Source organism: Aeromonas piscicola (assembly GCF_000820005.1).
In the GTDB taxonomy this organism is placed as follows: Bacteria; Pseudomonadota; Gammaproteobacteria; order Enterobacterales; family Aeromonadaceae; genus Aeromonas; species Aeromonas piscicola.
The window spans coordinates 122,521-180,191 of sequence record NZ_CDBL01000055.1 but is presented as its reverse complement, the minus strand read 5'-3'; the positions used below and the strand labels follow the sequence as shown (position 1 = coordinate 180,191).

45 protein-coding genes, 3 tRNA genes, 2 pseudogenes and 1 riboswitch (1 of these 51 running past the window's edge) are annotated in these 57,671 nt (G+C 58.7%); of the genes and pseudogenes, 27 read left to right on the top strand and 23 right to left on the bottom strand.

Annotated features, from left to right (window positions below; all coding sequences use genetic code 11):
• The 8 genes from tssJ to BN1128_RS14075 form a co-directional block, all read right to left on the bottom strand.
• Positions 1–225 carry the beginning of a type VI secretion system lipoprotein TssJ gene (gene tssJ / locus BN1128_RS14110; protein ID WP_042869816.1) on the bottom strand. The gene continues 291 nt to the left of window position 1, outside the view, so the window shows 225 of its 516 coding nt (coding positions 1–225); it begins with the start codon at positions 223–225; the stop codon falls past the left edge of the window.
• Positions 225–1,463, bottom strand: a complete 1,239-nt coding sequence (gene tagH / locus BN1128_RS14105; RefSeq protein ID WP_042869814.1) for a type VI secretion system-associated FHA domain protein TagH — start codon at positions 1,461–1,463, stop codon at positions 225–227. The genes tssJ and tagH overlap by 1 nt, the downstream gene beginning before the upstream one ends.
• A gap of 40 nt (positions 1,464–1,503) precedes the next feature.
• Positions 1,504–2,502: a type VI secretion system baseplate subunit TssG gene (gene tssG, locus BN1128_RS14100; protein ID WP_042869888.1), complete on the bottom strand. Its 999-nt coding sequence runs from the start codon at positions 2,500–2,502 to the stop codon at positions 1,504–1,506.
• A complete protein-coding gene (tssF, locus tag BN1128_RS14095) occupies positions 2,466–4,232 on the bottom strand; it encodes a type VI secretion system baseplate subunit TssF (RefSeq protein WP_042869813.1) in 1,767 nt (588 codons plus the stop codon). The genes tssG and tssF overlap by 37 nt, the downstream gene beginning before the upstream one ends.
• Positions 4,233–4,235: 3 nt before the next feature.
• Positions 4,236–4,667, bottom strand: a complete 432-nt coding sequence (gene tssE, locus BN1128_RS14090; RefSeq protein ID WP_042869811.1) for a type VI secretion system baseplate subunit TssE — start codon at positions 4,665–4,667, stop codon at positions 4,236–4,238.
• Positions 4,668–4,673: 6 nt separating this feature from the next.
• Positions 4,674–6,152 carry a type VI secretion system contractile sheath large subunit gene (tssC, locus tag BN1128_RS14085; RefSeq protein ID WP_042869808.1) on the bottom strand — a complete coding sequence of 493 codons (1,479 nt, stop codon included), beginning with the start codon at positions 6,150–6,152 and terminating at the stop codon, positions 4,674–4,676.
• Between the two features lie 37 nt (positions 6,153–6,189).
• On the bottom strand, positions 6,190–6,693 hold the full coding sequence (gene tssB, locus BN1128_RS14080) for a type VI secretion system contractile sheath small subunit (protein WP_042869806.1): 504 nt from the start codon (positions 6,691–6,693) through the stop codon (positions 6,190–6,192).
• A 692-nt stretch (positions 6,694–7,385) separates the two neighbouring features.
• Positions 7,386–8,774 carry a tetratricopeptide repeat protein gene (locus tag BN1128_RS14075; RefSeq protein ID WP_042869803.1) on the bottom strand — a complete coding sequence of 463 codons (1,389 nt, stop codon included), beginning with the start codon at positions 8,772–8,774 and terminating at the stop codon, positions 7,386–7,388.
• Between the two features lie 105 nt (positions 8,775–8,879).
• Between BN1128_RS14075 and BN1128_RS24730 the strand changes: the two are divergent.
• Positions 8,880–9,589 (top strand): annotated as a pseudogene (locus BN1128_RS24730) (IS1 family transposase).
• Positions 9,590–9,602: 13 nt separating this feature from the next.
• Here BN1128_RS24730 and BN1128_RS14060 read toward each other — a convergent pair.
• From BN1128_RS14060 to dauA, 9 genes are all read right to left on the bottom strand, one after another.
• Positions 9,603–9,887 (bottom strand): hypothetical protein, encoded by a 285-nt coding sequence (locus tag BN1128_RS14060; protein ID WP_042869801.1) that lies wholly within the window; start codon positions 9,885–9,887, stop codon positions 9,603–9,605.
• A 22-nt stretch (positions 9,888–9,909) separates the two neighbouring features.
• Positions 9,910–10,479 (bottom strand): hypothetical protein, encoded by a 570-nt coding sequence (locus BN1128_RS26250; protein ID WP_042869800.1) that lies wholly within the window; start codon positions 10,477–10,479, stop codon positions 9,910–9,912.
• Positions 10,480–10,736: 257 nt separating this feature from the next.
• Complete coding sequence (locus BN1128_RS25445) at positions 10,737–11,120, bottom strand: hypothetical protein (RefSeq protein WP_156140346.1); 384 nt, start codon at positions 11,118–11,120, stop codon at positions 10,737–10,739.
• Positions 11,117–15,802 carry an RHS repeat-associated core domain-containing protein gene (locus tag BN1128_RS14050; RefSeq protein ID WP_042869798.1) on the bottom strand — a complete coding sequence of 1,562 codons (4,686 nt, stop codon included), beginning with the start codon at positions 15,800–15,802 and terminating at the stop codon, positions 11,117–11,119. Before BN1128_RS14050 ends, BN1128_RS25445 begins: the two co-directional genes overlap by 4 nt.
• On the bottom strand, positions 15,799–16,527 hold the full coding sequence (locus tag BN1128_RS14045; RefSeq protein ID WP_042869796.1) for a DUF4123 domain-containing protein: 729 nt from the start codon (positions 16,525–16,527) through the stop codon (positions 15,799–15,801). Before BN1128_RS14045 ends, BN1128_RS14050 begins: the two co-directional genes overlap by 4 nt.
• Positions 16,517–18,562, bottom strand: a complete 2,046-nt coding sequence (locus tag BN1128_RS14040) for a type VI secretion system Vgr family protein (RefSeq protein WP_042869794.1) — start codon at positions 18,560–18,562, stop codon at positions 16,517–16,519. The genes BN1128_RS14045 and BN1128_RS14040 overlap by 11 nt, the downstream gene beginning before the upstream one ends.
• A 284-nt stretch (positions 18,563–18,846) precedes the next feature.
• A complete protein-coding gene (gene hcp1, locus BN1128_RS14035; protein ID WP_017764274.1) occupies positions 18,847–19,365 on the bottom strand; it encodes a type VI secretion system effector Hcp1 in 519 nt (172 codons plus the stop codon).
• A gap of 722 nt (positions 19,366–20,087) precedes the next feature.
• Positions 20,088–20,175: transfer RNA gene (locus BN1128_RS14030), tRNA-Ser, on the bottom strand.
• Between the two features lie 273 nt (positions 20,176–20,448).
• Positions 20,449–22,185, bottom strand: a complete 1,737-nt coding sequence (gene dauA, locus BN1128_RS14025) for a C4-dicarboxylic acid transporter DauA (RefSeq protein ID WP_042869792.1) — start codon at positions 22,183–22,185, stop codon at positions 20,449–20,451.
• 576 nt (positions 22,186–22,761) lie between these two features.
• Here dauA and BN1128_RS14020 point away from each other — a divergent pair.
• The 11 genes from BN1128_RS14020 (at position 22,762) to BN1128_RS13970 (ending at position 33,543) form a co-directional block, all read left to right on the top strand.
• A tRNA-Asn gene (locus tag BN1128_RS14020) sits at positions 22,762–22,837 on the top strand.
• A 2-nt stretch (positions 22,838–22,839) separates the two neighbouring features.
• A tRNA-Asn gene (locus tag BN1128_RS14015) sits at positions 22,840–22,915 on the top strand.
• A 235-nt stretch (positions 22,916–23,150) separates the two neighbouring features.
• Positions 23,151–23,615 carry a hypothetical protein gene (locus BN1128_RS14010; protein WP_042869791.1) on the top strand — a complete coding sequence of 155 codons (465 nt, stop codon included), beginning with the start codon at positions 23,151–23,153 and terminating at the stop codon, positions 23,613–23,615.
• Between the two features lie 178 nt (positions 23,616–23,793).
• Positions 23,794–24,279, top strand: a complete 486-nt coding sequence (locus BN1128_RS14005; RefSeq protein WP_042869789.1) for a YqhA family protein — start codon at positions 23,794–23,796, stop codon at positions 24,277–24,279.
• Between the two features lie 121 nt (positions 24,280–24,400).
• Positions 24,401–24,850: a hypothetical protein gene (locus BN1128_RS14000; RefSeq protein WP_042869787.1), complete on the top strand. Its 450-nt coding sequence runs from the start codon at positions 24,401–24,403 to the stop codon at positions 24,848–24,850.
• Positions 24,851–24,854: 4 nt separating this feature from the next.
• On the top strand, positions 24,855–27,860 hold the full coding sequence (locus BN1128_RS13995) for an NHL repeat-containing protein (RefSeq protein WP_042869785.1): 3,006 nt from the start codon (positions 24,855–24,857) through the stop codon (positions 27,858–27,860).
• Positions 27,860–28,699, top strand: a complete 840-nt coding sequence (locus tag BN1128_RS13990) for an FTR1 family iron permease (RefSeq protein WP_042869783.1) — start codon at positions 27,860–27,862, stop codon at positions 28,697–28,699. The genes BN1128_RS13995 and BN1128_RS13990 overlap by 1 nt, the downstream gene beginning before the upstream one ends.
• 87 nt (positions 28,700–28,786) lie before the next feature.
• A complete protein-coding gene (locus tag BN1128_RS13985; RefSeq protein ID WP_042869781.1) occupies positions 28,787–30,211 on the top strand; it encodes an NAD(P)/FAD-dependent oxidoreductase in 1,425 nt (474 codons plus the stop codon).
• 142 nt (positions 30,212–30,353) lie between these two features.
• On the top strand, positions 30,354–30,929 hold the full coding sequence (locus BN1128_RS13980; protein ID WP_042869780.1) for a hypothetical protein: 576 nt from the start codon (positions 30,354–30,356) through the stop codon (positions 30,927–30,929).
• Between the two features lie 88 nt (positions 30,930–31,017).
• Complete coding sequence (locus tag BN1128_RS13975; protein ID WP_042869884.1) at positions 31,018–32,301, top strand: hypothetical protein; 1,284 nt, start codon at positions 31,018–31,020, stop codon at positions 32,299–32,301.
• 51 nt (positions 32,302–32,352) lie between these two features.
• The gene (locus BN1128_RS13970) at positions 32,353–33,543 is read left to right on the top strand and encodes a Bcr/CflA family multidrug efflux MFS transporter (RefSeq protein WP_042869778.1); all 1,191 of its coding nucleotides are present in this window, start codon (positions 32,353–32,355) and stop codon (positions 33,541–33,543) included.
• Between the two features lie 122 nt (positions 33,544–33,665).
• Here BN1128_RS13970 and BN1128_RS13965 read toward each other — a convergent pair whose 3' ends face one another.
• Positions 33,666–34,133 carry a DUF4357 domain-containing protein gene (locus BN1128_RS13965; RefSeq protein ID WP_042869776.1) on the bottom strand — a complete coding sequence of 156 codons (468 nt, stop codon included), beginning with the start codon at positions 34,131–34,133 and terminating at the stop codon, positions 33,666–33,668.
• Positions 34,134–34,330: 197 nt separating this feature from the next.
• On the opposite strand from BN1128_RS13965, the gene BN1128_RS13960 reads away from it, so the two are divergent.
• The 3 genes from BN1128_RS13960 to BN1128_RS13950 are packed head-to-tail and all read left to right on the top strand — an operon-like array spanning position 34,331 to position 38,556.
• Positions 34,331–35,011 carry an ABC transporter ATP-binding protein gene (locus BN1128_RS13960; protein WP_042869774.1) on the top strand — a complete coding sequence of 227 codons (681 nt, stop codon included), beginning with the start codon at positions 34,331–34,333 and terminating at the stop codon, positions 35,009–35,011.
• Between the two features lie 27 nt (positions 35,012–35,038).
• A complete protein-coding gene (locus BN1128_RS13955; protein ID WP_042869772.1) occupies positions 35,039–37,480 on the top strand; it encodes an ABC transporter permease in 2,442 nt (813 codons plus the stop codon).
• Positions 37,477–38,556: a lipocalin-like domain-containing protein gene (locus tag BN1128_RS13950; protein ID WP_042869771.1), complete on the top strand. Its 1,080-nt coding sequence runs from the start codon at positions 37,477–37,479 to the stop codon at positions 38,554–38,556. Before BN1128_RS13955 ends, BN1128_RS13950 begins: the two co-directional genes overlap by 4 nt.
• Before the next feature lie 197 nt (positions 38,557–38,753).
• Here BN1128_RS13950 and BN1128_RS13945 read toward each other — a convergent pair whose 3' ends face one another.
• Complete coding sequence (locus BN1128_RS13945) at positions 38,754–39,698, bottom strand: hypothetical protein (RefSeq protein WP_082030422.1); 945 nt, start codon at positions 39,696–39,698, stop codon at positions 38,754–38,756.
• Positions 39,699–40,275: 577 nt separating this feature from the next.
• Between BN1128_RS13945 and BN1128_RS24720 the strand changes: the two genes are divergently transcribed.
• Positions 40,276–41,709: a hypothetical protein gene (locus tag BN1128_RS24720; protein ID WP_082030421.1), complete on the top strand. Its 1,434-nt coding sequence runs from the start codon at positions 40,276–40,278 to the stop codon at positions 41,707–41,709.
• 134 nt (positions 41,710–41,843) lie between these two features.
• On the opposite strand, the gene BN1128_RS13940 is transcribed toward BN1128_RS24720, so the two are convergent.
• Positions 41,844–42,635: an alpha/beta fold hydrolase gene (locus BN1128_RS13940; RefSeq protein ID WP_042869767.1), complete on the bottom strand. Its 792-nt coding sequence runs from the start codon at positions 42,633–42,635 to the stop codon at positions 41,844–41,846.
• A gap of 106 nt (positions 42,636–42,741) precedes the next feature.
• Between BN1128_RS13940 and BN1128_RS13935 the strand changes: the two genes are divergently transcribed.
• The 3 genes from BN1128_RS13935 to BN1128_RS13925 are packed head-to-tail and all read left to right on the top strand — an operon-like array spanning position 42,742 to position 43,974.
• Complete coding sequence (locus BN1128_RS13935; protein ID WP_042869765.1) at positions 42,742–43,098, top strand: MmcQ/YjbR family DNA-binding protein; 357 nt, start codon at positions 42,742–42,744, stop codon at positions 43,096–43,098.
• 8 nt (positions 43,099–43,106) lie between these two features.
• A complete protein-coding gene (locus BN1128_RS13930; protein ID WP_156140344.1) occupies positions 43,107–43,583 on the top strand; it encodes a GNAT family N-acetyltransferase in 477 nt (158 codons plus the stop codon).
• 55 nt (positions 43,584–43,638) lie between these two features.
• The gene (locus BN1128_RS13925) at positions 43,639–43,974 is read left to right on the top strand and encodes a DUF3802 family protein (RefSeq protein WP_042869761.1); all 336 of its coding nucleotides are present in this window, start codon (positions 43,639–43,641) and stop codon (positions 43,972–43,974) included.
• A gap of 367 nt (positions 43,975–44,341) precedes the next feature.
• Here BN1128_RS13925 and msrA read toward each other — a convergent pair whose 3' ends face one another.
• The gene (msrA, locus tag BN1128_RS13920; protein WP_042869759.1) at positions 44,342–44,974 is read right to left on the bottom strand and encodes a peptide-methionine (S)-S-oxide reductase MsrA; all 633 of its coding nucleotides are present in this window, start codon (positions 44,972–44,974) and stop codon (positions 44,342–44,344) included.
• A 271-nt stretch (positions 44,975–45,245) separates the two neighbouring features.
• Here msrA and argA point away from each other — a divergent pair, with 271 nt between their 5' ends.
• On the top strand, positions 45,246–46,574 hold the full coding sequence (gene argA, locus BN1128_RS13915; protein ID WP_042869757.1) for an amino-acid N-acetyltransferase: 1,329 nt from the start codon (positions 45,246–45,248) through the stop codon (positions 46,572–46,574).
• A gap of 108 nt (positions 46,575–46,682) precedes the next feature.
• A riboswitch (Lysine riboswitch) is annotated at positions 46,683–46,907 on the top strand.
• An 89-nt stretch (positions 46,908–46,996) separates the two neighbouring features.
• Positions 46,997–48,349, top strand: coding sequence for a lysine-sensitive aspartokinase 3 (lysC, locus tag BN1128_RS13910; protein WP_042869755.1), 1,353 nt, complete (start codon positions 46,997–46,999; stop codon positions 48,347–48,349).
• A gap of 95 nt (positions 48,350–48,444) precedes the next feature.
• On the opposite strand, the gene BN1128_RS13905 is transcribed toward lysC, so the two are convergent.
• Complete coding sequence (locus BN1128_RS13905) at positions 48,445–49,533, bottom strand: protein kinase family protein (RefSeq protein ID WP_042869754.1); 1,089 nt, start codon at positions 49,531–49,533, stop codon at positions 48,445–48,447.
• A gap of 254 nt (positions 49,534–49,787) precedes the next feature.
• Here BN1128_RS13905 and BN1128_RS13900 point away from each other — a divergent pair.
• Positions 49,788–52,039: pseudogene (locus BN1128_RS13900) on the top strand (LTA synthase family protein).
• A gap of 101 nt (positions 52,040–52,140) precedes the next feature.
• Here BN1128_RS13900 and BN1128_RS13895 read toward each other — a convergent pair.
• Entirely contained in the window at positions 52,141–53,151 is a 1,011-nt protein-coding gene (locus BN1128_RS13895; RefSeq protein WP_042869753.1) for a S66 family peptidase, read from the bottom strand.
• A 266-nt stretch (positions 53,152–53,417) separates the two neighbouring features.
• Between BN1128_RS13895 and BN1128_RS13890 the strand changes: the two genes are divergently transcribed.
• The 5 genes from BN1128_RS13890 to BN1128_RS26450 form a co-directional block, all read left to right on the top strand.
• Positions 53,418–54,260 (top strand): patatin-like phospholipase family protein, encoded by an 843-nt coding sequence (locus tag BN1128_RS13890; protein WP_042869752.1) that lies wholly within the window; start codon positions 53,418–53,420, stop codon positions 54,258–54,260.
• 200 nt (positions 54,261–54,460) lie between these two features.
• Entirely contained in the window at positions 54,461–55,519 is a 1,059-nt protein-coding gene (gene asrA, locus BN1128_RS13885) for an anaerobic sulfite reductase subunit AsrA (RefSeq protein WP_042869750.1), read from the top strand.
• Position 55,520: 1 nt separating this feature from the next.
• Positions 55,521–56,360 (top strand): anaerobic sulfite reductase subunit AsrB, encoded by an 840-nt coding sequence (gene asrB / locus BN1128_RS13880; protein WP_042869748.1) that lies wholly within the window; start codon positions 55,521–55,523, stop codon positions 56,358–56,360.
• Positions 56,361–56,371: 11 nt separating this feature from the next.
• The gene (gene asrC, locus BN1128_RS13875; protein ID WP_042869746.1) at positions 56,372–57,382 is read left to right on the top strand and encodes a sulfite reductase subunit C; all 1,011 of its coding nucleotides are present in this window, start codon (positions 56,372–56,374) and stop codon (positions 57,380–57,382) included.
• 196 nt (positions 57,383–57,578) lie between these two features.
• The coding region (locus tag BN1128_RS26450; RefSeq protein ID WP_156140355.1) for an NAD(P)-dependent oxidoreductase at positions 57,579–57,671 on the top strand (93 nt) is incomplete at its 3' end.

Sequence of the window (57,671 nt, the reverse complement as noted above, 5' to 3'; positions counted from 1 at the left end):
GTCTTCGGCCAGCACCACCACCTGAAACTCGATGGGCGCCGCCTCCCCACTCTCGTTGGGATTGACGTCCGGCTCGGCCAACAAGCTCAATCCCAGAGTGGAGGGCTGGTCGCCATTGCTGCCCACCTGGATATCCGGATCCATGGCTACATCGGCCATCTTGCCCATGGTGGTACACCCGGCCAGGGCCAGCAGACAGGCCCCCAGCATCAGCGCACGTATCATCAAATCAGTCCCTGTTGCTGACGCACGGCCTGGTCATATGCCTGGGCATAGACCTGATGGAACAGCTTGTCGAACCCTTGCTGACGGGCAGAGGTCAACTCGCGGTAGTAGTGCTGGTACATGTTCCAGGCCCACCCTTCGTCGGTCACACCCGGTGCACCGGTACGGCGGTAGTGTTCGAACCGCCCGAGCAGCGCCTCTGGCGAGAACGCCTGCAGGATGCTGTCGAGCGCCGCGCCTATGGCCTGCTGGTTTGCGACATGGTGGATGCGCACATTGCGCAGGCTCTCGGCCACCGCCGCTGGTGCCGTCAGATGAACCGGACTCTTCTGCTCGGCGAACATCACCGCCAGGGTCTCGTCATAGTCGAGCCCGAGCCGCAGCGGGTTGTCCTCAATGGGACGCAAATGCCGGTCCGCCAGCGCAGCCTGATCGCTTTGCAGCTTCAGCAAGCCTTCCACCATAGCTCGCACCGTCTTGCCCATCTCTTCGAGCATGTCGTGGGCCTGCTGGGTATCCTGCAGTTGCAGGGACTGACCCAGGCCACGCATCAAGGGGGTCAGCGCCACGTGATCCACCCCATCCAGCGGAGGGTGATAGTCGGGGTGATTCTCTATGGTGGGCATATCCAGAAATTCTTGGTTCATGGTGTTCTCGACAGCAGAAAAAGGGGCGAGGGATACGGCATCCATATCCAGTTGTGAACGCAGGGGTGCCTGCAGGCGGGAGTCCGCCAGCGGGGACGGCGCCGCACGTTCCTGCTGCAGCGCCAACAAGGGGTCGACGGCCTGGGTGTGCGGATCGGCCATGGTCTGAGCGCCGTGCTCATCGCTGGCTAGCCACTCATCGAGCTGCTCGGAGGGGCGGTTGCCCAGTACCTGTTGCAGGCTCTGCTCGGGGGAGATGGCCCCCAGGTAGGCCCGCATCCGGAACGGGCCGACGATCAGTTCGTCACCCTGCTCGAGATGCACCTTGCGGGCCCGCCCTATGGGCGAGGTCGCACCGTTGATGTAAGTCTGGCCACTCAGATCGCACAGGCAAAAGCGACCGTCGTTGAGCTCGACGCGGGCGTGAGCAGGCATGACGGCCCCCAACCTGTCTCTCAGTTGCCAGTCGTCCTGCTCGGAGGCCCCCAGGGTGCCCCCCATCTCGTCGAAGCGGTACTGCACCTGCTGGCTGCCATCGAGCTGCTCGCTGTTGAGCACCACCAGGGAAAGTTGCTGGTTAAAGTCGTCCACATTCACTCCTGCACTGATTCCGACACTGAATTTCCTGCGCTTATTCCTGTACACAGATAGTCACGAACGGGTCACTGGGCGGTTGGCCCAGAAAGGTACTCCAGCCCAGGCGCGCACTCTGCTCCTCCCCCAATCGCAACCCCCGGGCCTGCTCCTGGCCGAAGCCGAGTCGCAGATCCCAGGCCAATTGGTCGCGCAGGATGAAGGAGACAAAGGTCACCAGGGCGTGAAAGTGCTCTCCGTTCGGGAGAAACCCGAGAAACTGGCCAAAACTCAGGTTGTTGATCTTCAATAAAAACTTACCGGCGCAGTCGTTCACCTTGTCGCCAATGACAAAGTCGCTGCCCAGGGTGGCGCAAGCGCCGCCCAGCCGGTTTTGCTGATCCTGCTGGATGGGCACCTTGCGCCACTGCCAGGCACTCACCTCCACATCCGCCAGATCGAAACAGTGCGCCACCAGACCCGCTACCACCTCGGGGGAGCGACTGGGGCTGGCCAGCATGCCCGCATAAGAGAGCATCTTGGCGCGGTTGACCGGCAGGCTCTGGCAGACAGCCTCGTTGCCCAGCCCCACGAGAGCGAACATCAGGCGGGAAAATCCATCCTCGCCGTTGTCCTGAAAACGGACGTGATAGCGATACTTGCGCCAGATCCTGTGCAGCAGGGTCAGCAGGCGGTGATGAAAGAAGTCCAGAAACAGACCCAGCTTCTGCTCCCCCTGCGCGTACTCCCACGCCAGCGAGTCCAGGTAATAGCCGGGCATGGGAGACTGGCTGCCATGCAGGCCGAGGAAGGCCACCTCCAGCTCGTGGCGCCCCTTGCCATCTCTACCTATCTGCAACACGTCGCTGGTGGGAAAGCCCAGAGAGGCGGTCGCCTTGAAGCGGATGTTCTCGTCACTCGGCAGATGGTCAAGGCCGCGCTCCTGATCGGCACCGTCCAGCCGGTTGAGCAGCTCAACCAGCTGGAAGAAGTTGAAGCGAGGCGCGTCCTTGGCGGACGTCACATCAGGGAGTGCTGACCGATCTGGACTGGCCATTGATAGCGCTCCTTGTTGTCGAGATTGACCACCTCCAGCAGGTGGAAAGCGTTGACGCTGGCGTACAGCGAGAAGAAGTGCGCCAGCACTGTGCTGAACAGGTAGAGCTCCCCTTCGCTGCCAAAAGCGGACTGACGGATGGAGAGCACCGACTTGAGTCCACGCACCGGCATACCCCGTACCAGACGGTCGACCGGGGTGGTTTCGATCTCCTCGATCCCCGCCAGCCGCTTGCGTGACGCCTGCTCCGCCTGCTTGTCATGCAGCGCGGGAAAATCGTAGGTGCGCAGCACCTGTACCAGGGCATCCCGCCGCAACAGGGAGACATAGTTGAGCGACAGGTTGGAAATCAGCGTCCAGTGCAGACTGCCATCCAGTGCCGGGCGCAGTGGCCGGGTCGGCCTGATCAGGTTGCGAAAGGTGGCAAACGAGGGCGAGCTGCCGGTCGGCACGCAGATGCTGCCGACCTTGAGACGAGCAGCGCGGGAGCGATTGGTGCAGGTGAGCGTGACCGAAATCGACTCATCCAGATCGACAGTGGTGGTTTCATCACCCCGCACGAACGAAAGGCTGTGCTCGAAACCATCGCCGCTGACCGACTCTCTGACCCGCACCCGGTAATAGAGCGCCAGCCTGTGCTTGGCACGTTCAATCTGGTGCTGAAAACTTTCGAACGGCTGATAGATACGCGGCGTGCCGCGGGAGCGGCCCAGATTGCCCTCGACCCAGCCCTCAACCTGATCCACCGAAAAGATCTCGAAACTGTCGGCATGGCGATAGCTCGCCTTGAGGGGATACTCCGCCTGACGCCCGTTGAGATTGACCGGCTCGCTGTCGTGCTGGAACAGGTTAATGGCCGGCACACAGTTGAGCATGAAGGAGTCGGGACGGATCTTGAGCTCCGCCGGCAGGGGCCGATCGAAGCAGAAGTGGATCTTGAACTCGCTCACCGGCAACGGCTGTTTGGGCCACTCGCCACCCGAGAGTTCAAAGAAGAGGAAGCTTTCCGGAAAGCAGAAGTACTCCTGCAGGATCCGGTAGCCGGAATAGACGTTGTTTGGGTAAGGCAGGAGCGCATCATCACGCTCGAAGCCGACCGATTTCAACGCCTTGGCCTCCTGGCGAAAGCGCTTGCCATCGATCTCCAGCTCGATGTGGGAGAGCTGGTTGGAGAGCCAGAAGTAGAGCTCATAGGCGGTATAGCTGTCGCCACCGAGGAAGAAACGCAGCTTGTCCAGCTGCAGTTCGCTCAATGGCAAGGGGGCATGCAGGGCGATATCCAGCGAGATGGTGGAGAGATCGTTACCACTTTGCGCCGAAATATGATGGATATCTGCCGGATAGACCCAGGTATCGTGACAGGTCTGAAAATGACAGGTCACCTCGTCGATGGGCAGGCTGTCGAGCTGGCAACCCTGCCTGACCAGCGCCGGTTGGGCGATGGCCCCCGGTATGACCGAAAACTGCATGATGGTCATGCTGGGTACGGGGCGCAGATAGTTGGGCCAGAGCATATTGAGCAGACCATGGGTCAGCTCGGGAAACTCATCCTCGATCTTGGCGCGCAGATTGCCCGTGAGAAACGCAAAGCCTTCCAGCAGGCGTTCCACATCCGGGTCGGTATTCTGCTCCGACAGAAAACGGGTGAGTTCGGGATAGGCATCAGCGAATTCGCGCCCCTGCAGGCGCAAAAATGCCAATTCATCCCTGAAGTAATGTTCCAGCGACATTGATCAGACCATGCGGTAGTGACGGTGACTGTCCATATGGACATTGAACGAGGTAACCTGCTCGATATGCTCCAGCCTCACGTGGGCCGTCACCTGAAACGACATCTCAAGCGGGCTCGCCTGATGATCGGGTGAACGCACATCCACATGAATGATCCGCGGTTCATAACGACGGATGCATTGCCGGATCGCCTCACGGATCCGCCCCTTGATGTCCGCACTGCCCTGCGTGGCGTCATTGAGATCGATGACACCCAGCTCGGGAGCACTACGGCAATTGCCGGGACGGGTGTTGAGGATCTGGTCGAGCTGCCGCTTGACAGAATCGACCAGTTCATCAACTTCCGAATGGGGGGAAGAGCCAAGCCCCTCCCCCCGGATACGATCAAACAGACTGGCCGCATTTCCTCTATCCCAGGAAGAGAGATACGGCATCGGGCATTATTCCTTGTCCAGTCGACCTACCAGAGACAGCTCGAAGCTGGCCCCCATGTACTTGAAGTGCGGACGCACGGCCATGGCAACCTGGTACCAACCCGGCTCACCTTCCACGTCCAGCACCTTGATCTGGGCGGCACGCAGCGGGCGACGGCTGCGCACGTCTGCCGGCGGGTTCTCCTGATCGGCAACGTACTGCTTGATCCAGCCATTCAGTTCACGCTCCAGATCCTGACGCTCCTTCCAGGAACCGATCTGCTCGCGCTGCAACACCTTGATGTAGTGTGCCAGGCGATTGATGATGAACATGTAGGGCAACTGGGTGCCCAGCTTGTAGTTGGTCTCCGCTTCCTTGCCTTCCTTGGTGTTCGGGAACACCTTGGGTTTTTGCACCGAGTTGGCAGAGAAGAAGGCCGCATTGTCACTGTCTTTGCGCATGGTCAGGGTGATGAAACCCTCTTCTGACAGCTCATACTCACGACGGTCGGTGATGAGCACTTCGGTCGGGATCTTGGCTTGCAGCTGCCCCATGGCCTCATAGACATGCACCGGCAGATCGTGGATGGCACCACCGCTCTGCGGACCTATGATGTTCGGGCACCAACGATACTTGGCAAAACTGTCGGTCAGGGAGGTTCCCATCAGATAAGCGGTGTTGCCCCACAGGTAGTGGTCGTGATCCGAGCTGATGTCTTCCTGATAGTTGAAACCCTTGATGGGATTTTCGGTCGGATCATACGGCAGGCGGGCCAGGAAACGCGGCGCGGTCAGCCCCAGATAGCGGGCATCCTCCGACTCGCGCAGTGAACGCCACTTGGTGTAGGACGGGCCTTCGAAGACCGATTTGAGGTCCTTGATGGACGGCAGATCGGTAAAGCTGTCGACGCCGAAGAAGGCGGGTGCAACCGAAGAGATAAAGGGGGCATGGGCCATGGCACCGACGGCACTGACATACTGCATCAGCTTGATATCAGGTGAACTGTGAGTGAAGGCATAATCACCGATCACGGCACCGACAGGCTGACCGCCAAACTGACCATAACCTGTCGAGTAAACATGCTTGTAGAGACCAGACTGGGTGATTTCAGGAGAAAACTCGAAATCCTCCAGCAACTCTTCCTTGGTCGCATGCAACACCTGGATCTTGATGTTCTCACGAAAATCGGTGCGATCCACCAACAACTTGAGCGAACGCCAAGAAGACTCCATCTCCTGCAATTCTTTGGCGTGCAGGATTACGTCCATCTGTTTGCTCAGCTTCTTGTCGAGCTCGACAATCATGCTGTCTACCAGCGCCTTGTTGACCGGACCGCTTGTGGTGCCGCTATCCAGAATATTGGCGATCAAGGCAGCAACACCTTGCTTGGCAACACTGTAGCCTTCATCGACCGGGGTGATGCGAGCCTGTGCCATGATTTCGTCCAGCAAGGACGAAGGGGCGGCACTCGCCCCCGCTTGAACCTGTTCTTCGACCAAAGACATGTTTTTTCCTTTCTCGTCAATCAATCCAACCAGCCGATCACTCGGCAGGCTTAATCAAATCCAGCTCCTTGAGCAGTTGCTCACGAGCCTCATCACTGGACAGCAGGTCCTGCAAACGATTGCGGAAGGAGGGAATATTTCCCAATGGCCCCTTCAGTGCAACCAAGGCTTCACGCAGCTCCAGCAGCTTGCGCAGCTCGGGAACTTGCTGGGCAACACTGTCAGGGGTGAAGTCTTCCAGAGACTGGATCTTGATCGAAACCGGCATTTCGTCCTGGCTGTTCTCCTCCAAGCGATTGGGAACGGAAAACTTCAGTTCCAGTGCCGATTCTTTCATGACGGAAGAAAAATTATTCTTGTCGATGGAGACGGTCTGACGCTCCTCAAGAGGCGTTTCCTCAGTACGTCCCTTCATATTGCCTACCACCATCATGGTCAGCGGAAGCTCTATCTCCGCCTGTTGACCACCGGTTGCCGGCACATATTTGATATTGATACGTTCTTTGGGCGCAACAGTAGCGCCGTCAATTCCTTTTCCCATGCTCTAAATACCAAGTTAAGGGTCAACCAAGACCCTAAAGCTTATAGCCAATGCCCCCACCAGCAACTGTAAGAAATGACAGTTGACTGAACCACCTGTAGTCACAAGGTGGGAGAAACATCAGCCGACGATGCATTTTTGACATACCAGAGTCAAAGCTCTAATCATCAAAAACACAATATGCATCTTGTTATCTATACAACCCTATCATGCCTCTACTCTTTGTTAGAGGTCATATTGGCTTAAGAGCCATTTGCGCCGCATGGTATATGCGAGCATTATGTCAAGTCAATTGGTTCTTAATTAATGATATATTTAAAAAATATTACAACCAAATAAAACACAATAAAAACAGCAGCTTATACTCACTGTCGGTTATCGAAAATCAACATGTACATGTTCTATGAAGTACGTTTGAAACTGAATCGAGGCATCCTCCAAGAGCATTTCATTATCATTTACTCTTGTCATTTACACGCTAACGACAGAACCAGACGTGACAATATAAGAAAATATGTAACAAAAGGTTGCATAGCGAACACAAAAAGTCCCTTCATCATATCGAGTAATGAAGGGACTGACGAACACTTGACTGTTTAAAGAATGTTGCCAACAACCATGGTGTATATATTGGGTTTATGCGTTAATGGCATTAAGTCATCACACACAACCTATTTCTTATCGTTCACTCACTAACTCTCCAATTTCTTCCCTTGAGCGAGTGTCACGAACCAATGCTGTGCCAGCTTCTGACCGGCACTCTTTTCCTTCTCTGTCATGCCTTTTTCCAGCTCATCACGTGCCTTGGTTGCATCATGATTGCCATCCGTAGCCGCGAGCAGATACCACGCATAAGCATGCAGTCGATTGCGAGGTGCCCCCAATCCCTGCTCACGCATCATCCCCATGCGATACTGGGCAGATCTATGATGAGCGTTGGCAGCCAATCGATACTGTTTGAGAGCTTGCGCATAATCCTCTTTACCGCCCAACCCCAGCCGCAGCATCTCACCATAGGCGTAGCGAGCATCGACATTGCCCTGCGCTGCCGCCTGCGAAAAATGCTGGCGAGCGGCGGCGAGATCCCCGCGCTCTTGCAGCCATTCAGCCAATGCAAGCTGAGCCTGGCTAAAACCGCCCTCTGCGGCACGCGTCAACCAATGCTCTCGCGCCGCAGCATCGCTCTGTTGCAGGCTCAACTGATATTCGGCTTCATGAGAACCATTGCCAGCAGCCAGCTCCAGCCAATAACGACCCAAGGCAAGATCCTGAACGACCTTTTCTCCTGCCAGATAAGCCTGCCCCAGCCACAGTTGAGCAGGCGCAGACTCTGCATTGGCAGCCCGTTGATAGAAACTGAACGCCTCCTCAGGTGCAGCTTTGCGGGCCAGGATCAGCAAAGCATCCGGTTGCTGCTGGGCTGCAGCCTTCTCAAACCAGCGCAGCGCCACATCGCTGCGTTTGCTTACCCCCTTCCCCTGCTCATAGCGCAATCCCCACTGATATTGCGCGTCGCGATTACCGCGCTCGGCGGCTTTCTCCAACCATTTGACGGCATCCGCATCGGCTCCAGGCTGCTTGGCATACCATTGCCCCAGAATCAGTTGCGCTTCGGCATGGTCCCGGTTGGCCGCTTGCTCAAACCAGTCGAGGCACTCGCTTATCAGCTTGCCTTTATGCTGCTGCTGACAATTCCTCCCCAGCTGATAACTGGCTTCACGGTTACCCAGCTTGGCCGAGCGCTGCCACCAGTTTTCGGCCAATTGAGGATTCTTCGGCTCACCCAAGCCCACCTGATACCAGCGTCCTACCTGCAGAGCCGCTTTTCCCCGAATGTCAGCATCCGCAGCCAAGGGCCCTGTTTGCTCGGCTGCCTGTTTCATCCAGCGCATCGCCTCGGGATAATCGGGCTTGGCCGCCAAACGGTTAGCCAATTCATATTGCGCCTTCCCCTGACCTTGCTGGGCGGCTTGATGTATTTCTTGATCATCTTGTGATGATAATAGCGAGGAGCAACCAGATATATTAAACACACACCATAGCCAACCAGCTATAACCTTTAAAAATCCAGATTTATTCATAATATGCCTATCGCCATTTCATTAAATATATTGATTTTCACTGAATGCTAGAACGATTTTAATTCCATACTAATTTCAATTATTGGTGATGCCTCGGATCGGTTGATAAGGTATGGTGATACTTTGAAACTCGGTTCTTCATGGCATCATCATCGTTCACTGCCCTCGTTGCCACTCCGACCGCGTATATCGCCACTATAAGCCCCCTGCCGGTCACCTTCGCTTATTGTTGCCCTGCCTGCCCCCACCTCTTTCAGCTTGCAAGTGAGGGTCGTAAACCAGGCGTTAAAGAGAAAATTGTCGGGATGGCGTTCAACGGCACCGTTATCCGTGACACCGCTCGCGCCCTCAACATTGGCATTAATACCATCCTGCGCGCCTTAAAACTCGTACAAAGGCAAGTAACTACCGAAACAGTTGTGTTGGATGATGTGGGGCTTATCTATGAACTCGATGAGCAATGGGCTTATGTTGGCAACAAAAATCATCGAAATTAACTTTGGTACTAAAAGAAAACGCGTTGTTGCCTACACCTTTGGTCCACGCAGCGATGAAACATGCCGTTGGTTGCCAAGCTTGGTGGGGCATTTCTAGCTTGGCTTTATCACCAGTGATGACTGGGGCAGCTACGCCATGGTAGTCCCACGCGAGATACAGCTGACCGGGAACATCTTCACGCAGCGTATAGAGCGTAACAACCTGACGCTCAGAACGTACATCAAGCGACAGGTTCGTAAAATCATCTTTTTTTCTGGCTCTTTTGAATTCACGAGAACGTCATCGGCACCTTTATCGAACGGCACCACTTCAACTGATTGGAGGCATCCTCTAAAAATCATGACCACCTACCATAATCTGCATTTTTAAAAAAACTATTAACTCATTCTCGGTGAGGACATGTTCTGCAACTAGTTTATCGGCAAGAATATCTAAAATCTCAAAGTCTTCAACACACCCACTCTCCTCAACGATAATTGAGAAGAAACTCTTCAGAACTTCATCTCTATTGCCGCCATTAATCAGGGATAGTGCACAATTTAAAAAAACAGTTTTCGCTGATAAGTTATCAGCAAATCCATAATCCAACCCATAGAGCGAATCGCTAATTTTCAACCATTTTTCTTTTAAAAAAATCTCACCCAATGAGTTTAAATACATTACCTTGAGTAAGTCGAAGATTAAAAATATATACATAAAGAATAAACATCCATTTACAACCGAAGTCACAAAATATTTTATCTTTCAGTACATCTAATTTTTCATTCTCATATGCCCGCGCTCCAAAATCATCCCTCCGTATATAAAAATCAGAGAAACTACCATTACCCCTAAACATTGCTTTGTCTGTACTCTCAGTATACCGAATTCCGCTTAGCTCCCATGAAAATAGTGGTACGAAAGCTTGTTGCCATCGGGTAGCTGCCAGTATGGCAAACGCCCCCATAGGGTCTCGCTCATAGCGGGTGACCAGCTCGGTCTCCTGCTTGCCAAACGCCACCTTCTCGCTCAAATGGCCGTTGAGGCCGTAGCGATACGTGAGCACACTGCCATCGGGGTTGATGCGGCGACTCACCAGATGCAGGCCGGGGTGATATTCGAAACGGCGGATGCCACCACCAGGCAGATACACGGCTTGCAAACGATCTGCCGCATTCCATTCATAACGGATAATCGCGCCGCACAATCTGGCGACCCCGCTCGTCATAGCGCCAGCGGGTCACACCACCGTTGGCGCCCTTCTCCTCAATCAACTGCCCAAGGCGGTTCCAGCCCAGTTCGATGCGGCTGCCATCGGGAACAATCTTGCGCTACAGCAAGCCCGCTTCATCATAGTGGTAACGGGTTTCACCCCCCTAGCGCATCGCGGGCCAGCACTTTCTGGCCCTTGTCGTTATAGACAAACTCGCTGACCGCGCCGTCGGGATCTTGCTGACGGATCAGCCGGGCCTTCGAGACATAAGCTTAACTTAAATACACGCTACAACTTTGAAAAACCAGAAACTCCGCCTTTATTTCTATTTTACAATTCCCATTACATTGTCGGATAACAAAAATATCTTTTTGTTGCTCAACATCAATAGGAACAAAACCTGTCATATACCAACCGGATATATAAACACTTTCTGCATTACAAACAGAAAGAGTTATTGAAACCGTATTGAAATCTCTTCCGTATGAACCCCATTTTGCAATCTCTTTAGACGGCCTCTCTTTCGTATGAAGAGTTAAAAAAATATGTCCACCGGAAGAAAACTCAACTCTACCGATTAAAATATCACCATTTATTCCTTCTGGATATAAAGATTGCAAATGTGGGTGTGGCAATACCACATCAAACAAATTCATTTTTTCACTCCAAAATTATAATGACCATGAGTTCCTAAAACAGACCCTGTATTCAAATTATCTGAAGGCCTAATATTAAAGTGCGGCTCCAACCCGTGCCCAGGAGTTGCTTTAGCATGACCTAAGCTATGCTCTTGAATAAATATATTTTCACCTTTTGTATTTATAAACTCATATTGCTTAGTTGTTATTGGTTGATTGTTAGTTCCCATAATAACTCTGCCATCCCCATCTAATAATTCAGGCCTTGTGATATTAACAGGCTGTTGGGTCATGGGTATTCCTGCATCACGCTTTGCTTGTCTAAATGCCTCACGCCGAGTTTCAGCCTCATAAGAGGTTTTCTTATTAGGCCCCGGCGGACACTGCCCCGGTATATTCGTCAACCCCAACGGATCCACCCAACCGGTCGGGTTGGGGGCGTACTGGTAGTTATTAAGCCCGCCAGCCAAGCCTATCGGGTCGGGAGTGATAAATCTACCCGTTTCAGGCTGGTAGTAGCGGTGCCGGTTGTAGTGAAGACCGGTCTCGGCATCAAAATATTGCCCTTGAAAACGCAAGGGAGTGGCAACGTCGGCGATCTCTTCCCGCCACACATTGCCATAGGCGCGATAACGCACCTGCCAGGCAGTCGCTCCATTGTCACGAGTCAACGCCAGCGGGGTACCAAGGTGGTCGAGTTGATAATGGAATACCTCGGTATCCGTCCCTTCCCCTTCCAGCTGCACCAATGGCTTGAAGCTGCCCGGCTCATAGATAAAGCTGCGGTATTGCTCATCGGTACGACGTTTATCATCACCAAGCTGATAACTGCTTTCGGCAATCAGGTTGTTGGCCTGCCACAAGAATTCGGTGACGTGCTCGCTCTTTGTCCCCCTCACCGTCTTGCGAATACGGCGGCCAAAGGCGTCGTAGTCATAATTGGCCGTAGTGCCATCCGGCAGTTCAGCCCTGACCAGTTGATGCTGGCAGTCATAGTGATAACGGGTAACCAACGACTGGCCTTTGCCACGGCGCTCGATGGCCAATCGGCCAAATTCGTCGTACTCAAAATGGCGATCGCCACTCAACAGCAGCCGGTTACCCTGAGTGCGCGCCCCATCAAACTGACCACCCGAAGTCTGGCTCAACAGGTTGCCCGCCGGATCATGCAGGAACCGCTCGGTCAGTTCACCACGCACCTCCAGCAAACGGTCCAGCGGGTCGTAGCGGTAGTGCTGCTCCCCTTGCACGCTGTCATTGATCTGCAACAAATTGCCGGTGTGGTCATAGCCGTAACGCCGCTCACGGGCGACCTGCTTGCCCCGTTGCAGTCGCAGAGCCGTCAGGCGCCCCTGCTCATCATATTCGTATTGCTGGGTCAGCGCCCCCTGGCTGCGGCGCATTTCCAGTCCGCCCACCCTCTGGTGGCGAGTCAGCTCGGCGCCGTTCAGATCAATCCCGCTTAGCTCGCCATTCAAATAGTGGTAAGCAAGCTTGTTGCCATCGGGCAGCTGCCAGTGGGACAGCCGCCCCATGGCATCATGCTTGAAATAGCTGGAGGCCCAGCCCTGATGCTCGGCCAGCAGATTGCCTGCGGTATCGTATTCAAAGGTGAGCGGCCAGGCGCCATCATCCACCTGCGTCAACTGACCGTACTGGTCATAGCTGAACTGGATTTCACGACCATCGGGCAAGGTTTTTTTAAGCAACCGCCCCATGGGGTCTCGCTCATAGCGGGTGACCAGCTCGGTCTCCTGCTTGCCGAACTCTACCTTCTCGCTCAGGTGGCCATTGAGGTCGTAGCGGTAAGCGGTGGTGCGGCCATCAAAGCCGGTTTCCCGCGCGACCAGGCCATTGGGGAAGTAGTGAATGCGGTGCTGTTCGCCATGCTCGTTCTCAATCTCACTCAAGAAGAGCTTGGCATTGTCGTAGCGATACTTAAGCTCACTGCCATCGGGGTTGATGCGGCGGCTCACCAGATGCAGGCCGGGGTGATATTCGTAGCGGGTCTCGCGGCCCAGCTCGTCCCACTCAGCAGTCACCTTGCCGTAGGCGTTATATTCGAAGCGGCGGGAGCCACCACCTGGCAGATACACGGCTTGCAAGCGATCTGCCGCATTCCATTCATAACGGGTAATCGCGCCACGCGGGTCGCGCCGCACAATCTGGCGACCCCGCTCGTCATAGCGCCAGCGGGTCACACCACCGTTGGCGCCCTTCTCCTCAATCAACTGCCCAAGGCGGTTCCAGCCCAGTTCGATGCGGCTGCCATCGGGTTGCACCACGGTGTTGAGCTTGCCCTGCGCGTTATAGCTGTAGCGAGTCTCCCGGCCAAGGGGATCCCGTCTTGCAATCACATCCCCTTGCTCGTTGCGTTCAAAACGCCACTCACGATCCCCCTGTACCACCTTGCGAACCCGACCATCCCAATAGTGATAGGCGGTCTGACTGCCATCGGGAGCAATCTCACGATCCAGCAAGCCCGCTTCGTCATAGTGGTAACGGGTTTCGCCCCCCAGCGCATCGCGGGCCAGCACTTTCTGACCCTTGTCGTTATAGACAAACTCGCTGACCGCGCCGTCGGGATCTTGCTGACGGATCAGCCGGGCGTTGCTGTCATGCTGGTACACCTCCTGACTGCCATCAGCATTGCTGACCGTCACTTCCCCCTTGTCATCATCCCAGGTGTAACTGACATCAAAACGGGCAACATCACTCCAGTGGCGAACCGCGCGCGCCAGCTTCCCTTCTCGCTCCCACTCCCAGAAAAACCCTGCGCCGCCCGCCAGTCGGCGCTCCAGGATCACCCCATCGGGACGATAGCGGTAACGTTCGCACTCACCGGCCCCGTTTTCCGCCACCACCAGGTGCCCTGCATCGTCATAGTCATAACGTTGTAAGGTCGCTTCTGGCTGCCAGTTAATACCGTCAAAATGCTGCAATTCGACAGCGGCCAGATATGCCTTTTGATAGACAATGCGAAGAGCCAGACCGCCCTCGTTTTCTATCCAGCAGGGGCGCCCCTGCTCATCGGCACGGATAGTGAGCCGGTTGCCATAAAGGTCTGACATGGCCGTCAGACGGCCTGTCTTGCCATGCCAGGTGAAATGCAGGAAGGGCGATCCCGCCTTGGCCACGATCACCTCGTCAGGCTCATCCCCCAGATAAACGGCCGCCTCTGACAACTGGTTGGTGATCATGGGTCTGGTTGCCGAAGGCATCGGCAACTCGATAGCAAGAGACTCCTGATCCCACCAGGTCAGGCGATCACCGTGACGTTCGAGCCGATGGGCCAGCGCATGACTCCACCCCGCCCCCATGCCACAGGAACGCTCAACAGCGGACGTGCGATAGAGGCGACCAAAGGTAAACGGCAGCATGCCCGGCAGATGGGCATCCTCCAGCGCCAGCAGCTCCTCGCCGGTGACCATGGACACAGGGCAGTTGTTCTTGCAGGTTTTGGCTTCAGGTTGATGGGGTTTATTGACCGGTGTTGTCGCCGTTTTCGAGGCATCCAGCGTCTTTTTAAGCTGCTTAATCTCGGAATGGGGCTGGAATTTACGCTTGGCTGCCGTGCCCTTCTCTACCAGCGTTTTTGCGCTGCCATCTACCAGTTTGAGATCCGCCTTCTTGGCCGGGCTCAGCTTGGCAGACCCGGCGATCAACACCTTCTTGGCCGTTTGGGCATGTTGCGCCAAATTGTGCTTTTTGGAGAGATTGACCAGCGAGGTCACCAGGCGCATCACTCTATCGCTGTTCTTGGCCGCTGAAGCAGCCTTGGCACCATAGCGGGCAGCAAGCCCGGCCCCACCGGTCAATATCACACCGATGATGACATCAATCAGCACAGAGGAAATCACCTGAGACCCAAACTCGGTCTGCTGATCCGGCGGCAACATCTTGACCCAGCACACCAGGGCATAGGCATAAAGATAAAGAAGCGCTTCATCCTGCAATACCAGCATGGCAGCTTCCATCTGGGATGCCCCCGCCTTGGCCATGGCTGCAGCATCTACACCAAACTCAGCCAACTTTTTGGCATTCCCCACCGGGTCGGCCAACAGGTTGTAGATGGTTTTAAGATCGTCCCACACCCCGACCAGCGCCTTGCCAACACCACTGGCAGCCGCCAACGCATGGCTGCCGAACCCAGCCCCCGTGGCACTGTAACGGCCCCAAGCTGCTTTGTGTTCGCTGTTCCATTCTTTGGTAAGCCATGCTTCCAGATCCTGTTGCACCGGTACATAGGAGGCAAACAAGGCATCAAGATCACTCTTCTTCACCTTGGGATAGAAGGTCACCTGATAGGACTGGCCCGGAGCCAGCTTACCGACTTCGGCAATCCCCTTGGCATCCAGGGTTCCCTCATCCGCTACTGCTTCACTGACAAAACGCCCACGAACCATCTTGCCCGCTTCCACCTTGTAAGGGGTGTTACCGATAGGAATAAAGCGCACGGATTCAAACAGATGGACCAGTCGCAACGTGCCACTTTGCGGGCATTCCGTGACCACGGATTGCGCCTTCTTGCTGCTCGAAGAGGCTTTTATCGTCTTGTCACCAACCTTGATGGTCTGCTCCATGTCCATACCAAGCATGTCGCCCAGAAAGAAACTCTCGGCATCCTTGCGGTACTCAGTCAGGGCATTACGATAATCGGCGATCACCTGGGTGAAGACGGCCTGGCCGGCATTACTCATGCTTGAACCTCTTTGATCAGCGCAGCTTCCAGCGCTGGAAATAGATCGATATCAGGGGATGGACTAAGGGAAATGAAGCGTGCGACTTTGCACCTGAGATTGGTCTCGGGAAAAGACCAGTAAAGCTGGCCATTCTGATCTGCCAACTGTTGCATCAGATTGTTGATAAGGGGACCTGTATCTTGCCCGGCCAATGCGGCTGCGATAGCGGGAGGAAGTTCCCACCAGGGAAATGGACGTGCAGCACAGGGCTCCGATGGTCCCCATGAAAATGCATTGCCCTGACACCACATCGCATCCAGTTCAGGCAACAGCGTCGTCATGCCATCACCAAGCTGCGAGGCGATGGCAGACATATACACACCATCCCAATAGCGAAAGAATACGGCTTCACCCTGATGCCAGATCTGGGTCAGCCCCTGAAAATGACCATAGAGGGTGCTAGCAGGTTGCTCAGTCGCCAGAATAAATCCCCAATCGCGAGCATCGGTCGTCTCTGCCCATTCGATAAAGGGGCTCTCCCTGTCCAGCTCCACCAGATAGGGCATCACGGGCAGCCAGTCGTGATAGGGGGTACCAAGATAGAGTCCGCGCGGTGTATGACGGCCCTCAAGCTGGTAATAGTGCTGCAAGGGCGCTGCCTCACTGGCGCCAGCCAGCACGGCATAGAGAGGGGCTGTTTGCTCCGTTACCCACTCAACGAGCGACATAACCTCAGATTTCACAGCCGCCCTCCTTGCACTTCTCACACTCCTCACAGAAAGGTGCTGCGCTCTTCATGGTTGCCAGCTGGGCAGGACTGAGCGGCACTTTCGGCATGGGAGGAACGGACACTCCATGAGGGCCGACAGGGGATTTACCCGCCCAACCTGAACCAGAACCCGGGCTTCCCCCTGAGTTCATCTTGATGGTGGGGCCGACCAGAGTGACACCACCGCCATCGACCTTGATAAAGCAGCCGCCCACCTTGACGGTAATTTCAGATCCCGCCTCCAGCACCACCTTGGCGCCGGCTTTGACGTGTACTTCCTGTCCCGCCTGGGTGAGCCAGCTTTGCCCCAGCATCTGGTGCATGGAAGCATCTACTGTGAGCGAATAATCGGCCTTGATTTGGTCGCGTTTCTCGCCCTCCACCGTCAGGTGGTCATTGGCCTTGATGCGAGTCACCCGCTCGTTGTCGATATCGCTGTGCTGGTCGTGCTTGATGTGCCAGGCGGCATCGTTTTCGATGAGTACGTTCAGGTCTTTCTGACCGTGGATATAAATCTCTTCCTGCCCCGCCTGGTCTTCGAAGCGCAGCTCGTTGAAACCCTCACCCTGATGGGTTTCGGTGCGCAGCACGGTACGGGTCTTGTTGGCAGGCAACTCGTAGGGTGGTCGGTTGGTGGCATGGAAGGTGCGGCCGGTGACGATGGGCTGGTCCGGGTCCCCTTCCAGAAATGAGACGATAACTTCATGGCCGATGCGCGGAATGGCCATCATACCGTACTGGCCGCCGGCCCAGCCTTGGGATACGCGTACCCAGCAGGAGCTCTGGTCATTGGAGCTGCCATAGCGGTCCCAGGGGAATTGCAGTTTCACCCGGCCGTGCTCGTCGCAGTAAATTTCCTCCCCCTCGGGGCCCACTACGATGGCGATTTGCGGGCCATCCACCATAGGCTTGTGGGGCGCTTGCGGGCTGCCGATGCGCGCCCGCCAGCTAGTGCTCGCTTTGACCACCGAAAATTCGTTGTGGTAGACGGTGGGGCCACTGCCGCCCTCCTCTTCCAGCGCCTGCGGCTGCAAGCCGGTGTGGCTGATGCGCACGATTTGCCAGTCGGTATTCAGACTGCCATTCGGGTGCTCGGTCAGCGAAAAATACTGGCCCGGCAGCAGGGCCGCGCTGTTGGACTTGCCGCTGCCTGCCACAGCATCATTGCGCAGCGCATCGAGTCTGTGCTGGGCAAACGCCTTGCCGCTGCCGTCCTGCTTGTAGCGACCCGGATAGTCGAAGTGCTGGTAGGTATCGCGCTGGTGCTCCAGCTCGCTCCCCTGCTTCTTGTGGGAGAGGCCGTAGGCCGGGGTCTTGAAGCTGTAGTCCTTGAGCTCCACATCGCTTGGGCGCACCGCTTCCCGGTAGTGGAACTGGCGCACATAGGGGCCCTGCTCCAGCGAACGGTTGCCGAGGTTGAAGAAGAGCTCAGGGCCAGCGGTCAGGGCCGCCGCGTCGTCGGCAAACACGATGCGGTGTTTGCCGGCGTCGAATTCATGGAAGTAGAACAGCCCGTCTTCGGCAGCAAGGCGATTGACGAAATCGAGGTCGGTCTCACGATACTGAACGCAGTATTCACGCTGGGCGTGCTCGTTTTTCAGCGCAAAGGCGTAGTCGGTGATACCGTGCTCTTGCAGCAGGATGGAGAGGATTTCATCGGGCTTTTGCGCCTGGAAGATGCGGGAATTGTGACGAAGGGATAGCCGCCACAGCGCCGGCTGCACCTGCAGCTGATAGCGAGTACGGCGAAAGCCGCTGTCCCCTTGCGCAAAATCACTCACTACCCCGCACACCCGCCGCTGCAGCTCGCCGTTGTACCACACAATCAGCTCGCACGGCTGATCCAGCACGGCGCCGAAGTCGACGTCAGGCTCTGGGCTCGCCAATTCCAAGCGCAGCTGGAAAGGTCCGTTCAGCGCCTCTTCCAACGCAAACTCGGCCACCACGAAGGTGCTCTCGGGCAGCGCCCCCACCTTGACGGTAAATTGTAATCCTGTGCTGTCTGCCATCGGTGAGCGCCCCTGAGATGTCATGCGGCCCCGCACATTCGGGAGCCATTCAAACCGTGTGAGAGATCCGCCATCGCCCCGGCGTTTCTGACACCATGGCTACCGCACGCCCTTGACGGCGTGCGGCAAGACGTGAACTCGTCCTTTTTCTTGTGCCCGCTTACGCAGAGCAAACAGACACAAGAAAAAATCGCTGGGATGGAAAAGTGGATAGCAGGCGGGAGATACCCGTCAAACACGCAGGTGGCAAAAGGGCACCGCAAGCAGTGCCCTTGTGTATACAATTACGCTTCGATCGGGGCGCGCCAGTCGTCAGAACCAGAGGTACCGGCAACAGTGTGCTCCCAGTCAATCTTGCGATACGCCAGAGAGACCTGGATCAGCTGGGTGAAGTCGGATTTTGCCGGATCCTGGCAGTGGGGCATCTGGCAGTCGATGTCGACTATGGTAGCGTCGGTCAGCACAGTGCTGAAGAAGTGCTCCTGCTTGCCCTCGACCGAGGTGCGGTACCACTTCAGGGTCACTTTCGGCAGCATCTCGCCGGAGGCCAGGGAGTTGTACATCAGCGGCACGGCCTTGTTCAGGGCGACGGTGAACTTGAACGGCTTGTGGACGCGCTGGCCGGCAGGCTGACCGGATTGCGGATCGGTCGGCACGGTCACTACGTGTTGGAACTCTTGCACCAGCATCTCGTCTTCGTGGCCCTGCACGAAGATGTTGCCGACGGAGTCGGAGGTGAAGGCACCGGCGGTGATGTTGCCCTGAGTTTTACCTTCGATGCTGATATAACATGGAGTTGGCATGGGTATGCTCCTGATAGATTGGTGAAATGAGATAGCACTCGACCAAACCCTTAGCAGTGACCATGCCAAACATTTTTTCACTTATAAAACATGTAGTTAAATTCAAGCAGTGCTCCATCCGCAGAGGCAAAGCGCAATTAGTTGCGTGATTGGAATATATCCCTGCCAAATATTGCACCCTTGGCACTTATAGCCAAATAGAGCGCAACTTGTTGCTCGCAACAGAACTTACACCTACCAGAGACCATCCCCTTCCATCACGGTGTTGCAAAATGAATTGAAGGGCGAAGCAAGTTGGACGCCCCGAAAACAGCCAGCTGGGTTCAGGCAGGAGGATAGAGGAATGGGGAGAAACCAATGGATGCCATGTCAAAGCAAAACCCCAAACACTCGGATTGCTCGGGTTTTGCCATGCATGAGATGACAAGACCCTTTGCCACCGGATGGTGCCCTGCCAGACGAGTGACATTACACCCGGATTCTGGGTGAATACGGCCCGTGAAGAAACGCTGGTCTGACAGCAAAAAACCGACCTGATGGTCGGTTTTTTAAGGTGGCATTCGGCCGGGATGCGCTCACCGTCAACGGGTTCTCGCCCAACGGCTTACCTCGGCGGCCCAGCATGGCGAGACTGCCCGCTTGCCTAGCCTGCATATGGGTCGCACCAGCAAGCACCGAACAAACAAAAGGGCCTGTCTTTCGACAGGCCCTTTTGTTTTATTTGGCGGTGAGGGAGGGATTCGAACCCTCGATACGTTGCCGTATACACACTTTCCAGGCGTGCTCCTTCAGCCACTCGGACACCTCACCAAATTTTCACTTCGTTGAAGTGGCTTTCGGATCACGCCATGCGTGCTTTCTTGCCAACTTCGTCGGTGGGTAGCCTTGCAGACACCACACCAGAATTTCTCTCACATTTTCAGGTGCATGAGTTGCACCATCGCTTGCGGGCCATGCCGCGGCGACGGGGCGTAATGTAAGGGATGCGGTGTCCTGGGGTCAACGCAATTTTGCGGTTTTCAGTCTGTTTGCTCAAGAACCGAGCCAACTGCGCAAAATCTTGTCACCCCAGCCCCCCCTTAATCACGTTGCCGGCTGTTCGTGGCTGTGTTCGCCTTTCAATGCCTCTTCCAGCGAGCCATAAAACTCCAGCTGACCGGGTACGGGACGCACCTTGGCCCGTGCCAGGGTCTTCAGCGGCTGAAACTGCAATTCGGCGACCCGCAGTTGCACCCCGGCCTTGGTCATCTGCTTCTCAAACTGCAGGAAGGCGGAGAGGCCCCCCGCATCCAGAATGGAAACGGCCTCCATCTGCAATACCAGCAGCTTGTGCCCCTTGACCTCGGCGACCAGCTCGCCAAAGACCCGTTCGGCGGCGGCGAAGAACAGGGGACCGTTGATCTTGTAGAGCAAGGTGCCTGCCGGCACTTCGTGGGCATAGCGCTTGTGATCCGCCAGATCGTGCAGCCTGGTCATCTTGGCGATCTCACGCATGAACAGGAGTGATGCCAGGATCACCCCGAAGGTGATGGCAATCACCATGTCGAAGATGACGGTGAGCGAAAGACAGACCACCAATACCAGCACATCGGACTTGGGCGCGCGACGCACCAGCTCCACCACCTTGTGCGCCTCGCTCATGTTCCAGGCGACGATCAGTAGCAGCGCGGCCATGGCCGAGAGCGGCAACCAGGAGAGCCAGGGCGCCAGCACCAGAATGGCCGCCAGCACCACCAGGGCATGGATGATGCCGGAGACAGGCGACGTCGCCCCGGCCCGCACGTTGGCGGCGGAACGGGCAATCGCGGCGGTTGCCGTGATGCCGCCGAAGAAGGGCGCCACTATGTTGCCCAGCCCCTGTCCCACCAGCTCGGCGTTGGAGCTGTGCTTGCGCCCCGTCATGCCATCGAGCACCACGGCGCAGAGCAGCGACTCTATGGCTCCCAGCATGGCCATGGAGAAAGCGGCCGGCAGCAAGCGCTGAATGGCTGCCAGGTTCCACTCAACCGGAGCCCCATCCGGCCCGGGCAGGGCCCACGGCATCACCAGAGTCGGTGCTATGGGCGGGATCCCCATGCCCTGGGTACCATCGGCAAGGGTATAACTGAACTTGCTGCCGATGGTGGCCACATCGACCCCGAAATGGTGCAGACCAAATCCCAGCCCCACCCCCACCAGCACGGCGGGCAGGTGACCGGGAATCGGCAACCGCAGCCGTGGCCAGAGCAGCAGCACGGCCAGGGTCGCAATCCCGACGAGCGTATCTCCCCATTGCCAGCTTGGCAGGGCTGACGCCAGCGCCTCGACCTTGCCTATGTAGGTCTCAGGCATCTGCGCCACGTGCAGGCCAAAGAAATCCTTGATCTGCAAGGTGGCGATCACGATAGCGATACCACCGGTAAAGCCCAGGGTCACAGAGGGCGGAATGTACTCGATGAGTCGTCCAAGCCGGGCCATCCCCATGGCCACCAGAAAGAAGCCCGAGATCAGGGTCGCCATCAAGAGGCCGCCCACGCCAAATTGCTGGGCCACCGGATAGAGAATCACCACGAAGGCGGCGGTCGGCCCCGACACGGAGAAACGGGAGCCACCGGTCACCGCTATGACGATGCCGGCTATGATGGCGGTGTAGAGACCGTGTTGTGGTGGCACGCCACTGGCAATGGCCAGTGCCATGGCCAGCGGAATGGCAATGATGCCGACCGTGATGCCGGCGATCAGATCGCGACCAAATCGAGGAAGGCTATAGGGTTCATCGATACAGGATTGGCGTAAAGCAATGGCCAGCTTCACGCTTTGCAAAGGAGCTTGGTTGTGCATGTATGTCGTAATACCAGAAGAGGGAGACAAAGGCCGGATTGAACCGGCGCCCGATCATCATCAAGGGCCGGCAGAGCTGTCGACACGGCGATGGTATCCTGAGCAACCATACCCCAGCCGATGAAATATTTCGATGGGCGGGATCAATGAATGGCCGTTACCACGCAAAATTGCCGTTTATTGTCCACATATCGCCGCCTTTTCTCGCCATTACGCCGAAATTCAACTTCGCCTGCTAACTAAATTCTGACGCATCCACATGGCTCACCTTATCCGTCATGCCTCTCCCAGCCGAGCCAGGGTCATGGCTACATTGCTCCGGCGCGATACGCCACCTTTACCGCCGCTCAGCTGCCAGCCGTGTGACTCGCCATTGAAGGCGGCCAGCCACGAATGCGTCAAAATGAAAAAATGGCAGGCAAAGGCTCGTCTCAAGCTGCTGATTGTGCTGAAAATAGTCCACAACGACCAAGTTTTGGACAAACGGGCCGAAATTCCATTTTTTGCGTCGGGTCGCGGGTTGACACCCGGCCGACAGGCTATTAATATCCGCACCGTCTCAACGAGACAGGCAATTCCTCCTTAGTTCAGTCGGTAGAACGGCGGACTGTTAATCCGTATGTCACTGGTTCAAGTCCAGTAGGAGGAGCCAATTCCCTCGTAGTTCAGTCGGTAGAACGGCGGACTGTTAATCCGTATGTCACAGGTTCAAGTCCTGTCGAGGGAGCCAAATTCCAAAGCCCAGTCTCAGGACTGGGCTTTTTCATGTCTGTCCTCTTGCTTGTGTGTGGCTGACCCATCATGCCCTGTCTTCTTGGCCCTCGCCCCCATAGGTTGCAGCACCGCTGCCATCCCATATCGCCCCCATCTATCCCGATCAAGAGCCGCTGACAAGGGTAGCCGTTGGCGAAGTGCAGGACTAAAGTGGGCGGGTGAACCTCACAGCAACAGAAGCGAGCAAAACAATGCATAAAACTCTTATGGCCGCAGTGGCCCTGACCCTGCTGACCCAAACCCCCGCCCATGCCATCAGCGCCAAATACAGCCAGCAGCTTGAACACTCAGGCTGCACCCAAGCCTCCGAACTACAAGGGTGCGACATCACCAAGAGCAAGGCCGAGAATGCCAAGGCCGGTTTTGGCAGCACGACCACGCCCGCGAGTACGGATGCCAAGGCCGCCTCGACCCCCTATGCCGGACAGTGGGTGGCCAAAAGCAGCGAAGGCGCCACGGTTGCCACGATCCGAATCGATAACAAGGAACAGGTCTGGGTCAATGGCAAGCAGGTCAAGGCAAAGCGCGCGGATGGCGCACTGCTGTTCAAGCAAGGCACCATCACCTTCGCCATTCAGGGCGATCGTCGGCTGAAGGGGGAAGATGTGTGGCTCGATAGCGATGCCGGCACCAAGGGCCCCATCAACATCGAGTAACAACCGGCACGCCCGGCGCACGGCCGGGCCTTTAACCCAGATATACCACCCGGCGTGCAAGCCGGTGCTCAGCTTGATGGCAGTGAGTATTCCCTTGCGATGCTGCCAGTCAAAAATCTGCGCTGGCCGCCCGTTTCGCGCCATAATCAGCACAATTTTCCCCTACTCAGGAGTTCTCATGCGTCGATTCAACTTCATGCTCAACGGCAGCCGGTTGATGATGTTCCCCTTTTATGTGTGCATTCTGGTGTGCGTGGCCCTGCTGATGGTGAAATTCGCCATGCAGCTCTATGTGTTGTGCCGCAACATCATCGATATCCACTACATGGACCTCATCACTGGGGTGCTGACCCTGGTGGACTTCGTGCTGGTGGCCCAGATGCTGATCCTGGTGGCCATTTGTGGCTATGTGCAGTTCATCCAGACCCAGGAGCAGCGTGAGGCGCTCGGCAACAACTGGCTCAGCAAGATCAACTTCGCCTCCTTGAAGCTCATCGTCATCAACTCCCTGGTCACCATCGCCGGGATCGAGGTGCTCAAGGCCTTTCTCGATGACGGGGTCAGCAACGAGGTGGAAATGAAGTGGTCTGTAATAGTGTTCCTCGCTTTCTCCACCGCAGCGCTCATCTACGCCATCACGGAACGACTGGCGGATCACAAATGACTCTGCCCTGTTTTCATTCAGCTTTTATTCATCAAAAGCGGAATTGATAACTCTTTTCATTACCTTTACTGCATTGTAAACTTGCTCCCCCGGGCTGTACTGCCCGGGCGCTGGAGCCTTTATGACAAGCCTTTCTCTCTCACCCCGACAATTCTGGCAGTGGCTGGCCTACCACCATCAGGCCGCAGAGGGCACCCTCTATCTGATGTTCTTCTCCGGCCTGCTGCTGTGGGAGCCGCTGACCCCGCTCTGGTCACTGGCGCGCTGGAATCTGTTTTTCCATGTGATGCTCTCGCTCACCCTGTTTCCGCTGTTGTTTGGCGCCTTCTGGCTCTCCCATCGCAGCTTGTTGAACCGCAGCAACAAACCTTTTTTGCGCACCACGGGGCGGATTATCGAAGCCTTTCTGCTGGTCTGTCTGGCCAGCGGTCTGCTGCTGGTACTGCATGGCACTCCGGGCGATGCCATGGGCAACCTCGCCAGCTGGGCCCACTGGCTAAGCGCGTTGTCGTTAACTCCTCTGGTGCTGCGCCACGCCTGGCGCTGGACCATCTTGAAATGGCGCACCTGACCCCATGTTGAAGTCATCGTTCTGTGCACTTTTGTCACCCCTGCTGACCCTCGTCCTGCTGCTGGCCAGTCCTTTTGCCACGGCCCAACAGATGGGCTCTGGGATGCTCGCCTATGAGGCGGGGAGCGCCCCGCGCCTCGTCACCGCCAACCTGAACGCAGGCTCAGTCACCCTGCTTGAACGGGGCAGTGGCAAGCAACTTAAAGAGGTGCAGCTGGGGGGCGATCTGCGCCAGATTGCCCGCGCCGACGACGGTACCCTGCTGGTCACCGATTACAGCGGCGATCGCCTGCTGCTGCTGGATGATGATCTCGATCTGGAAAAGGCGATCCCCACCGGCCATCGTCCCTATGGGGTCATCTTCGATGCCAAGCGACAGTGGTTCTGGGTCACGCTGTTTGAGGCCGGTCGCCTGCAGGCCTACGACACCGCAGGCGACCTCCAGCTGGATACCAAAACAGCCGAGACCCCGCGCGGACTGGCCCTGACCGACGACGATCGCCTGCTGCTGACCCACGCCATGACCGGCCAGCTCGCCATCTATGATCTCGCCAAACTTGGCCACAGCGCCAAGGGCTCCTCCCTGCCCGAGACCATCCTCCCCAAGCCGCGCCTGATCACCCTGGCCGAGACCCACAGCGACACGGCAAGCGACTCACAGGGCTTGCCGCGTCTGCTCGATGGCATCACCCTCTCCCCCGATGGCAGCGAGGCCTGGCTGCCCCACGTGCTGTGGAGCTTCGATCACCCCTTCCAGTTTCAAAGCACCGTCTTTCCGGCCGTCTCCATCATCGATCTGGAAGAGGAGAAAGAGAGGGTCGATGAAAGAAAGCAGCTCTTTTTGCAGATCAATCTGCCAAGCGTCGGCAACCGCAGCCAGATCGTCTCCAACCCGTTCGCCGCGCGCTTCGCCGCCGATGGCAAGCGGGTCTACCTGACGCTGGCGGGCTCGGAGGATCTGCTGGTGTTCGACCTGTCACGCAGTGGCAAGCAGAACAGCAATCGCCACCGCCGCAAAAAGTTTCAGGGGGGGGCCAAGGCGACCCAGCTCTTGCGTCACCTGCCGGGCCAGAATCCGCGGGATCTGCTGATCGATGGCGACCACATTCTGGTGCACAACGCCATGGGGCAGGATCTTACCCGCCTCAGTACCGGCGGCAGCGGCCCGTTTGCTCGGGTCACCGTCGATGTGCCCCACTTCGCCAAACTGGTGGAGACGGATACCCGCTCCGAACCCCTCAAGCGCGGCGAGCGGTTGTTCCATCTTGGTAACACAGCGTCCAACTCACGCTTCCCCATGGCGGGAGACAACTGGATGAGCTGCAACTCCTGCCATCTGGATGGGTTCAACTTCACCAACCGCTATCTGATGGCGGCCCATCGCCAGAAGAGCGGCGACAACGCCATCAACGGCCACGCCAACCTCACCAACATGGTGGCGGGGGATTTTATCGGCGAATACCTGCGCATGACCCAGCAGACCCAGGGCGGCATGGGCCATGACACCCGCGATGGGGCCGAGGCGGTTGATCCCGCCAAGCCTCAGCCCGAGGTGAAAGCGATGATGGAGGATCTGCACGCCTTCGTCACCGCCGATGGCAACCTCCCCTATCTCGCCAACTGGCTGCGGCTCGATGCCCCGCGCACGGATCCTGCCAAGGCGCCGACCACTCACCCGAAGGCGTGGCTCAACTCCGCCTCCTGCCAGAGCTGCCACCAACAGGCGTTTGCGGACTGGAGCGAGAGCAACCACCGGCTGATGGGCAACTCCCATCCCTACTACAAGGTGGTGCAGGCGCTGGCCCGCGAAACCGAAGGGGAAGCGTTCGGCCAGTGGTGTCAGGGCTGCCATATGCCCCAGCAGGTGATGACAGGCCAGATGGATCTGCCCAAGGGCTCCCACATGGTCGAGCGCGGTGGTGCCTCGCTGATCGCGGCACACCAGAAAGGCGAGCCCGTGGTGGAAGAAGGCACCAGCTGTGTGCTCTGCCATCGCATCACCAAAGTGGAAGATGCGGGCGGCAACAGCGCCTTCACCGTGAATTTGAAAGACCGCGAGAGCTATGTGTTCGAGGATGCCCCGGGCGGCAGCCTCCAGCACTGGCTGGCCGAGCGGCAGATCAACGCCCGTCCGACGGCCCACAAAGCCTCCTATCAAAAAGATTTCTACCGCGACGCCGCCCTGTGCAAATCGTGCCACAACGAGTTTGCCCCGGGCACCGGCGCCAATATCGTCAACACCTGGGACGAGTGGGAAAAATCCAGCTTCGCCAAGGCCGAGGATCCTGCCAAACGGCGCACCTGTATCGACTGCCACATGAACCCGGAGCCGGGCAATGGCGGCGCACCGGTAGCGGGCCAGTCCACCGAAAACGGCACCATGAAGGCGCGGCTCTATCGCCATAATTTTACCGGCGCCCAGCACCAGCTGGTGGGGCTGCGCAATCCCGACCTTGAACAGGAGAGTCTGGCGCTGCTGCGCTCCAGCGCCACGCTCTCGGCACGTATCGAACAGGCTGCCGATCGCCCGCAACTGGTGGTGCGGGTCGCCAATACCGGCGCGGGCCACGCCCTGCCAACCGGAGTGGCCGATTTCCGTGAACTCTGGCTGGATCTGACCGTCACTGACGCCAGCGGCAAGGTGGTGCTTGCAAGCGGCCAGCCGGTGGATGGCGCTGTCCCTGAGGATGCGCGACTGTTCAGAAAAGTGTTCGGCGATGCCGAGGGCAAGCCGGTGGGGCTCAAGTTCTGGCGCTACGCCAAGCTCTTGGAAGATACCCGTATTCCGGCCGATGGCTGGCGCGATGAAGCCTGGCCGCTGCCCGCAGATGCCCAAGGGCCCTTCAAGGCCGATATCAAACTCAATTTCCGCACCTACCCCAAGTGGGTCAATGATGCGGTGCGCGCCGCCGAGCCAAGCTTGCCGGAGCCACCCATAGTGCAGCTCACTCGGTTGCAACTCACCTTGCAGCCTCTCCCCATTACGCCCGCTACGGAGCCTCAAACCTGATGTTTGCAAGTTTTCTCATTACTCTGCGCGAGGGGCTGGAAGCCTTCCTGCTGGTCGGCATCTGCCTCTCCTACCTCGCCAAGCTGGGGGCGAGTCGCCACAACAAGTTCATCTATCTGGGGGTGGGGCTCGGCCTTGTCGCCTCCCTTGTCGTCGCCTTCCTGTTCCAGGTGGTGGTGAGCCAGTTCGAGAGCGAACGTTATAACCACCTCTTGATGGCGGGGATCCTGATCTTCGCCACTCTGGTGCTCACCTATATGGCGATCTGGATGCAAAAGCAGGCCAAATCCCAGGTGGGGGCCATGACGGCACGCATCGATGCGGCCATCGATGGCGGCAACCTGTTTGGTCTGGTGCTGCTCGCCTTCCTGGCGGTGATGCGCGAAGGGTTTGAAACCGTGCTGTTCTTCTCCGCCCTGCTCTACTCCGGGCAAGGGGTGGATCTGCAATCCGGCCTGATGGGCGCACTGGCAGGGCTGCTGGTCTCCATCGCGCTGGTGTGGGGGCTGCTGCGCTCCACCCGCAAGGTGGCGCTGGCCCCCTTCTTCCGCTGGACCGGGCTGCTGATCATCATCATCGCTGCTGGTCTGCTGTCGTCCGCCGTCAACATGCTGCAGGCGGCAGACATCATCACCTTCTGGACCACGCCGGTGTTCGACATCAGCCACATTCTCGACGATCAGGGGGTATTTGGTACCTTCCTGCGCGCCCTGTTTGGCTACAATGCCTCACCCGCTGGCTTGCAGCTGCTGACCTGGGTCCTCTATCTGGCGATTTTCGTTACCCTCTGGCAGCGCAGCTATCGCCCACAGGTGAACGCCGCGCCCAGCAAGGGCTGAGTTCTCCCCCCCCTGCGGTGACAATACCATTCAGGGGCCGCGCCTTGGCGCGGTTCCCTTATCTATCAAGCAGTTTCGGAATAGGTCATGAGCGATAACAACAAGAAGAACATTGCAGTGCTGGGCGCTGGCCCCGCCGGTCTGATGGCTGCCTGGCGCCTGCGCCGCGCCGGTTTTGCGGTCACCCTGTTCGAGCAGGAGCCGGTGGTCGGCGGCATGTGCGCCACCCAGACCTTCAAAGGGCGCGATGGGGAGTATCGCTTCGACTACGGCGGCCACCGCTTTATCACCAAGAACCCCGAGCTGCTCGCCTTTATCGACGAGCTGATGGGGGACGATCTGCTCCACGCCGATCGCAAGAGCGTGATCCGCTTTGGCGGGCGCACCTATGACTACCCCCTGAACCTGCCCAACCTGCTCAAAACGGCGCCGCTCGCCCTGATGGCAGGTGCGGTGAAGGACTTGCTGCTGTTGCCCTTTAGCAAGAAGCCGGATGATTTCGCCAAGGCGAGCTTTGCCGAGTGGATCCAGAGCCACTTCGGCCGCACCCTCTATCGCCAGTTCTTCGAGGGCTACACCGGCAAACTGTGGGGCATCAACCCGGACAAACTTTCCGCCGACTGGGCCGGTCAGCGCATCAGCCTGATCGATCTCAAAGACGTAGCGCGCCGCCTGCTGCCAAGACGCAACGGCAACCTCTCGGTGCGCACCTATGCCCGCAAATACCGCTACCCCAAATACGGCTTCGGCCAGATCTTCACCACCCTGGGGGAGCGGCTGGTGAAAGAGGGCGTTGAGCTAAAGACCGGCGCCACCATAACCCGCCTTGAGCAGGCTGATGGCCGGATTGAACGGGTTCATTGGTCGCAAGATAATGTTGAACAGAGCGCAGCCTTCGATCAGGTGATATCCACCCTGCCGCTGCCGCTCACCTGCCAGCATCTGGGATTGCCGTGCGATCTGCACTACCGATCCTTGCGCTTCGTCAATATGCCGCTCAAACAGGAGAACCTGTCGGACAACACCTGGCAGTACCTCTCCGACCCCCATATTCTGGCCACCCGCCTGCAGGAGCCGCGCCGCCGCAGCCCCTTTATGGCACCTCAGGGCCAGACCTCGGTGATGCTGGAGATCCCCTGCAACCCGGGGGATGCCACCTGGCAGGCACCTCTGGCCGACTTGCGCGGACGGGTCACCGCCGATCTGGCGAGTCTCGGCGTCGATACCGCCAAGCTTGGCGATGAGACCTTTGAAGCCCGCAGTGAGTACGCCTATCCGCTGATGGATCTTGGCTATCAGACGCGCCGCAACGAAGCCATAAAAGCGCTGATGCCGATTGGCAACCTCATCATGACCGGCCGTCAGGGGACATTCCGCTATATCTTCACCGATACCGCAATGGAGATGGGGATGATGGCCGCCGACATGGTGATCGACGGGGTGGACAGACGTCATGCCATCTTCAATCATCGCAACGAAAATACCGTGATTGAAACCCAGAGCGTGGCCTAAGAGCGACGGCAGGTGCTTAACCGGCACACAGACGCCGCAACACCTTTAACCACCGCAACGAAAACACCGTGATTGAAACCCAGCGCGTGGCCTGAGGGCCGCGCCATTGGCATAATCTCTTGGCATAAGTAAGGAGAACAGGATGACCATTCGCCCGGGTTTACTCGCCCTCACCCTGCTGCTGACCCTCAGCGGACTGACCCTCAGCGAACAAGCACAGGCTTATTCCTACGCCGCAGCAGGCAAGGAGCCGCTGATCGACGCCCGTGAGGCGCTGATTGGCGCCGCCACTAACGGCAAGGATGCCAGCGCCACCTTGAGCGAGATTGCCGACGAGCTGCTCTATCTGGAGCAGCACCACAAGGTCGAACTGCAAGCGCCGCTGGCCGCCGCCATCAAGGCCAAAGACGCGGCCGCCACCGCCGCCCTGCTCAACCGTGCCTACAAGGCAGAGATCGAGCGCCGCCTCGAAGGGGCCAGCCAGAATCTCGGCGATTACCAGACCGCCAAGGTGCTGGTGGTCAAGAGCAAACGCTTCCTCGATTTGATCCTCCCCTCCCTCAGCGAAGGGGATCGCAAGGCAGCCGAACAGGCACTGGCCAAGGTGCTGGATGCCATCGGCAACCCGGGGGTGTTCGGGGTGGGTGCCAAGCCCGCCGACGCCGCCGCCTTTGGCGAAGCGGAAAAAGCGCTGATGGCCGTGCTGGCGCCGCTTTGATGACCTCTCATTGATGACGACGGCCCCCCTCATCCCCAGCCCTTCTCCCACAAGGGGAAAAGGGGGACGTCACTCAATCACCATTTGGCTGCTTGCCCTGCTGCAACTGGTCTGGCTCGGCTGGCTGCTGGCCTTCCCGGTTGCCCTTGATTCCGACGATGCCCTCAATTTCGCCCACGGGGTGACGCGCTTTAGCGTGCTGGAGTTCTCCCCCCACTTTCCGGGCTACCCCGCCTTTATCTGGCTGGCGCGGCTGATCAATATGGCGGTGGACGACCCAGCCCGCGCGGTGCAGTGGGCAAGCCTCTTGGGCACTGCGCTGCTGGCGCCGCTCACTGCCTGGCTTGCGGTCAGCGTGTGGCAACGCCCAAGCCTGTTAGCGCCAGTCTGGCTGCTGGTGCTGGCCCTGCCGCTCACCCCGACGCTCGCCCTATCCGGTCTCTCGGACGGGCCCGCGCTCGCCGCCTGGCTCGGGACTCTCTTGGCCTTGCAGCATCGCAGGATGGCGCTGGCAGGCCTCATGCTTGGATTGCTGCTGGCCCTGCGCCCCTCCTATTTCGTGCTGGCCCTGCTGCCCCTTTGGCTCGGGATGGCGCAGAAGGGAACGCGCGTCAGGTTTGTGCTTCCCATTGCGCTAGTGGGACTCGCTTCCCTGCTCTTTGTCTGGCAGGCCGATGGCTGGGCCTATTTCAGCGAGGGACGACGCTTTACCGATGGCCACTTTACCCTCTGGGGCAACACGGTAGCGGCCCACGGCGATCGCCTGCTCAGCTGGGCGCGCACCTTCAACGATCAGCTCACCCCGCTCTGGCCCTTGGCTGTCGGGGTCTTGCTGGTGCTGCCGATCTGGCCAAGATCAAAAGACCAAGCTGCCGCCCTCTCCCCGCTCTGGTCGCTCTACTGGCTCGCCCTGCTGCTCTGGACCCTGTTTGGCCAAAATCCCGACAATCCCCGCCATCTGGCCCCCATCACCCTGCTCGGTATCGTGCTGCTGGCAGGCTGGCTGCCGCGCCGCGGCGAGGGGCTGACAGCTGTGGCCGGATTACTGCTGCTCGCTGCAACCTTCACCCTGCCCCGTCCGCCCGCCATGGTGCAGGCGGCCAGGCAGGCAGAAAAAGTGTGCCCGGCGCTGGTCACCCAGTGGGGAGTCAGGCTGCTGCGGGAGACCACGACCCTGCCGGTGACCGATGGCTGGTACAAGGGGGATGCGGTCCTTGCACTTGCCAAAGGAGCGTGCCGCCTCAGCCGACGGCCCATAATGACTGGTGATATGCCCGCCCCAAACCGGCAGATCTGGTTTGCACCCCGCTTTCGCGCCGAGCCCGGCCTCTGGCTCGGCATACAGGATCCCCCTCATCACCAAAACTGGTAGACTGGATTTCTGTCACACTTTTGACTCCGACCTCCTTTAACTGGATACCTTATGCCCCAACCCGCAGCCCTCTCTCCCCGTTTTCTGTTTATCCTGCTCGGTGCCCTGGCGGGTCTGACGCCGCTGGCAGTGGATATGTACCTGCCTGCCATTCCGGCCATCGCCCGGGATCTCGCCACCAGCATCGACGGCGCCCAGCTCACCATCAGTGCCTTTCTCGGTGGCTTCGCCATCGGCCAGCTGTTCTACGGGCCGCTCGCCGACAGCTTTGGCCGCAAGCCGGTGATCCTGGCAGGGCTCACCATGTTTGCCATCGCCTCGGTGGGCTGCGCCATGGCGGACTCCCTGCCCGAATTGCTGGCCTGGCGCATGCTGCAGGCGGCGGGCGGTGCGGCCGGTTCCGTGGTGGTCAATGCCCTGCTGCGCGACCTGTTCGAGAAGGATGCCTTCTCCCGCGCCATGTCGTTCGTCATCCTGGTGATGACGCTGGCGCCCCTGGTCGCTCCCGTGGTGGGCGGTTACATCAGCGCCCAAAGCGACTGGCGGGTGATCTTCTGGCTGCTGGTGGGCATCAGCCTGCTCATCTGCGTGGTGATGCAGTGGAAAATTCAGGAGACCCTGAAACCGGAACACAGGCAGCCGCTCAGGCTGGGACAGGTGCTGCGCAACTACTGGGGCGTGCTCTCCCATCGCGGCGCCATGGGCTATGTGCTGTGCGGCGCCCTGTCGAGCTCCGGCATGTTTGCCTTTATCAGCGCGTCACCCTATGTCTACATCGAGTACTTCAAGGTGCCGACCGAGCACTACGGCTGGCTGTTCGGCCTCAACATACTGCTGATGATGGTGGTCACCTTCGTCAATAGCCGGCTGGTGAAGGGAGTGGGCGCCGAGCGGATGCTGCAATACGGTCTGCTGATGCTGCCCTGTGCCGGCGCCCTGCTCATCTACAACGCCTGGAGCCAGACCGGGGGCCTGTGGGGCATCGTCATCCCTGTGGTGCTGTTCGTCGGTCACATCAGCCTGGTGGGGGCCAACGCCATGACGGGCCTGATGGGCCACTTCCCCCAGTCGGCAGGCACGGCCTCGGCCCTGGCCGGCACATTGCGCTTTGGCATAGGCGCCCTGGTGGGCATTCTGGTCAACCTCAATCCGCCCGAATCGCCGCTGCCCATGGCCATCGCCATCGCCGGCTGCGGCTTTGGTTCGGCCATCAGCTACTGGCTGCTGACCGGCAAGAAATAAACGCCTGATACAACAACGCCGCCCTCTTTGAACACCAGAGAGGGCGGCGTTTTCATGTCCGTGGTGCTGTCCCCGCAAGCAGCAGGGAGGCGCCGCATCGGCGCGGCTCGTTTGCCGGGGAATTACTTCTTGCCGAAACCCGACTGCTTGAGGGTGTAGCCGGCACTGTTTTGCCAAGCATCCAGGCCACTGCGGTTGTTGCCCGCCACCAGACTGGCGGCCAGGCTCGGGCTGTTGAACAGCTGATCAGCGGTGAACACAAACCCCCCTTCACTGCGAGGGGTGAGGATCCCCTTGCCCAGCAGCTCCTGACGCAGTTCGATCACGGCTTCACGCAGGGAAGCCGCATCCTCGCCATTGGCGGTGGATCCCGCCAGCACCATGAAGCCGGGATTTTGCCGCTTGCCTACCGGATAACCGTGAGCTTCGGCACCCTTGCCGTTGAAGTGGTAGAGCTCGCGCTCCCCGGGCTTGTTGTCGGAGAGCGCCTTTTGAAGGGTCATCAGCTCGTTATAAATCTCGATGGGGACGACGGCAGCCTGCTTGTTGCCCTTGCTATCGATGATAAAACTGACTTGCTTGTGTAACATCCTTGCTCATCCTGTGACCCATGGAAGCTCCTATTCTAACCACCTCTGGCAAGCGGGATCCAGCGAGGATCCTCACCTCTTTTGCTGGGGTGATCACTAACTGGCGCTCTTGATCAGTCGCAAGGCGTGTTGATCATTCCCGGCCGTGGTAGCGTAGATGGCATGATGAAAGCCATTGACCATCAAGCGGTTATCCCATGCTGACCCTGCGCAACCTCTGCAAGAGCTTTGATAACGGCAGCGAACGCCTGCCGCTGTTCCACAGTCTGGACCTCACCCTGGCTGCTGGCGAGATCACCCTGCTGCTGGGGCAGAGCGGCTGTGGCAAGTCGACCCTGCTCAACCTGATCGCCGGACTCATACCCCCGGATGAGGGGGAGATCTGGCTGGGGGAAACCCGGCTCGACACCCAATCCCCGGATGAACGAGCCCGCCTGCGCGGCCGGCATTTTGGCATCGTCTATCAGGATTTCAACTTGCTGCCGACCCTGACAGTGGAGGAGAACCTCTGCCTGCCCCTTTCGATCAACGGCCTGCCACGCCATGAGACAGAGATTGACGATTTGCTGAAAAGGCTCGATCTCGTCCACAAGCGCCACGCCTGGCCGGAGCAACTTTCCGGCGGCCAGCGCCAACGGGTGGCCCTGGCCCGCGCCCTCATTCACAAGCCCAGCTGGCTGTTGGCCGACGAACCCACGGGGAGCCTCGATGAGCACAACGCCGAGCAGGTGATGGCACTGATGATGGAGGCGGTGCGTGAAACCGGCGCCGGGCTCTTGCTGGTGAGCCACAACCCCGCCTATGGCGCCTTGGCCGATAGAGTGTTGCGTCTCGAAGGGGGCCAGCTGATTGAGCTCAAGGGGGCGCACCATGAGTAAGGCCAGCCGTGATCGCGAGGCCGCCTTATGCTGCCGCTGAAGGCGCTGCTGCGCCTCTATCGCTGGCATCCCTGGCTGCTGCTGATGAGTCTGACCGGGCTCATGCTGGGGGTCTCGCTGGTGGTGGCCATTGATCTGCTCAACCACAGCGCCAGCACCAACTTCGTCGCCGCCCGCACCCAGCTGGCGGGAGATGCCAACTATCGACTGGCCCCGAGCGGCGGCCTGGATGAGCAGCTTTACGTCAAACTGGTGCGCAGCCAACCAAGCCTCAGTGCCATGCCGCAGCTGCACACCTGGCTCAAAGATGAGCAGGGTCGCAGCGTCCAGTTGCTGGGGATGGATCTCTTCAACCCCGGCCCCCTGAGCCAGCTGTTTACCAGCGCGAGTAAAGAAGCCCCCTCTTTTTCCCTGAGCCAGGCAGACAGCATCTGGCTGGCGACGCCGGAGGCCAAACGGCTAGGCTGGCTGCCGGGGCAGTCCCGCACCTTTGTGCTGGGCGGCGGTGGCGAGGGTGATCGCCCGCTGATCCTCACTCTGGCGGGCACCTTCGAGCCCGGCGCCGTGCCCATGGAGCGGCTGCTGGTGACCGACATAGGTCTGGCCCAACACATGCTGGGCAAGGCAGGAAGGCTGGATCGCATCGTCTTCAAGCTAAGTGACGCCGAGGCCCGCGCCCTGCAAGCGACCCTGCAAGCCTATCTCCCCCATCAGCCGCTCTGGCTCGAGCCCATCAGCCCGGCGCTCGATGCCAGCCAGCTCGGCGATGCGCTGGCGCTCAACCTCACCGCCCTCTCTCTGCTCGCCATGGCGGTGGGACTGTTTCTGGTGTTCAACGCCCAGCGCTTTGTACAGAGCGTGCGTCGCCCCCAGCTGGCCCAGCTGATCATTCTGGGGCTGCCGCCTCGCCGGGTACTGCACTGGCTGGTGCTGGAGCTGCTCCTTCTCGCCACTCTGGGCACCCTGCTCGGGCTGGTGCTCGGCAGCCTCCTGGCCCTCACCCTCATGGGACAGCTGACCCAGGCGCTGGCCGACCTTTATGGCCCCAATCCCATCGATCTGCTGCGCCTCTCTCCCATCAGCCTGTTCAAGGCACTGCTGATTGGCCTTGGCGGGACGCTTGCCGCCAACCTGCCCGGCTGGTGGCAGCTGCTGCGCCAATCCCCCCTTGAGCTTCGCGAGGGCAACAGCCGCCCCGCCACCCATCCGTGGCGTCGGCGCCTGCTCGCCATCGCCATACTGCTGCTGTGCGCCCTTTGCCTCGCCCTGCCCCGGACTGGGTTGCCGGGTGCCCTGTTTATCGCCGGTGGCTGGCTGCTGGCCATGGCGCTCTGGCTGCCGGATGCCCTGCGCTGGGTGCTGGGTCAGTTACGCCAGCGCATGGGTCGCCAGCACGGGCGCAGCAACCTGACCGCCCAACTGGCGGTGGCTGAGACCCAATATCATCTGGATCGCACCGCCATCGCCGTCATGGCGCTGCAACTGGCCATCGCCGCCGCCATCGGCATAGGGGTCATGGTATCGAGCTTTCGCTCGAGCGTGGAGATCTGGCTGAACCAGCGTCTGGCCGCCGATCTCTATGTCACCGCCCCCAAGGGCGCGGCGGGCAGCAGGGGCATACTGAACCAGGTCACACTGGATGCCATTCTCGCCAACCCCGCCGTGGCTCAAGCCTCGCGGCGTTCTGTGCAGCCCGCCCGCTGGCAGGGACAGCCCCTCGAGTGGGCACAGATGGACTTTATCCCGCCCCTCAAGGCGGCCTATCCCCTGCTGGCCGGTCGCTGGCCCGCCACCCCAGACGAGGTGCTGGCCAGCGAGCCGCTGACGGTACGACTCGGAGTCAAGGTGGGCCAGACGCTCAGCATCACCAGCGAACAGGGCCCAAGGGAGCTCACCGTCACCGGCGTCTACCAGGATTACGGCAGCGACAAGGGGCAAGTTCTGCACGCCTTTGAAGATGGCCCAGTGCAATCCCTCGCCCTCTTTAGCAAAACACCGGAGCAACTGGCCGACAGCCTTCGCACCCGTTTTGGCGAGAGGGTCAACCTGCTGGCGGCCCCTGCCATTCACGCCGCCGCCCTCAAGGTGTTCGACCAGACCTTTGTGGTGACCGAGTTGCTTAAATTGCTGATTTTGGGCATCGCCTTCGTCGGCATAGGTTCGGCCTTCATGGTGCTGGGGCTGGCAAGGCGCAGCGAGTTGCAGACCTTGCAGAGTCTGGGATTGAGCCCGCGTCACTGTCGCCGCCTGCTGGTGTGGCAAGGTGCGGGCCTGGGGCTGCTCACGGCGCTGCTGGCGCTGCCGGTAGGCTATGGGCTGGCCTGGGTGCTGATCGAGGTGGTCAACCCCCGCGCCTTTGGCTGGCGTCTCGCCTTCGAGGCCGCCCCCTTGCATGCCGTCACGGCCCTGTTGCTTGCACCTGTGTGCGCGGCGCTCGCATCCTGGTTTGCCGCAAGGAAAGTGGTATGAAAAAACGCAATGTCTGGCTACTGCTGCTCACCTGCACCCTGTATGGCGGGGTTGCCTGGGCCAACGATCTGGGCGCCATCCTCGGCGGCGGCAGCGATCAGTTCAAAAAGGCCCTGCCGGGCCAGCCCATCAAACTGCCCGCCGATCACGCGGCCCATCCCGACTACAGATCCGAGTGGTGGTATCTCACCGGCAACCTAAAAGATCAGCAGGGGCGCGAATATGGCCTGCAGTGGACCCTGTTTCGCCAGGGTATTGAACAGCAGATAAAAACGGACAACCCCTGGCTCACTCCCCAGCTCTGGCTGGCCCAGTTTGCCATCACTGACCTCGGCAAAGGCAGCCACCGCCAGGATGAGCGCACCAGCCGCCAGGGCCCCGGGCTCGCGGGTGCCAGCAGCGGCGAGTATTGGCTCAGGGAATGGGTGCTTGCCTCACAAGGGAAGGCACTCTTTCCCGCCACCCTGGATGTTCAGAGCAAGATAGGCGAGCTGAACCTCAAGGTCGATGCCGCCAAGCCTGTGGTTTTGCAGGGCAAGCAGGGTTACAGCGAGAAGAGCCCGGGTAACGCCTCCTTCTACTACTCCTACCCGCGCCTCACCCTCGAAGGCACCCTAAACATCGACGGGGAGTCCCGCAAGGTAAGCGGCCAAGGCTGGTTTGATCACGAGTGGAGCAGCTCGGTATTGGCCGACTGGCAGTCAGGTTGGGACTGGTTCTCGCTCCAGCTCGCCGATGGCCGCGAGCTGATGCTGTTTCGCCTGCGCACCAAGGCGGGCCGTGCCAATCCGGAAAACCAGCCCGAGAACCGCTACGGCATCCTGATTGAGAAGGATGGCAGCAACCGGGTGCTCTCCCCCGACAGCATACGCCTCACCCCGGGCAAGACCTGGCGCGGCCCCAAGGGGCAGCCCTACCCAGTCGAGTGGCAGCTAAGTGCTGGGGATCTCAACCTCACCATTCGTGCCCGCCAGCCCAATCAGGCCATGACAAGCCGCTTTGACTACTGGGAAGGGGCAGTGACGGTATCAGGGGATGCCAAGGGGCTTGGGTATCTGGAGATGACGGGGTATTGAGCGCAATGGCTGCGAATGCTCACACCCAATCCACCCATACGGTTGCACATTAACAATCCTTACCCTCACCGACAGCAGGCTTTCATGCCAGCAAAAAAACCCCGGCATGGCCGGGGTAAACACGGGGTGGAATATAAAACGCTTCGGTCTACGCCGCGCCTGCGCGAAGCTTCAGCCAAGACGCCTTCAACAGTGACTCAGGGTTGTTTGTCGCCCATCACCATCAGGCCGTTTTGCTCGGGGAAGCCCACCACCAGGGTCGCCTTGCGGGTACCCGGCATCTCGAACGCAGCTGCGTAGGCCTGTGCACCATCCCTGGCCTTGGCCAGACCCAGTACCCACTTGTTCTCGAGCGGGGTGAGATCGCTTGACGCCTTGAAGCTGCACTTGCCAAAACCGCTCAGGCTGAGCTTGCTCAGACCGTTGCCCGGCTCGGCACTGCCCTTACCGGTCAGGGTGCAGCCGGCGCTGGGGAACTCGATGTCCAGTGTCAGGGTGCCGCTGTTGTTGGTGCTGCGGATCAGGCCCACCATGGCATCGGCAAGGCCGGCATCATCTTCCACCAGCCAGCTGTCGCTGCTGATCGCCTGGGTGGTCAGCTTGCTCACGGCAAGATGGCCGCTCCAGTCACGATAGAGGGCTGTGCTCTGATCCGGATCCCGGAACTGGGTGCCGACGCGGGTAAAATCAAAGGTCCAGCGCTTGACCTCCTTGCCATCCAGATCGGTTACCGATTTGTCTTTAAAGCTGATGAGGTTGTGGTCGTTGCTCTGGGCATCGAGCCGCTTGCCCCGCACCGAAGTGCGCTCCAGCAGCACGGGATAAATATCATCCTTGTTCTCCTTCTGGGCCGCCTGACCGGTCCATTGTGAGGTGGTGACCGGCTTGCCGTCGTTCTCGACCCAGACACCCCAGCGCTGCTCGCTATCGCCCTTGGGGTAGATCAACGCTAACCCGCTTGGCCCCTTGATCATCTTGAACGGCCCCTGATCGCCGTCGCGGCTGAGCAGGTTCGCCTCATAGACGCCAGCATCGGGCAGTGGCAGCGGCGCGCGCTTGGCAATGCTGTTGGCGGCTTTCTCGCTGTCACAGGCGGACAGGGCGGCGGTGCAGGCGATGGCCAGCATGGCTTTGTGGTGCATTCTCATTGATGCTTGTTCCTTGCAATTGCTTTGTTATGTGAGGTGCATTCAATCGCCGCTGAATTTACTGGAAGGAAGGTTCGCAGGTCGAATGGAGATCTGTAACCAGCTGTTACAAGGCATTGATGAGCAAGGGAGATCATCGGGCTTGGTTGATCGGGTGGTGCAACAGGAGGGCAAGCCCTGTCCCCCTACCCCCGCTTATCTTCACGTTCCCGCGTCAAAATCTGACCGCCATCAAGATTTCATTCAAAACCCACGGGTTGGCTGTGTTTTCACTCAACAATAGAGGTCGGCCTTTGATAGGCTACTCATCCGGCCCTCAGTGCCTCAAAGGTAGCCAAGGAGTGGCGATGGTTTGCTCCTCTTCAATTCGCTTAACAACAGTATTCTGGGAGCTGTAACCCCGTGCGGTAGCCATCCCATTATCCACTACAACACAAGTACGCCGAGCCAATATTAAAAATACGGGTTCAGATATATAAAACTTATGGGAGAAAATGTTGCAACGCCTCAGTTTTGAAATATAACTCCATAAAGGTCACATTCAAAAATAAACAATATAAAGGCTACCGCAATGAAAGTTTCTGAATATTACCATTTAGGGAAAACACAACCTTACCTTGACTTTGTAGATATTAGACTAGATACCGACATTCCTGTTTTTCTTGATCCCACAAGTATTAAGTCATTGAATTCATCTTGGGGAAATGAACTTTCTTCACTCCTACAGAGTTTTTTTGAAACTGTCTTATTTAACATTAAAAATGGGAATAATAAAAAAGCGCAAAGTCTTCTTTCATCACTTAATGAGCGCAATGAATTTCATCTAGGATACTCTCAGGGAGCCAGCAGAGGTCATGCTTTCGGACAATTATCTGCCATATCAGTATGGGGCGCATTGTCAAAAAGCCAAGCCTCATTAACTGGATTATTACAGGACTTAGAAGATACATGTCTTTTAATTAAAGGTATTGGTACCGATATGATATCCGATGCTGTTTGCAATATCTTGAGGGGACCTTTAATCAAGTACACACAGGACATGTGCAAATATTATGGAATACCACTTGTAGACCAAGTTGATTCAGGCCCTATTTGGAATCCAGTGAAGAGTGAATGGGAGAGTGCTTTTGTCTCTTTACCACTAACTGATTATGGAAAAATCATTTTAGTTCCTAAAATTTTGGTAAGACAGAAAGTCTCCTATCAATATGATCAATATTATAGGCATTTTTTATTACCAGAGATGCAAATTGAAGAACTTCGGGCAAGAACATCATTAGTCGAATTATTAAAAAATGGTACTGAACGTGTTACCAAAAAATCCTTAATGAAAAAGTACGGATCTGATAAGTTAGCCGTGGTAACCGAAACACTAAAACGCCCTCATATTTTAGATGAATATAGAGATGAGAAAAGATCCAGAGCTCCACTACCATTAACTCATGAAGACTTATCAGAAGTAGGGCAATCAGATAAACCTGATTGGAACTCCCTCATCCATGAATTAAAATCAATTCCAACAGGTAAGAATTCTGCAGGCGACTATGAAATCATTATAGAAAAAATATTCACATCGTTGCTGTACCCTTCTTTATGTTATCCCACAAAGCAGAAGAACATTCATGATGGGCGTAAAAGAATTGATATTACATACACAAATGAGGCTAGAGATGGTTTTTTTGCATGGCTATCATTACACTACCCAAGCTCAATGATATTTGTCGAGTGCAAGAACTATGGAAAAGAGATTGGCAACCCAGAAATAGATCAGTTGTCTGGCCGATTCTCGCCCAACAGAGGGAAAGTAGGTATATTAACGTGTAGAGAGATAGAGGATAAAGAGCGTTTGTTGTGGCGGTGCATTGATACAGCAAAAGATTCTCGTGGATTTATTATTACTCTAGATGACAATGATATCCTCAGATTGATTTCAGAAAAGAAAAAACTCTCGAAATCAAATGAATATAAAATTTTGAGGGAACGATTCAACTTATTAATTAGTTAAAAGCTTTTGCTAAGCACATAAGTAGTTAATATCTTTGTTAGATAAGATATTTTTATGCCTACTTTTCTAATCCCTTTATTCTTAATAACCTGTTAGCAGCAGGCTGATAGTTAGGAAGGTAGGCAAGCTGCGGATTATTTCCTCCCGCCCCCCAGCGATTGAATAAACGCCAGGGTACGGCAATTGAACTGCTCCGGCTGCTCCACATTGCAGACATGGCCACACTGCTCGATCACCGCCAGCGAGGAGCTGGCATCGCGGGCCACCTGCTCGCGCACCGGCGCCAGGAACATATGATCCTCCTCCCCCATCACGTAGAGGGTCGGGATCGGCAGGGCGCGCTCCTTGAAGTAGCGCATCAGCGGGTTGACCTCGGTGGCAAGGCGGAACCAGCGTTTGAATTCCTTCTGGCAGAGCTTGCGCGCCTCACGCACAAACAGGTTGCGCGACTCCTGATGGTGCTGGCGCGGCATTATGATGAAGGCGAACAGGCGGTAGAGCCACATGTAGGGCAGGATATGCTGGCCGAGGCGGCCGAGCTGTACCAATACCCGGGAGCGGATGTCGAGGCGCAGTATGGCGCCGCCCAATACCATGCTCTTGACCCGCTCCGGGCAGAGCTCCGCCAGATGGCGAATGAGGATGGTGCCAAGAGAGATGCCGACGAAGTGGGCGGAGGAAATACGCAGGTGATCGAGCAGGCGCACTATGTCTTCGGTCACGGCCCGGAAGCTGTAGTGACCCTTGACCACCTGCTGCAACTGGTGGGACTGACCGTGGCCACGCAGGTCCAGCAGCAGCACGTTGAAGTGCTCGCGATAGGCGCGCAGCTGCTTGAACCAGATGGAGGAACTGCCACCGGCGCCGTGCACGAATACCACCCAATCCCTGTCGGGGCCAAGCTCGAACGTCTTGTGATACAGCATCTTGCGACTCCCTCATCGACGGCATTGGGGTATAGTAGGCGCGCATCTTAGCAGATATTTTCACCTAAAAAATACGTTTGCATGGCAACTGGCGAGGAGCGTGACCATGGAGTTGACGAGTTTGAGAGCCTTTCTGCTGACCCTACCGGGCGCTCAGGAGGACACCCCCTTCGGCCCGGAGATCCTGGTCTATCGCATCGCAGGCAAGATGTTTGCGCTGGTGGATTGGCAGGCAGAGCCGCTCACCATCAACCTCAAATGCGAGCCCGACCTCGCCCTGCTGCTGCGGGAGATCCATCCCGAGGTCAAACCCGGCTGGCACATGAACAAGCAGCACTGGAACACGGTTACCCTGAGCAACACCCTGGCCGACGATCTCTGGCAAGGCTGGGTGCACCACTCCTATGAGCGGGTGGTCGCCGGTCTGCCCAAGGCCAAACGGCCGCAAGCGCCGACACTGTGAGCAGCCCCATGCCAGAGCAGCCCAAGATAGTCCCGCTGAGCGAGCAGCATATCCCCACCCTCATCACCCTGTTCGAGCAGTCGGTACGCCGACGCGGCCCCGAGCACTACAGCGAGGCGCAGGTAGAACAGTGGGCCCTCGGCGCCCATCATCCCGGCTTTGTCAGCCAGTTGCGTGAGCACCACGGCTGGGTGCTGGAGCAAGCCGGTGCCGCGCTCGGCTTCGTCACCCTCAGCAACGATGGTCACCTGAGCCTGCTCTATGTGAGCGCCGACCATCAACGACAGGGGCTTGGCGGTCTCTTGCTCTCCACCGCTCTCAGCCAGGCCGCTCAGCTCGGCATCGAGACCCTGACGACGGAAGCCAGCACCTTCAGCTATGGGCTATTTTTACGGTATGGCTTTGAGCTGACCGGATTGGAAAGCGTGGAGCGCGGCGGGGTCGATTTTATCCGCTATCGTCTGCACTGGCGCTTGCCAAGCTAGGTCCAGCCACTAAAATACGCACAGTTTTTCCGTATTGTTGAGGATTGAGGCCGCCATGGTTGTAGAAAGCGAAGGCTATATCGCCCTGATTGAGTATCTGGTGGAGAGTCTGGGACTGTTTGAAACCCAGCAACAGAGCAGTGGTGAACAGACCATCGAAGATCTGGTGAGCGGCCGGGTGGCCGGCAACCTGATGGCCATCTGCGAACAGAACCCGCAGCTCGATCCCAAGTTGCGCTTCATGATCATGCAGGAAGCCGATGCCGTGGTCGCCGATCTGGAAGAGGTGCTCTCCGCCGTCTGGCTGCGCGCCCCGACCCCGGCCCAGCAAGCCTTCCTCGAAGAGTTCATCGATCTCATCAAGAACCTGTTTGACGGCGCCATCAGCTAGCCCGTCGAGACAGCTTGTCGCCGTGGCGCAGACCCGAGCGCCCGTATTTTCCCGCAAACAGCACACATGAAAAGGGCCGCCTTCAACGGGCAGCCCTGCTTGCTATCATTTCAACTCATCAAGCTTTTCAATGACTTTTAATGAATATCGAGGCAAGAAATGTGTCTGGTCTTGGCTCCCATCCTTGGGAGCTACCAAGTTAGGCAAGGTCGATCCGGTTTAGTTCCCGACCATGACACATTTTTTACGATTTTTTCATCGCGCTGACACTCAGCTTGTTCAGCGGTACTTTGATCACCAAAAAGAGCCGCCACTGCGGCTCTTTTTTATGCGGAAAACAGGTGGATTCCAAACGCAGCACCGCTTCTTAGCGATTGAGGCTCGGCGGCAGACAGACACCAATGCCACCCAGTCCGCAATACCCTTCCGGATTCTTCTCCAGATATTGCTGATGGTAATCCTCGGCGTAATAGAAGGGCACCAGCGGCAAGATGCGGGTGCTGATGGCGCGGCTGTCGCCGCTGGCCATCATGGCCTGCTGATAGGCCGCCATGCTTTGCTGGGCAATGGCCTGCTGGCTCTCGTCGGCACAGAAGATCACCGAGCGGTACTGGGTGCCGATGTCGCCGCCCTGGCGCATGCCTTGGGCCGGATCATGCTGCTCCCAGAACAGCTTGAGCAGATCGCCATAGCTGATCACCTTGGGATCAAACACCACCTGCACCGTCTCGGCATGGCCGGTCAGCCCGCTGCACACCTCCTTGTAAGTCGGATTCTGGGTGACCCCGCCCTGATAGCCGGCGGCGGTGGAGTAAACCCCGGGCTGTTGCCAGAACAGGCGCTCAACACCCCAGAAACAACCCATGCCAAACCAGGCTACCGCCATTTCTTCAGGCCAGGGGCCCTGGGTCGGGTGACCATTAACCGCATGCTGCTGGCCAATCACCATAGTCTCGCGACGTCCCGGCAGCGCGTCTGCCGGTGAAATAATCTGTTCCATGAACCCTGTCCTTGTATAAAAACCTGTGCGATCGCACAGCTGACGAAAAGGAGTCTCGAAGATAACAGTTTATGGGCCGGGATCAACCAAGGCCGCGGCCACGCTGGGATGGCGGCATCCTTCAGCGTCCGGCAATCGCCCGGCGGGGTCCCTCCCCCCCCTGTCAGCCCAAATGGTGGCATAAAACATCAAAATCAATATTTAGTCTTGATTTGTGAATTTATTTTCATATATTGAGCCCATTGCTGTTTTTTTATGGAAGAAGCCTCAAGTGCGTGAACGCGAACCCAGCCTGGTCTATGCCTTTCGGCAGTCAACCCCCTATGTCAACGTGCACAGAGGCGCCACCTTTGTGCTGATGATGGGCGGGGAAGCCATCTGCCACCCCAACTTTGCCAATATCGTCAGCGATATCGCCCTGCTGCAGACCTTGGGGATACGCCTGGTGCTGGTATTCGGCTCACGCCCGCAAAACGACGAGGCGCTGGCCCGGGCCGGTATCGAGGCCCAGTACCACAGACGGATCCGGGTCACCGATGACGCGAGCTTCGCCATCATCAAACAGGTGTGTGGCGGCCTGCAGTACGACATCACGGCCCAGCTCTCCATGGGGCTGGCCAACACTCCCATGCAGGGAGCGCGCATCAGCGTGGTAAGCGGCAACTTCGTCACCGCCCAGCCGCTCGGCGTGGATGACGGCATCGATTTTTGCCACAGCGGCCGGGTGCGCCGCATCGACGTGGAGGGGATCACCCGCCAGCTGGATCAGAAGAGCCTGGTGCTCATCTCCCCCATCGGCTGCTCGGTCACCGGTGAGAGCTTCAACCTGAGCTCGGAAGAGGTGGCCCGCCGGGTGGCGGTGGATCTCAAGGCCGACAAGCTCATCTGCTTCAGCAGCACTCAGGGGGTGATGGACAGACACGGCGAGGCCATCTCCGAGCTCTTCCCCGAGCAGGCCGAGGAGCTGCTGGTGGAGCTGGAGCAGGCGGGCGAAGAGATGTCCGGCACCGCCCGCTATCTGCGGGCGGCCATTGCCTCCTGCCGCGGCGGCGTGCCCCGCTCCCACCTGGTGAGCTATCAGGATGACGGCGCCATGCTGCAAGAGCTGTTCAGCCGCGATGGTCTCGGCACCCAGATAGTGAGGGAAAGCGCCGAGCAGGCCCGCGCCGCCACCATAGAAGATATCGGCGGCATCCTGGATCTCATCCGCCCGCTGGAGGAGGAAGGCATTCTGGTGCGCCGCTCCCGTGAGCAGCTGGAGATGGAAATAGACAAGTTCACCATCATCGAGCGCGACGGCCTCATCATCGGCTGCGCGGCGCTCTACTGCTTCATGGAAGAGGCGATGGCGGAGATGGCCTGCGTCGCCATTCACCCCGAGTATCGCAACTCCAACCGGGGGGATCAGCTGGTGGCCAAGGTGGCCGAGCGGGCCAAGCGGCTCGGCATTCGCCGCCTGTTCGTGCTCACTACCCGCTCCATTCACTGGTTCCGGGAGCGGGGCTTCGAGCCGCTGGAGGTGGAAGACCTGCCGGTGGAGCGGCAGCGCTTCTACAACTGGCAGCGTCGCTCCAAGGTTTTGTCAAAGACCATTTCGTAAGTTATTGATCTTGTGTCTGGTTGTCGCCGATTGTTAAGTTTTTCACAATCTCGATTGACAGTGCAATCCAGCGCAGGGTATTTCTAATTGCACTCCACCGCCTGCGGTGGAGCCAGAAGAGGAGCGCTGCCCAGGCAGCCCGAGGGAGGACGCCAGAGTCCGATGAACTTGGGTCAGGGGGAGCAGCGCCGAGACGAGTGAGGCAACTGGATACCTCAACGTCGGCTACGGGGGCTGAATCCCCCGGGTTGTCATCGGTAGTGGTCATCCCCCACCGAGCCCCACCAGGGGCTGGTACGGGATGGGCTCTGCGGGTGGAGTGCTTCTGGCCGGGATAGCCTCTCTCATTCCTGCCATTTTCAGCCTCCTCCTCTCTTTTTGCCCGATGGATCCGGATTTTTAAATTAAGACAGGAGTATGCAATGAGCCCGATCAATGTCGCCAAGTTTGGCGGAACCAGTGTCGCCACGGCTGCGGCCATGAACAACTGTGCCGATGTGGTGCTGGCCAACCCGGCGACCCGGGTGGTGGTGCTGAGCGCCAGTGCCGGCGTCACCAACCTGCTGGTAGCCCTGGCTCAGGGCGATCTGGACGAAACGGGCCAAGAGGCACAGCTGGCCAAACTGGCCGCGATCCAGCAGGCCATACTGACGGCGCTGGGCGACCCAAGCGATCTGAGCCCCCTGATCCATGCCACCCTCGGCGAAATCCGCACCATGGCCCGCCAGGCCAGTCAGCATACGGATGCCGAGCTGGCCGATCGCCTCATCGCCTGCGGCGAGCTGATGTCCACCCACCTCTTCACCGAGCTGCTGCGCCAGCGCGGCATCAAGGCCCACTGGCAGGATGTCCGGCAGCTGATGCGCACCGACAGCCGCTTTGGCAAGGCGACCGTTGATCTCGCCGCCACCCGCGTCCTCTGCCAGCAGGCGCTGGGTCCCCTGCTCGGCGACAGCCTCATCATCACCCAGGGCTTCATCGGCTCGGATAGCGATGGCCGCACCACCACCCTCGGTCGGGGCGGCTCCGATTACAGCGCCGCCCTGCTCGCCGAGGCGCTGGATGCAGGCAGCATAGAGATCTGGACCGACGTGCCCGGCATCTACACCACGGATCCGCGCCTCGTCACCCGCGCCCGCCCCATCCCCGAAATAAGCTTCGTCGAGGCGGCCGAGATGGCCACCTTCGGCGCCAAGGTGCTGCACCCGGCCACCCTGCAGCCGGCGGTACGCCAGGACATACCCGTGTTTGTCGGCTCCAGCAAGGATCCGGCGGCCGGCGGCACCTGGATCCGCGCCAGCACCCGTACCAACCCGCTGTTTCGCGCCGTGGCATTGCGCCGCCAGCAGGTGCTGGTGACCCTGCACAGCCTCAACATGTTCCACGCCTACGGCTTCCTGGCCGAGGTGTTCGGCATCCTGGCCCGTCACCGCATCTCGGTGGATCTCATCACCACCTCGGAGGTGAGCGTGTCGCTTACACTGGATCACACCGGCAGCCAGAGCAACGGCGAGCCCATCTTGAGCGACAAGGTGCTGGCGGAGCTGGGTCAGCTGTGCAAGGTGAAGGTGGAAACCGGGCTGGCCCTGGTGGCGCTCATCGGCAACCGCATGAGCGAGGCGGCCGGGGTGGGCAGTCAGGTCTTTGACGCCATTCGCGAGCACAACATCCGCATGATCTGTTATGGCGCCAGTGCCCATAACCTCTGCTTCCTGGTCAAGGAAGAGGAAGCGGGCCACATAGTCAACCGCCTCCACCAGGAGCTGCTCGACTGAGCCAGCCGAGGTGTGACACTGCATAAAAGAGGGGCACCCAGGGTGCCCCTCTTTTCGTTGCGGCTAAGGTCATCGAAGTAGATACCCACGCCCGCTTACCCCACCAGGGTGGGCACCGGCAGCAGACAGGCGCGGATCTCCTCACGCAGACCCGCGAGTCTGGCAAGTAGCGCTGCCTGACTATAGCCAGCCTCGTCAGGCCCCAGATTATCCGCCAGCTCGGTGAAATGGTCGGTCACCGCCTTCTCAAGCCAGTCGAGCCGGCGCAGGGTGAGCGGGCCGCAGCTCTTGCCGCTGAGGTCATCCATGATGTCGAGCCTGTGGCTGCGATACATATCGCGCCACCAGTTGGCGGCCAGCGCGTCATCGCTTGCCAGTGCCGAGCGCCACTCCCCCTGCAACCCTTGCAATCGAGCCAGCACTGCCGAGCTAGCCCCCTCACGGGTCAGATATTGCAATTCGCGCTGCACCCAGCTCAGACAGAGGCCACGCCAGTAGCGAAACTGCGGCAACGGATCCGGCTCGTCGAGCCAGAGACCCGAGAGGGTGCGGGTCTCCAGCCGTTCCGGCACATGAAACTGGGGATCGGAGAGGCCGTTTGAGTTGAATTCATGGCGGGGATCGAACGGCCACATGTAGCCAAAATCGAACACGGCGATCTGCTGGCCATCATCGAGCAGGTTGCCCGGGCTCGGATCCCAGTCAAACCAGCCCCAATGGGCGAGCTCGGCCTGCACCGCCAGCATCTGGGCCAGATTGCGGTCATTGAGATCGTGTACCGGTACCCCTCGCAACCAGGGGGAGATGAGCACCCCTGCCCTGGCCGAGCCGAAGCAGGTACAGACCACATTGGAGAGAATGGTGGGATGCAGCTCGCGCAGGGCCTCTATCTCGCGCCGCCGCTCCAGTTCGGTCAGGAAGGCGGTCTTGCCGTCGACGTTGGCCACTAGGGAGTCGTGCCGGCGCCGTTTCAGGCACCAGTGATGTCCCTCCACCTTGAGGTGAAATACCTCGGCGGTGAGGCCGTGACGATACACCTTGAGCACAGCGGGATGACCTTCCTTAAGTCTCACCAGCTGCGCCAGTGGCAAGGGGCAATCCCGCTCGCGCCCGATCCGGATCTCCTCCTTGCTCTCCAGTATGCGGAGCAATCTTGCCTGACGTGCCGCTACTTTGGGATTCATACATGTACCTCCATCATTATTGAGAGACTAAGCAGCAAGGCAGATGCAGACCAGAGGCAAAGCTCCATGATGACGCTTTCATCACAGAATGAGTGTGGCCGTCCGATCCGGATCACAGTTTGCATGGCTTCATGGTCATGAAATATTCATTGTCTGGTCATTAAATTGACAACAAGGAACAAGCCCCTCACCATCGGGTCAAATTAAATGCAGCAGCCAGTCGCCGTCATCACTCGCTCAAAGGATGAGCTCATATGAAAGTCCCCTCTTCAGCACGCTTGTCAGCCAGGGTACCCAGTCTGCCCTCCCTGCTGCTTGGCTTGCTGGCCGCGCTGCTGCTGCTGACCCTGATACTGCCGCAGATCAATCCCGGCAACTGGCTCGGCCGGGCCCAGCCGCTGGTACTGGGACCTGCCGATCAGCCGATCGCCACCCTCACCCGTCACGCTCTGCTCTACAAGAGCGACAGCCGTGGCCTCTACCTGGTAGTGCGCAGCCAGTGGCAACTGCTCAAGCCGCTACAGGAGGGGGACAAGGTACGGGTGGAGTTGCTCAACGAACGGGGAGAGCGGATAGATCAACTGAATCAGCCGGTAGACAAGCGCCAGGTGTGCCGCAAAACCGGCTGTACTCTGGATCTCAACAGTACACTGCGGGCGCCTGACGATGCCCTCGCCAGCCGCTACCAGCTGCGGATCGGCCTGCTGCTGGCGGATCGCCCCGAGAGCGCCGACTTCAGCCAGATCCTGCAGACGCTGCCGGAGCAGGGTTTCAACCTCAGCTACCTCTTCACCAGCCTGGTGCTGGTGCTGGCCCTGAGCGCTGCCGTGCTCAGAACCGTACTGCCCCGCCTCAGACGCAGCTTGCGCTGGCGAGTCATCGGCAGCCTGCTGCTCGGCAACCTCACCTTCGTACTGCTGCACGGCTTCGTGGTGTTCAAACTGGGGGAGTTTCTGCTCTGGTCAGGTTTCAGGCCCGAGCACTACTACCTCGCCTGGGGCAGCATGGTGCTGGGCTGGAGCCTCTGCGCCTTGGCGGGTTTCAACCTCTACATGGGGCTGGTGTTCACGGCGCTCTCAGGCATAGGCCTGCTCGCCAACTTCATGAAGATCGCCATCTACGGGGTGCCGCTGGGGGGGGATGATCTCGGCAACCTGCTGGCGCTGCTGCGCATCCTGCTGGAGCAACATCCCGTGTTGCCAGTGCTGGGCGCCGGCCTGCTGCTGTTTCTCTGCTGGCGCTTCGCCCTGTCACGCTGGATCCTGCGCACCCTGGCCGCCACCGCCGCCTTCTTTGCCCTGTGCGTATTCGCCACCCAGACCAGCAACAAGCTGCTGGGGGCCAACATTCGCTACGTGGACAGGGCGGTCAACTATCACAGGGACATCATACGGGCCGGTCCCGGCCTCTACCTGTTCAATCTGGTGGACGAAATGCTGCAAAACGGCAGCGTGTTTCGCTACCCCTTGCAGATCAACGAGTTCACTCCCCAGCTCAGCCATGCTAGCCAGGGGCAAGCCCCCCGCTTCGATCTGGTGATAGTGCTGCAGTACGAGTCGCTCTGGCTCGGCTGGCAGGGCAAGATCTGCGCCCCGCCCCCGACCCTTAGCCTGCCCACCAGCGTGCAGCAGTGGCACAAGACCATCCACTCCCCCACCACGGGCGGCATGACGGTACTGGCCGAGTTCGAGATGAACACGGGCCTGCCGGTGGGCCTGCTCAAGCAGGGGGTCGTGCCCTACTACTACCTCTCGGAGCAGGTGCCCGGCCTTGCGCAAAGCGCCAGGCAAAGTGGCTACAAGACCCTGTTTGCCCATCCCTATGTGGAGAAGTTCTGGGGCCGTGCCAAGGCGATCCCGGCCCTTGGCTACGAGGAGCGCTGGTTCGATACCCGCTTCACCACGCTCGAGCATAAAGGACTCTATATCTCGGACGATGCACTGATCGATCACCTGCTCAGGCGCAGCGAGCAGGATAGCCAGCCCCTGTTTGCCTATGCGGTCACCATGCAGGGCCACGGCCCCTTCGACGGGGATCGCTATCAGGCCCAGCAACTCGACAAGGCCTGTCCTGATCAGAGCGCCAGCTGCTCAACACCTACTACACCGGAGTAGTGGATGCCATGGCCTCGCTGGAGCGGCTGCTCAAGACCCTGGACCAATCCGGCAAGCGCTATCTGGTGGTGACCTTTGGCGATCATCAGCCGTTTCTGATGTCGGCGGGCAAGGGCATTCACGGTGACAAGCCGCCTCGCGATGCCACCTACCAGATCCCCATGATGGCCTTTGCCCGCGATGATGGTGCCCTCAACCTCGCGACCCAGTTCGCCTCGGTGCGCCAGCTCTACCAGATGGGCCAGGCCACCCGCCAGCTGCTGGCGGGGGATCTGACCCCGATCCCGGATCTGGCCCTGCTCCACCCGGTGCTGGGTGAAGAGAAGGGATTCGATGTCTCGCCCCTGGTGCCGCAGATCCGGGCAAGCTTCCGGCCGGATGCCCTGCCCTGACCCCGGATCTGAGAAAGTAAAAGAGGCCGCTGTTGCGGCCTCTTTGCATCCTGCTCTGGATTGCGATCGGCTACTACGCCGTGCCTGAGCTGACACGGCCGCTAACGCAGCCAGGGCTCGCACAGGGTGAGAGTCTGGGCATCGAGATCCAGCTCAGCCTCTATGCCAAGAGGCAGGGTCAGCATTGGGTGGGTATGGGCGCAGTCAAACTCCGCCAGTATGGGAAAGGTCGGCTCCCCCACCACCTCCAGCAGGATATCGAGGGGGCACTTACCACTGCCCTGATCGTTGAACAGTTCGTGCTTGCCGAGAACCAGGCCACCGATGCGGTCAAACACCCCGCACAGCTTGAGGTGGGCAAACGAGCGCTCCACCGTCTCTGCCAAATGGAGGCTGTCTTCCAGCAACAGAATGTCTCCTTGCTGGATGGCCGGCATATAGGGGGAGCCCCAGATCCCCGCCAGGGTATTGAGGTTGCCGCCGATCAGCCTGCCCCGCACCTTGCCCGCTCCCACCGAGATCAGCCGGTTGGGCAGGCACTGCTTGGCCCGGGTCTGGTTTTCCCAATCCAGCCGCTCGTCGGTCCATTGCGCCGGGGTCGGCAAGCTATGAGGCACGACGGCGCCACCGGCCTGGCAGATCTGGCGAAAGCCCGACAGGGTCTCGTCCACCAGCGGCGGCAATTCACCGAACGAGGCCACCAGCGCCGGGCCATAGAAGGTAACCAGGCCAGTTTTGGCATAAATGCCGAGCAACAGGGCCGTCACGTCCGAGTAGCCGATGATGATCTTGGGGTCCCGTTTGAGCGCATCAAAATCGAGATACGGCAGCAGGGAGTTGGAATTGCTGCCGCCGATCACCGACATGATGCAACGCACGTGCGGATCGCGAATGAGTGCATTGAGCTCGGCTGCCCGCGCGGCTATGGAGCCGGATCGCCAGTGATCCTGCTGGCCGGTCAGGCTGCCCGCCTTGAGCCTGAAACCCTGCGCCTCCAAAAACGCCTTGGCGCGAGCAAAGCGCTGTGGCGCCCAGGCCGTGGCCGCACTGGAGGGGGAGAAAAAGCCGATGGTATCGCCACGTTTGAGCAGCGGGGGAAGCAATAACGTCATGACACACTCATCCTTGCCAATATCCAGCCATCACAGAATCTTTGAGACTCCTACATAACCCCTTTTATCACAACGAGTTTTATCATTAGCGTTTAGAAATACAAAACGATTGATTCATTATTAACAGATATTCTAAACACAATCCCCTTCTTAGAATGACCTCATTGCGATGGCCAACCCCGGTTGGCTATCAAAACGGTCGGCCTGGCAGCCCGGACGTTTTTTCTCCCACTTATCTTTTCTCTCTCACTTATGAGGTGCCTGTCATGAACAAAACCGCATCCCCCAGCGCATTGGTTGTAGAAGGCGGTGCCATGCGCGGCATCTTTGCCAGCGGCGTGCTGGATGCGTTTATCGAGCATGACTATCGCCCCTTTGACTTTGCCATCGGCGTCTCGGCGGGGGCCACCAACTTGCTGGCCTACCTTGCCAGCCAGCATGGCCGCAGCCACGACATCCTGACCGAACTGGCCTGTGCTCAGGAGTTCATGGACCCCCTGCGCTTTGCCAAGGGGGGCAATCTGGTGGATATCCACTGGCTGTGGAATACCAGTTGCCGCAAATACCCCCTCGATATCCATACCTATCGCGAGACCGCCATCCCCTTCTATGCGGTGGTGACCAATACCCTGACCGGCAAGGCGGAGTACATCCGGGTCAAGCCGGAGAACATGAACGAGGTGCTGCCCGCCAGCTGCGCCATTCCCCTCGCCTCCCGCGAATACCCGGAGGTACACGGGGTGCCGATGACTGATGGCGGGGTGGCCGACTCCATCCCGGTGATCGAGGCCTATCGCCGCGGTGCCCGTCACCTGACGGTGATCCTCTCCGAGCCGCTCGGCTACCGGCTCAAGCCGATGCCGTTCCCCTGGATGATCCGCACCCTGCTCAAGACCCGCCCCGCGCTGGCCCATGCGCTGGAGCAGCGGGATCGCAGCTACAACGAGGCGCTCGATTTTATCGCCAATCCGCCGGATGACTGCCAGATCGAGGTGATCGCCCCGGCCGACTACTTCCCCGTTTCCCGTTTCACCCGCGATATCAACAAGCTGGAGATGGGATACGTGATGGGCAAGTGCGCAGGCTATCAGGCCGCCCTGCTCAATTGATAAGGCTTTTACAGGCATGACCCGACCTGCCGCGACGCACGCGCCGCCAACACAATAACAATCGGGTCAGTTGAACAACATGAGTCATAAAAACAGACCGTGGCGAGGCAAGCGCGGCCAGCACCGGTGCCAGACACCCTGATCGGCCCGCTCCTCATCCCTATGCCAGGGCATCTCACCCTCATACAAGGTGTTTATTTATGTCGTTTCTTCTCACCCATCCCGCGCTGGCGCAGCTGTTCGAGCGGCTGCTGCCCGATTACCGGATCATGGCCCCTGCGGCCGAATATCGGGGCGGTCGCTTCTCCGACACCGACAACGTCACCTACCACAGCATCCGCCATCCGGCCGATCTGGTGTGGCAGGAGAAGTCCCACTTCTCCCCGAAAGAGGTGGTGCTCCCCATCACCCAGACTTTGTTTCACTTCGACAATCTGGAGCTGCGCGAATCCAGGGTGGAGGCCAAGCCCACCCTGCTGTTCTTGCGCAGCTGCGATATCCACGCCCTGCGCCGACTGGATCAGGTCTACCTGAAAAACGGCCAGAACAGCGACGTCTACTACGCCCGGCTGCGCAGCAAGCTCAAGCTGGTACTGCTGGAGTGCCGCGAGAGCTTCGAGAACTGTTTTTGCGTCTCCATGGGCAGCAATGAGACTAAGGACTACGCCGCCGCCATTCGTCTGAGCGATGAGGGCGCCCGTATCGAGGTGAAGGATCCGGAGTTGCTCGGCTACTTTGCCGAGCTGGGTGAATCCGACGACTTCACCCCGGAGTTTGTCCAAAGCAACCCGGTCAAGGTGCGCACCCCGGACAGCATCTGTGACGACCCCCAGCGGATCCGCCAGATCCTCACCGCCCATCCGGTCTGGGCCGAGTACGACAGCCGCTGCATCGGCTGCGGCCGCTGCACCACCTCCTGCCCGACCTGCAGCTGCTACAGCGTGCACGACCTCACCTATGCGGAGAATCCCAAGCAGGGCGAGCGTCGCCGCCAGTGGGCCAGCTGCATGGTGGATGGCTTCAGCGACATGGCCGGTGGCCACGGTTTTCGCGCCAAACATGGCGAGCGCCTGCGTTATCGCGCCCTGCACAAGGTCAACGACTACAAGGCCCGTCAGGGGGAGGAGCATATGTGCGTCGGCTGTGGCCGCTGCGACGATCGCTGCCCTCACTACATCTCCTTTAGCAACATCATCAACAAGATGACCGATGTGGTCGAACAGACCATCGCAGCCGACAACGCGCAGGGGGCGAACTGATATGTGCCAGTGCCAACAAACCGCAACAGCAGAACAGCAGCAGGAAGTGGTCGAAAACCGCCTGCTGCCCAAGGCCTACACCATTCTGGCGATCGAGCGCCACACCGAGCTGGAGTGGAACTTTCGGGTCTCCCGCGACTTTGATGTCCACTACGGTCAGTTTGTGGAGATCTCCCTGCCTACCGTCGGCGAAGCGCCCATCTCGGTCTCCGACTATGGCGATGGCTATGTGGATCTGTTGATCCGCAAAGTCGGCAAAGTGACCGATGCGCTGTTTGCCCTCGATGTGGGCGACAAGGTGTGGATGCGCGGCGTCCACGGCAACGGCTATCCGCTGGAGACCTACCGCAACCAGCACCTCATCGTGGTGGCGGGCGGTACCGGCGTCGCCCCGGTCAAAGGGCTGCTGCGCCGCTTTAGCAAACACCCGGAACAGGTAAAGTCCCTCGACATGATCCTCGGCTTCAAGAACGAGCAGGCGGTGCTCTATCGCCACGAGATGCCGCTGTGGGCCGAGCAGCAGAACCTCATCGTCACCCTGGACGAGGGCAAGGAGAGCGATCAGTTTCGCATCGGTCGGGTCACCGACTACATCGACCAGCTGGATCTCGCTGACAAAGAGGATATCCAGGTGATCGTGGTCGGCCCCCCCATCATGATCCGCTTCGTGGTGCTCGCCTTCCTCGAGCGGGGCATCCCCAAGGAGCGTATCTGGGTCGACTACGAACGCCGCATGGCCTGCGCCGTGGGCAAGTGTGGCCACTGCCGGATGGGCGACACCTATATCTGCGTGGATGGACCGGTCTTTCGTTTTGACCAGGCCCAGCATCTGATCGACTGAGGGAGAACACCATGAGTCTCGATATCGACATCATCAAGGCCCGCGCCAAGAACGAATACCGCCTCTCCAAGGTGCGCGGTGAGGCGATGATCAGCGTACGCATTCCCGGCGGGATCATGCCCGCCCACCTGCTGGCGGTGGCCCAGCAGATCGCCGAACAGTACGGCAACGGCTTGATCCACCTCACCACCCGCCAGAAGCTGGCGATGCCCGGCATCAAGTATCAGGACATGGACAAGGTCAATGCCGCCCTCGAGCCCTTTATCAAGGAGCTCGAGGTGGAGACCTGCGGCATCGAGGTGGCGGACACCACAGCCGGTTACCAGACCATCGGCGGGCGCAACATCGTCGCCTGTCAGGGCAACACCATCTGCCAGAAGGGCAATATCGACTGTACCGGGCTGGCCCAGCGGATGGAGAAGCACCTCTACCCCAACCCCTATCACCTCAAGATGGTGATCGCTGGCTGCCCCAACGACTGCGCCAAGGCCAACATGGCCGACTTTGGCATCCTCGGCATCGCCAAGATCAACTTCAATGCCGAGCGCTGCATCGGCTGCGGCGCCTGCGTCAAGGCGTGCAGCCACCACGCGGTGGATTGCCTCGCCATCAAACATGGCAAGGCGGTCAAGGAGGAGAGCAAGTGCATCGGCTGTGGCGAATGCGTGCTGGCTTGCCCGACCATGGCCTGGCAGCGGGATCCCAAGCAGCTCTACATGGTCAAACTGGGCGGACGCACCAGCAAGAAGACCCCCCGTACCGGCAAGCTGTTCCTCAACTGGGTGACCGAAGAGGTGCTGCACGCAGTGATCAAGAACCTGTTCGAGTTCGAGGCCGAGATGCTGGATGGCAAACCCATCTACCTGCACATGGGTCACCTTATCGACAGGGCCGGTTATCACAAGTTCAAGGAGCGGGTGCTGCGCGGCGTCACCCTCAACCCGGAAGCCATGGTCGCTGACCGCATCTTCTGGGCCGAAGATCAGTACGTCGCCAACATGCACGTCAAAGCGGTGCAATAGAAAAACCTCGTTTGGGGAAGCGTGATCAAGTGGCCGACACCGGTGGGGATCTGTCGTTGGCCCGGGCGTAGATCACGCGTCCCCTTTTTTATTCCCGTTGGGGGGCCTTTCCCCCAACCATCCAGGGTGCGCCACGGCGCGCCCTGCTATCTCGCCCGGCGCGGCATTGCGAGCGGGCCAGCATCCGGAGCCTGTTATGGACTTTCTCCCTCTCTTCTGTCAGCTGCAAAACAAGCCGGTGCTTATCGTCGGCGGCGGTGAGGTGGCGGTGCGCAAGGCGCGCCTGCTG

Excerpts from the sequence above, each read along its gene's own strand:
- tssG (WP_042869888.1), bottom strand. The coding sequence starts at position 2,502 with ATGGCCAGTCCAGATCGGTCAGCACTCCCTGATGTGACGTCCGCCAAG.
- tssF (WP_042869813.1), bottom strand. The coding sequence starts at position 4,232 with ATGTCGCTGGAACATTACTTCAGGGATGAATTGGCATTTTTGCGCCTG.
- tssE (WP_042869811.1), bottom strand. The coding sequence starts at position 4,667 with ATGCCGTATCTCTCTTCCTGGGATAGAGGAAATGCGGCCAGTCTGTTT.
- tssC (WP_042869808.1), bottom strand. The coding sequence starts at position 6,152 with ATGTCTTTGGTCGAAGAACAGGTTCAAGCGGGGGCGAGTGCCGCCCCT.
- tssB (WP_042869806.1), bottom strand. The coding sequence starts at position 6,693 with ATGGGAAAAGGAATTGACGGCGCTACTGTTGCGCCCAAAGAACGTATC.
- BN1128_RS14075 (WP_042869803.1), bottom strand. The coding sequence starts at position 8,774 with ATGAATAAATCTGGATTTTTAAAGGTTATAGCTGGTTGGCTATGGTGT.
- BN1128_RS26250 (WP_042869800.1), bottom strand. The coding sequence starts at position 10,479 with ATGACGAGCGGGGTCGCCAGATTGTGCGGCGCGATTATCCGTTATGAA.
- BN1128_RS25445 (WP_156140346.1), bottom strand. The coding sequence starts at position 11,120 with ATGAATTTGTTTGATGTGGTATTGCCACACCCACATTTGCAATCTTTA.
- BN1128_RS14050 (WP_042869798.1), bottom strand. The coding sequence starts at position 15,802 with ATGAGTAATGCCGGCCAGGCCGTCTTCACCCAGGTGATCGCCGATTAT.
- BN1128_RS14040 (WP_042869794.1), bottom strand. The coding sequence starts at position 18,562 with ATGGCAGACAGCACAGGATTACAATTTACCGTCAAGGTGGGGGCGCTG.
- hcp1 (WP_017764274.1), bottom strand. The coding sequence starts at position 19,365 with ATGCCAACTCCATGTTATATCAGCATCGAAGGTAAAACTCAGGGCAAC.
- dauA (WP_042869792.1), bottom strand. The coding sequence starts at position 22,185 with ATGCACAACCAAGCTCCTTTGCAAAGCGTGAAGCTGGCCATTGCTTTA.
- BN1128_RS14010 (WP_042869791.1), top strand. The coding sequence starts at position 23,151 with ATGCATAAAACTCTTATGGCCGCAGTGGCCCTGACCCTGCTGACCCAA.
- BN1128_RS14005 (WP_042869789.1), top strand. The coding sequence starts at position 23,794 with ATGCGTCGATTCAACTTCATGCTCAACGGCAGCCGGTTGATGATGTTC.
- BN1128_RS14000 (WP_042869787.1), top strand. The coding sequence starts at position 24,401 with ATGACAAGCCTTTCTCTCTCACCCCGACAATTCTGGCAGTGGCTGGCC.
- BN1128_RS13995 (WP_042869785.1), top strand. The coding sequence starts at position 24,855 with ATGTTGAAGTCATCGTTCTGTGCACTTTTGTCACCCCTGCTGACCCTC.
- BN1128_RS13990 (WP_042869783.1), top strand. The coding sequence starts at position 27,860 with ATGTTTGCAAGTTTTCTCATTACTCTGCGCGAGGGGCTGGAAGCCTTC.
- BN1128_RS13985 (WP_042869781.1), top strand. The coding sequence starts at position 28,787 with ATGAGCGATAACAACAAGAAGAACATTGCAGTGCTGGGCGCTGGCCCC.
- BN1128_RS13980 (WP_042869780.1), top strand. The coding sequence starts at position 30,354 with ATGACCATTCGCCCGGGTTTACTCGCCCTCACCCTGCTGCTGACCCTC.
- BN1128_RS13970 (WP_042869778.1), top strand. The coding sequence starts at position 32,353 with ATGCCCCAACCCGCAGCCCTCTCTCCCCGTTTTCTGTTTATCCTGCTC.
- BN1128_RS13965 (WP_042869776.1), bottom strand. The coding sequence starts at position 34,133 with ATGTTACACAAGCAAGTCAGTTTTATCATCGATAGCAAGGGCAACAAG.
- BN1128_RS13960 (WP_042869774.1), top strand. The coding sequence starts at position 34,331 with ATGCTGACCCTGCGCAACCTCTGCAAGAGCTTTGATAACGGCAGCGAA.
- BN1128_RS13955 (WP_042869772.1), top strand. The coding sequence starts at position 35,039 with ATGCTGCCGCTGAAGGCGCTGCTGCGCCTCTATCGCTGGCATCCCTGG.
- BN1128_RS13950 (WP_042869771.1), top strand. The coding sequence starts at position 37,477 with ATGAAAAAACGCAATGTCTGGCTACTGCTGCTCACCTGCACCCTGTAT.
- BN1128_RS13945 (WP_082030422.1), bottom strand. The coding sequence starts at position 39,698 with ATGCACCACAAAGCCATGCTGGCCATCGCCTGCACCGCCGCCCTGTCC.
- BN1128_RS24720 (WP_082030421.1), top strand. The coding sequence starts at position 40,276 with ATGAAAGTTTCTGAATATTACCATTTAGGGAAAACACAACCTTACCTT.
- BN1128_RS13940 (WP_042869767.1), bottom strand. The coding sequence starts at position 42,635 with ATGCTGTATCACAAGACGTTCGAGCTTGGCCCCGACAGGGATTGGGTG.
- BN1128_RS13935 (WP_042869765.1), top strand. The coding sequence starts at position 42,742 with ATGGAGTTGACGAGTTTGAGAGCCTTTCTGCTGACCCTACCGGGCGCT.
- BN1128_RS13930 (WP_156140344.1), top strand. The coding sequence starts at position 43,107 with ATGCCAGAGCAGCCCAAGATAGTCCCGCTGAGCGAGCAGCATATCCCC.
- BN1128_RS13925 (WP_042869761.1), top strand. The coding sequence starts at position 43,639 with ATGGTTGTAGAAAGCGAAGGCTATATCGCCCTGATTGAGTATCTGGTG.
- msrA (WP_042869759.1), bottom strand. The coding sequence starts at position 44,974 with ATGGAACAGATTATTTCACCGGCAGACGCGCTGCCGGGACGTCGCGAG.
- lysC (WP_042869755.1), top strand. The coding sequence starts at position 46,997 with ATGAGCCCGATCAATGTCGCCAAGTTTGGCGGAACCAGTGTCGCCACG.
- BN1128_RS13905 (WP_042869754.1), bottom strand. The coding sequence starts at position 49,533 with ATGAATCCCAAAGTAGCGGCACGTCAGGCAAGATTGCTCCGCATACTG.
- BN1128_RS13895 (WP_042869753.1), bottom strand. The coding sequence starts at position 53,151 with ATGACGTTATTGCTTCCCCCGCTGCTCAAACGTGGCGATACCATCGGC.
- BN1128_RS13890 (WP_042869752.1), top strand. The coding sequence starts at position 53,418 with ATGAACAAAACCGCATCCCCCAGCGCATTGGTTGTAGAAGGCGGTGCC.
- asrA (WP_042869750.1), top strand. The coding sequence starts at position 54,461 with ATGTCGTTTCTTCTCACCCATCCCGCGCTGGCGCAGCTGTTCGAGCGG.
- asrB (WP_042869748.1), top strand. The coding sequence starts at position 55,521 with ATGTGCCAGTGCCAACAAACCGCAACAGCAGAACAGCAGCAGGAAGTG.
- asrC (WP_042869746.1), top strand. The coding sequence starts at position 56,372 with ATGAGTCTCGATATCGACATCATCAAGGCCCGCGCCAAGAACGAATAC.